The sequence below is a fragment of the Oribacterium sp. oral taxon 108 str. F0425 genome (assembly GCF_000214455.1).
GTDB classification, from domain to species: Bacteria; Bacillota; Clostridia; order Lachnospirales; family Lachnospiraceae; genus Oribacterium; species Oribacterium asaccharolyticum.
Genome location: NZ_AFIH01000001.1, coordinates 1313653 through 1371323 on the forward strand (window position 1 = coordinate 1313653; position 57671 = coordinate 1371323).

56 protein-coding genes, 1 tRNA gene and 2 pseudogenes (2 of these 59 only partly in view) are annotated in these 57671 nt (G+C 41.7%); 48 read left to right on the plus strand and 11 right to left on the minus strand.

Translation table 11 applies throughout. From position 1 onward, the window contains the following. The 3 genes in view from HMPREF9124_RS06215 to HMPREF9124_RS06225 are tightly spaced (at most 14 nt apart) and all read left to right on the plus strand, a layout consistent with a single transcriptional unit that may run on beyond the window. Positions 1-317 carry the 3' portion of a DUF421 domain-containing protein gene (locus tag HMPREF9124_RS06215; RefSeq protein WP_009428248.1) on the plus strand. 316 nt of this gene lie to the left of the window's left edge, so the window shows 317 of its 633 coding nt (coding positions 317-633); its start codon lies beyond the left edge, outside the window; its stop codon occupies positions 315-317. Positions 318-331: 14 nt separating this feature from the next. Continuing rightward, positions 332-2512: a zinc ribbon domain-containing protein gene (locus HMPREF9124_RS06220; protein ID WP_009428570.1), complete on the plus strand. Its 2181-nt coding sequence runs from the start codon at positions 332-334 to the stop codon at positions 2510-2512. Between the two features lies 1 nt (position 2513). After that, positions 2514-2696, plus strand: coding sequence for a hypothetical protein (locus HMPREF9124_RS06225; protein WP_036597682.1), 183 nt, complete (start codon positions 2514-2516; stop codon positions 2694-2696). 134 nt (positions 2697-2830) lie between these two features. Here HMPREF9124_RS06225 and HMPREF9124_RS06230 read toward each other — a convergent pair whose 3' ends face one another. After that, complete coding sequence (locus tag HMPREF9124_RS06230) at positions 2831-3406, minus strand: xanthine phosphoribosyltransferase (RefSeq protein WP_036597685.1); 576 nt, start codon at positions 3404-3406, stop codon at positions 2831-2833. Between the two features lie 251 nt (positions 3407-3657). Between HMPREF9124_RS06230 and HMPREF9124_RS06235 the strand changes: the two genes are divergently transcribed. Further along, the gene (locus HMPREF9124_RS06235; RefSeq protein WP_009428772.1) at positions 3658-4191 is read left to right on the plus strand and encodes a hypothetical protein; all 534 of its coding nucleotides are present in this window, start codon (positions 3658-3660) and stop codon (positions 4189-4191) included. 7 nt (positions 4192-4198) lie between these two features. Here the strand turns inward: HMPREF9124_RS06235 and HMPREF9124_RS06240 are convergent, their stop codons facing one another. Both HMPREF9124_RS06240 and HMPREF9124_RS06245 read right to left on the minus strand, forming a co-directional pair. Beyond that, positions 4199-5491: a bifunctional folylpolyglutamate synthase/dihydrofolate synthase gene (locus HMPREF9124_RS06240; protein ID WP_009428513.1), complete on the minus strand. Its 1293-nt coding sequence runs from the start codon at positions 5489-5491 to the stop codon at positions 4199-4201. Next, positions 5488-6006, minus strand: a complete 519-nt coding sequence (locus HMPREF9124_RS06245) for a folate family ECF transporter S component (protein WP_009427807.1) — start codon at positions 6004-6006, stop codon at positions 5488-5490. The genes HMPREF9124_RS06240 and HMPREF9124_RS06245 overlap by 4 nt, the downstream gene beginning before the upstream one ends. A gap of 236 nt (positions 6007-6242) precedes the next feature. On the opposite strand from HMPREF9124_RS06245, the gene HMPREF9124_RS06250 reads away from it, so the two are divergent. The 7 genes from HMPREF9124_RS06250 to HMPREF9124_RS06280 all read left to right on the plus strand — a co-directional run bounded on the left by HMPREF9124_RS06250 (position 6243) and on the right by HMPREF9124_RS06280 (position 12788). After that, positions 6243-6608, plus strand: a complete 366-nt coding sequence (locus HMPREF9124_RS06250; protein ID WP_009428174.1) for a CidA/LrgA family protein — start codon at positions 6243-6245, stop codon at positions 6606-6608. After that, on the plus strand, positions 6605-7300 hold the full coding sequence (locus HMPREF9124_RS06255) for an LrgB family protein (protein WP_009428538.1): 696 nt from the start codon (positions 6605-6607) through the stop codon (positions 7298-7300). Before HMPREF9124_RS06250 ends, HMPREF9124_RS06255 begins: the two co-directional genes overlap by 4 nt. 68 nt (positions 7301-7368) lie before the next feature. Then, complete coding sequence (locus HMPREF9124_RS06260; protein WP_009428852.1) at positions 7369-8502, plus strand: M14 family zinc carboxypeptidase; 1134 nt, start codon at positions 7369-7371, stop codon at positions 8500-8502. A 228-nt stretch (positions 8503-8730) separates the two neighbouring features. Further along, complete coding sequence (locus HMPREF9124_RS06265; protein WP_009429923.1) at positions 8731-10422, plus strand: glutamine--tRNA ligase/YqeY domain fusion protein; 1692 nt, start codon at positions 8731-8733, stop codon at positions 10420-10422. A gap of 33 nt (positions 10423-10455) precedes the next feature. Next, entirely contained in the window at positions 10456-10815 is a 360-nt protein-coding gene (locus HMPREF9124_RS06270; RefSeq protein WP_009427821.1) for a hypothetical protein, read from the plus strand. A gap of 150 nt (positions 10816-10965) precedes the next feature. After that, the gene (locus HMPREF9124_RS06275) at positions 10966-11445 is read left to right on the plus strand and encodes an S-ribosylhomocysteine lyase (RefSeq protein WP_009428268.1); all 480 of its coding nucleotides are present in this window, start codon (positions 10966-10968) and stop codon (positions 11443-11445) included. Between the two features lie 149 nt (positions 11446-11594). Further along, the gene (locus tag HMPREF9124_RS06280; protein ID WP_009428869.1) at positions 11595-12788 is read left to right on the plus strand and encodes an LL-diaminopimelate aminotransferase; all 1194 of its coding nucleotides are present in this window, start codon (positions 11595-11597) and stop codon (positions 12786-12788) included. A 147-nt stretch (positions 12789-12935) separates the two neighbouring features. On the opposite strand, the gene HMPREF9124_RS06285 is transcribed toward HMPREF9124_RS06280, so the two are convergent. Next, positions 12936-13322, minus strand: coding sequence for a hypothetical protein (locus HMPREF9124_RS06285; protein WP_036597688.1), 387 nt, complete (start codon positions 13320-13322; stop codon positions 12936-12938). Between the two features lie 187 nt (positions 13323-13509). Then, the gene (locus tag HMPREF9124_RS06290; RefSeq protein ID WP_009427861.1) at positions 13510-13902 is read right to left on the minus strand and encodes a hypothetical protein; all 393 of its coding nucleotides are present in this window, start codon (positions 13900-13902) and stop codon (positions 13510-13512) included. A gap of 305 nt (positions 13903-14207) precedes the next feature. Here HMPREF9124_RS06290 and HMPREF9124_RS06295 point away from each other — a divergent pair, with 305 nt between their 5' ends. From HMPREF9124_RS06295 to HMPREF9124_RS06335, 10 genes are all read left to right on the plus strand, one after another. After that, the gene (locus HMPREF9124_RS06295) at positions 14208-14495 is read left to right on the plus strand and encodes a co-chaperone GroES (RefSeq protein ID WP_009429015.1); all 288 of its coding nucleotides are present in this window, start codon (positions 14208-14210) and stop codon (positions 14493-14495) included. A gap of 50 nt (positions 14496-14545) precedes the next feature. Continuing rightward, positions 14546-16171, plus strand: a complete 1626-nt coding sequence (gene groL / locus HMPREF9124_RS06300) for a chaperonin GroEL (RefSeq protein WP_009429671.1) — start codon at positions 14546-14548, stop codon at positions 16169-16171. 39 nt (positions 16172-16210) lie between these two features. Continuing rightward, complete coding sequence (locus HMPREF9124_RS12310; RefSeq protein ID WP_009427782.1) at positions 16211-16381, plus strand: hypothetical protein; 171 nt, start codon at positions 16211-16213, stop codon at positions 16379-16381. A gap of 29 nt (positions 16382-16410) precedes the next feature. Next, on the plus strand, positions 16411-16695 hold the full coding sequence (locus HMPREF9124_RS12315; protein ID WP_009428158.1) for a hypothetical protein: 285 nt from the start codon (positions 16411-16413) through the stop codon (positions 16693-16695). A gap of 48 nt (positions 16696-16743) precedes the next feature. Next, positions 16744-18798, plus strand: a complete 2055-nt coding sequence (locus tag HMPREF9124_RS06310; RefSeq protein WP_009428384.1) for an NAD(+) synthase — start codon at positions 16744-16746, stop codon at positions 18796-18798. 253 nt (positions 18799-19051) lie between these two features. Then, positions 19052-19705: a TrmH family RNA methyltransferase gene (locus HMPREF9124_RS06315; RefSeq protein WP_009429240.1), complete on the plus strand. Its 654-nt coding sequence runs from the start codon at positions 19052-19054 to the stop codon at positions 19703-19705. 76 nt (positions 19706-19781) lie between these two features. Beyond that, complete coding sequence (locus HMPREF9124_RS06320; protein ID WP_242821565.1) at positions 19782-20087, plus strand: hypothetical protein; 306 nt, start codon at positions 19782-19784, stop codon at positions 20085-20087. 20 nt (positions 20088-20107) lie between these two features. Further along, positions 20108-21265 (plus strand): RNA polymerase sigma factor RpoD, encoded by a 1158-nt coding sequence (rpoD, locus tag HMPREF9124_RS06325; RefSeq protein ID WP_009428904.1) that lies wholly within the window; start codon positions 20108-20110, stop codon positions 21263-21265. 5 nt (positions 21266-21270) lie between these two features. After that, complete coding sequence (locus HMPREF9124_RS06330; RefSeq protein ID WP_009429516.1) at positions 21271-21930, plus strand: epoxyqueuosine reductase QueH; 660 nt, start codon at positions 21271-21273, stop codon at positions 21928-21930. Between the two features lie 62 nt (positions 21931-21992). Beyond that, positions 21993-22283, plus strand: a complete 291-nt coding sequence (locus HMPREF9124_RS06335) for an HPr family phosphocarrier protein (RefSeq protein ID WP_009429599.1) — start codon at positions 21993-21995, stop codon at positions 22281-22283. Positions 22284-22482: 199 nt separating this feature from the next. On the opposite strand, the gene HMPREF9124_RS06340 is transcribed toward HMPREF9124_RS06335, so the two are convergent. Both HMPREF9124_RS06340 and HMPREF9124_RS06345 read right to left on the minus strand, forming a co-directional pair. Next, entirely contained in the window at positions 22483-23340 is an 858-nt protein-coding gene (locus HMPREF9124_RS06340; protein ID WP_009428813.1) for an Mrp/NBP35 family ATP-binding protein, read from the minus strand. 103 nt (positions 23341-23443) lie between these two features. Next, a pseudogene (locus HMPREF9124_RS06345) lies at positions 23444-24345 on the minus strand (LysR family transcriptional regulator). 342 nt (positions 24346-24687) lie between these two features. On the opposite strand from HMPREF9124_RS06345, the gene leuC reads away from it, so the two are divergent. Together leuC and HMPREF9124_RS06355 are read left to right on the plus strand one after the other, a co-directional pair. Beyond that, positions 24688-25953: a 3-isopropylmalate dehydratase large subunit gene (gene leuC, locus HMPREF9124_RS06350; protein WP_009428952.1), complete on the plus strand. Its 1266-nt coding sequence runs from the start codon at positions 24688-24690 to the stop codon at positions 25951-25953. A gap of 235 nt (positions 25954-26188) precedes the next feature. Beyond that, entirely contained in the window at positions 26189-26695 is a 507-nt protein-coding gene (locus tag HMPREF9124_RS06355; protein WP_009429502.1) for a 3-isopropylmalate dehydratase small subunit, read from the plus strand. A 139-nt stretch (positions 26696-26834) separates the two neighbouring features. Here HMPREF9124_RS06355 and HMPREF9124_RS06360 read toward each other — a convergent pair whose 3' ends face one another. After that, positions 26835-29036 (minus strand): extracellular solute-binding protein, encoded by a 2202-nt coding sequence (locus HMPREF9124_RS06360; RefSeq protein WP_009427683.1) that lies wholly within the window; start codon positions 29034-29036, stop codon positions 26835-26837. 302 nt (positions 29037-29338) lie between these two features. Here HMPREF9124_RS06360 and HMPREF9124_RS06365 point away from each other — a divergent pair, with 302 nt between their 5' ends. From HMPREF9124_RS06365 to HMPREF9124_RS06395, 7 genes are all read left to right on the plus strand, one after another. Further along, entirely contained in the window at positions 29339-30712 is a 1374-nt protein-coding gene (locus tag HMPREF9124_RS06365) for an ABC transporter substrate-binding protein (RefSeq protein ID WP_009429728.1), read from the plus strand. Between the two features lie 153 nt (positions 30713-30865). Further along, the gene (locus HMPREF9124_RS06370; protein ID WP_009427656.1) at positions 30866-31759 is read left to right on the plus strand and encodes a carbohydrate ABC transporter permease; all 894 of its coding nucleotides are present in this window, start codon (positions 30866-30868) and stop codon (positions 31757-31759) included. A 26-nt stretch (positions 31760-31785) separates the two neighbouring features. Beyond that, a complete protein-coding gene (locus HMPREF9124_RS06375) occupies positions 31786-32601 on the plus strand; it encodes a carbohydrate ABC transporter permease (RefSeq protein ID WP_036598018.1) in 816 nt (271 codons plus the stop codon). A gap of 8 nt (positions 32602-32609) precedes the next feature. Beyond that, positions 32610-33293, plus strand: a complete 684-nt coding sequence (locus tag HMPREF9124_RS06380) for an MBL fold metallo-hydrolase (RefSeq protein WP_009428359.1) — start codon at positions 32610-32612, stop codon at positions 33291-33293. Positions 33294-33396: 103 nt separating this feature from the next. Then, a complete protein-coding gene (locus HMPREF9124_RS06385; RefSeq protein WP_009429049.1) occupies positions 33397-34701 on the plus strand; it encodes a cation:proton antiporter in 1305 nt (434 codons plus the stop codon). After that, positions 34674-34940, plus strand: a complete 267-nt coding sequence (locus HMPREF9124_RS06390; RefSeq protein WP_139090284.1) for a hypothetical protein — start codon at positions 34674-34676, stop codon at positions 34938-34940. The genes HMPREF9124_RS06385 and HMPREF9124_RS06390 overlap by 28 nt, the downstream gene beginning before the upstream one ends. 62 nt (positions 34941-35002) lie before the next feature. After that, the gene (locus HMPREF9124_RS06395; protein ID WP_009428217.1) at positions 35003-35728 is read left to right on the plus strand and encodes an MgtC/SapB family protein; all 726 of its coding nucleotides are present in this window, start codon (positions 35003-35005) and stop codon (positions 35726-35728) included. Positions 35729-35747: 19 nt separating this feature from the next. On the opposite strand, the gene HMPREF9124_RS12320 is transcribed toward HMPREF9124_RS06395, so the two are convergent. From HMPREF9124_RS12320 to HMPREF9124_RS12330, 3 genes are read right to left on the minus strand one after another with little or no spacing between them, the layout of a single operon-like run. After that, positions 35748-36305, minus strand: a complete 558-nt coding sequence (locus tag HMPREF9124_RS12320; protein ID WP_242821566.1) for a hypothetical protein — start codon at positions 36303-36305, stop codon at positions 35748-35750. A 50-nt stretch (positions 36306-36355) separates the two neighbouring features. Next, positions 36356-36544: a ribonuclease H-like domain-containing protein gene (locus HMPREF9124_RS12860; protein ID WP_242821567.1), complete on the minus strand. Its 189-nt coding sequence runs from the start codon at positions 36542-36544 to the stop codon at positions 36356-36358. Next, positions 36505-36960: a ribonuclease H-like domain-containing protein gene (locus HMPREF9124_RS12330; RefSeq protein ID WP_009429284.1), complete on the minus strand. Its 456-nt coding sequence runs from the start codon at positions 36958-36960 to the stop codon at positions 36505-36507. The genes HMPREF9124_RS12860 and HMPREF9124_RS12330 overlap by 40 nt, the downstream gene beginning before the upstream one ends. 134 nt (positions 36961-37094) lie before the next feature. On the opposite strand from HMPREF9124_RS12330, the gene HMPREF9124_RS06410 reads away from it, so the two are divergent. The 18 genes and pseudogenes from HMPREF9124_RS06410 to HMPREF9124_RS06495 form a co-directional block, all read left to right on the plus strand. Beyond that, positions 37095-38456: an efflux RND transporter periplasmic adaptor subunit gene (locus HMPREF9124_RS06410; protein ID WP_009429802.1), complete on the plus strand. Its 1362-nt coding sequence runs from the start codon at positions 37095-37097 to the stop codon at positions 38454-38456. Positions 38457-38465: 9 nt separating this feature from the next. After that, on the plus strand, positions 38466-39224 hold the full coding sequence (locus HMPREF9124_RS06415) for an ABC transporter ATP-binding protein (protein WP_009428739.1): 759 nt from the start codon (positions 38466-38468) through the stop codon (positions 39222-39224). Further along, a complete protein-coding gene (locus HMPREF9124_RS06420) occupies positions 39214-40440 on the plus strand; it encodes an ABC transporter permease (RefSeq protein WP_009428018.1) in 1227 nt (408 codons plus the stop codon). Before HMPREF9124_RS06415 ends, HMPREF9124_RS06420 begins: the two co-directional genes overlap by 11 nt. Before the next feature lie 192 nt (positions 40441-40632). Next, complete coding sequence (locus HMPREF9124_RS06425; protein ID WP_009428882.1) at positions 40633-41292, plus strand: nitroreductase family protein; 660 nt, start codon at positions 40633-40635, stop codon at positions 41290-41292. Between the two features lie 270 nt (positions 41293-41562). Then, positions 41563-42168, plus strand: a complete 606-nt coding sequence (gene ruvA, locus HMPREF9124_RS06430; RefSeq protein ID WP_009429574.1) for a Holliday junction branch migration protein RuvA — start codon at positions 41563-41565, stop codon at positions 42166-42168. Between the two features lie 9 nt (positions 42169-42177). Beyond that, positions 42178-43170 (plus strand): Holliday junction branch migration DNA helicase RuvB, encoded by a 993-nt coding sequence (gene ruvB, locus HMPREF9124_RS06435; protein ID WP_009428439.1) that lies wholly within the window; start codon positions 42178-42180, stop codon positions 43168-43170. Positions 43171-43190: 20 nt separating this feature from the next. Next, on the plus strand, positions 43191-43574 hold the full coding sequence (locus HMPREF9124_RS06440; protein ID WP_009427924.1) for a cell division protein ZapA: 384 nt from the start codon (positions 43191-43193) through the stop codon (positions 43572-43574). After that, a complete protein-coding gene (locus HMPREF9124_RS06445) occupies positions 43574-44896 on the plus strand; it encodes a peptidase U32 family protein (RefSeq protein ID WP_009428118.1) in 1323 nt (440 codons plus the stop codon). The genes HMPREF9124_RS06440 and HMPREF9124_RS06445 overlap by 1 nt, the downstream gene beginning before the upstream one ends. Continuing rightward, positions 44844-45674 (plus strand): hypothetical protein, encoded by an 831-nt coding sequence (locus HMPREF9124_RS06450; RefSeq protein ID WP_036597693.1) that lies wholly within the window; start codon positions 44844-44846, stop codon positions 45672-45674. Before HMPREF9124_RS06445 ends, HMPREF9124_RS06450 begins: the two co-directional genes overlap by 53 nt. A 91-nt stretch (positions 45675-45765) precedes the next feature. Continuing rightward, positions 45766-47139, plus strand: a complete 1374-nt coding sequence (locus HMPREF9124_RS06455; RefSeq protein ID WP_009429432.1) for an FtsW/RodA/SpoVE family cell cycle protein — start codon at positions 45766-45768, stop codon at positions 47137-47139. Then, positions 47132-48712, plus strand: a complete 1581-nt coding sequence (locus tag HMPREF9124_RS06460; protein WP_009428307.1) for a peptidoglycan D,D-transpeptidase FtsI family protein — start codon at positions 47132-47134, stop codon at positions 48710-48712. Before HMPREF9124_RS06455 ends, HMPREF9124_RS06460 begins: the two co-directional genes overlap by 8 nt. Positions 48713-48728: 16 nt before the next feature. Further along, on the plus strand, positions 48729-50525 hold the full coding sequence (locus HMPREF9124_RS06465; RefSeq protein ID WP_009429658.1) for an ABC transporter ATP-binding protein: 1797 nt from the start codon (positions 48729-48731) through the stop codon (positions 50523-50525). After that, positions 50526-52279: pseudogene (locus tag HMPREF9124_RS06470) on the plus strand (ABC transporter ATP-binding protein). It abuts the gene before it with no gap. Positions 52280-52570: 291 nt separating this feature from the next. Then, positions 52571-54322: an ABC transporter ATP-binding protein gene (locus HMPREF9124_RS06475; RefSeq protein ID WP_009429773.1), complete on the plus strand. Its 1752-nt coding sequence runs from the start codon at positions 52571-52573 to the stop codon at positions 54320-54322. Then, positions 54312-56216, plus strand: coding sequence for an ABC transporter ATP-binding protein (locus HMPREF9124_RS06480; RefSeq protein WP_009427675.1), 1905 nt, complete (start codon positions 54312-54314; stop codon positions 56214-56216). The genes HMPREF9124_RS06475 and HMPREF9124_RS06480 overlap by 11 nt, the downstream gene beginning before the upstream one ends. Before the next feature lie 110 nt (positions 56217-56326). Further along, positions 56327-56399 (plus strand) — tRNA-Thr (locus HMPREF9124_RS06485). 219 nt (positions 56400-56618) lie between these two features. Beyond that, complete coding sequence (locus HMPREF9124_RS06490; protein ID WP_009428325.1) at positions 56619-57038, plus strand: NusG domain II-containing protein; 420 nt, start codon at positions 56619-56621, stop codon at positions 57036-57038. Positions 57039-57055: 17 nt separating this feature from the next. Continuing rightward, positions 57056-57671 carry the 5' portion of a radical SAM protein gene (locus HMPREF9124_RS06495; protein ID WP_009429562.1) on the plus strand. The gene runs 311 nt beyond the window's last position, so the window shows 616 of its 927 coding nt (coding positions 1-616); the start codon lies at positions 57056-57058; its stop codon lies beyond the right edge, outside the window.

Genomic DNA, 57671 nt, shown 5'->3' on the forward strand with positions numbered 1-57671 from the left:
CGGAAGCCTGCAGAACAGCAGGACTTACCGCACATGAAGTTATGTTTAAATTAAGAAGTAATGGAATTTATAGCATTAAAACGGTGAAACAGGCAGTGCTCGAACAAAATGGGCAGTTGATTATTGTTCAGTCCGAGGAAGAGAATCCGCGTTTTCCGCTTATTACTGATGGAACCATTCAATTACAAGCGTTGGACAGCATCGATAAGACGGAAGATTGGCTCATGGAAAAGCTGAAGGAACAGGATGTGGAGAACATTTCGGATGTTTTTCTTGCTGAATATGAAAATGGCAATTTGAATTTGGTGAAATACTAGGCAGGAGGAGAAGGATGAAGTGTAAGTTTTGTGGGACGGAAGTGGATGAGAAGCAAAGGTTCTGTCCGAATTGCGGCTTATTATTGGATGTAAGCTTCACCCCTTTTTCTGTGTCAGACTTGCAGAAAAAAGAAAAAGGCACGGAGGAACCGGAGTTTCTTCGTCAAGCCATAGAATATCAGGAAGAATTGGAACAAGAGGAAAAAGTCGAAGTTACCAGTCATTCTGAGGAGGGATTGTCTACCTCAGAGGATGAAATGGAACGAGAAGAAAATGCAGTTTTAGAGGAAGATATTGTAGAAATTCAAGCTGTTGAGGCGTCAAACCTGATGAGGCAAGTTCATGAAGAGGAGCAATCGGAAGTAAGTGATACCGAAGAAGAGCAAACTCTTGAGAACAGCCTTGATTCGGATGCTGAGAAGAATTCGCAAATAGAGGATGAAGAATCCGATACAGAAGAAAACGAAGCGGAAACAGCAGAAGAAAAGGAAGAGGCGGTAGAAGAGACTGAAGCTGCAGAGGAAACTGAAGATATCAAAGATGCAGTAGAAGAAACGGAAAATACTGAAGATACTGAAAATACTGAAGATATAGAAGAGACTGAAAAAACTGAAGAAATAGAATTAACAGAAGCTACAGAAGAAGTTGCGGATGAAGCTACAGATGAAGCTACAGATGAAGCTGCGGATGAAGCGGAAGAGAAATCTGTAGAAGCGGAAGATGAAGCTTTTGAAGGAAAGATGGAGGAAGAAGTACCGGAAGAAGGGGAAGAATCGAACACAGAGGAAGAAGATTCCGATGCTCTAATTTATAAAATTCAAGATAAGCAGGAAGAAAAAGAATTTTTTGGAGAAATTCCGGATGATCCCGATGATTTTCGCGAGAACTCCGCCATTCCGCCGACATCCATGAAAGAATTGAAGGCAAGCATGCCCAGCAAGAAAATTGTAGCGGCAACGGTTGCTGTTGCAGTTTTGGGCTTCACGGGAATTAATTACTTAAATTCCACAAAAGTTCGATATGATTCGTTTCTCAAAAAAGGGGAAAATCTGCTACAGGCAAAACAATACAGCGAGGCCGCTGAAAGCTTGGAGAAGGATAAGGAAAGTTTTCAGGTGGATGAGAGATATTATTTACTGCTTTCTGATGCCTTGTCTAAGGAGGGGAAACATGAAGAAGCGGTTGCTTGCCTGATGGAAGGAGCGAAACGTTTTCCGGAAAATGAAGAGATTCAGAAAACCTTAAAAGCCATGGATCCGAAAGTGAGCAGTAATATTACGGAAGACTTATACCACGATAGTTTGGAAATCAACTTGGAAAGTAGCTCGAATAAAATTCTTTACAGTTTATCCGGCGGTAAGGACGAAATTCTGCAGGAAGAGTATACCGGCCCGATTTCCATCAGCAGAAACGGCAAATATTCTCTTATGGCATATGCCGTGGCTTCTGACGGGGCAAAGGGAGAATTGACTATTAAAGAATTCACCGTTGACCTGGATAAAGAGAAGTATCATCTTTCCTCATTTGTGGATTCGGAAAAGGGAAAAGAATATATAGATGAAAATGGGGATAAAGCAATAGGCTGGACCTTGATTGACGGATCATACTATTATTTCGATGAACAGGGTATAATGCAGACCGGATTCCTTGAGCTGGACGGAGAAAAATACTATTTGGACGAGAATGGTAAGATGCATACGGGATGTCTGGATTTAGACGGTAAGAGCTATTATTTTGATGAGCAAGGTCATATGATTCGCGATGCATGGATTGAAAATCGTTACTATGTAGACGAAAACGGTGAAATGCTGAAAAATCAACAGAATGGTGAAGGTGTGTATTTTGATGAGAACGGAAATCGTTCATTTAATGCGGAAAGCCTCTATAAGGAGCACCCAGATAGTATCTTGGCCATTGTGAGTAAAGACAGAAAAACGGACGGAAATCATTACCTCTTTTCTGCCAAAGTCTACTATCATAAGAAGAATGGACGCCCCAGCGGAGAGGTGGCCTATGAAACGGAAATTGTGCTTTCTAAGTCAGCACTTATGCGTTATCTGGATGAAAATTTACCGATTATTACGGCGAAAGATGCTGTTTCTTTCCTGCCGAATCTTTATTTGCAGGAAATTGTACAGAACAAGGACGGTGTGATTACAAGCTTTAGCTTTGTTTTGGGAGAAAGGCATTCATAAGATGATAAACAAAGAGCTGTTGCTTCCCTTTTTGCTGATTTCTTTTCTATTCATCGTTGTCTTAACCATTGTTTTATATAAAATCATGTGGATGAGACTGGATGCCATGATTAAGAAAAATAAAGAAGACGAAGAACGAACGGGTAAAAGTGTTCTTGAGCAAAAAACGGAAGAGAATGAATGAGAAAAACCGTGACTAAAGACGTTTTAAGAAATTCTTTAGTTACGGTTTTTTGTCATTCTTAAGTAGTTTCGAGGCAAAGCCCGAGACATCTTGTTATACCGGGATTATGGGACAAAATGGCTTGATGAAATCTCTTATGAACGGAACGTGATCGATCCGTCATCCGTCATTTCGTCAATAATGGCCAAGCTGTATACATCATATCCGGCTTCCCTGAGTTCTTTTCCACCGGACTGGAATCCCTTTTCGACAGCGATACCGATACCGGCAATCTTGGCATCCGCCTGATTGCAGATGTCAATCAGGCCGCGCATGGCCTTTCCGACCGCCAAAAAATCATCTATCAATAAAACGGTATCATCTTCAGATAAGAACTTTTTGGCAAGAGTGACGGTAAAGTCTTTTCCGTAGGTGAAGGAATGAACTGTAGAAGTATAAAGCTCTCCATCCAAGTTTTTGCTTTTTGCTTTTTTGGCAAAAACAACCGGAACTTTAAAGTGCTGTGCTGCCAGGCAAGCCAGTGCAATTCCGGAAGCTTCAATTGTCAGAATTCTGGTAATCCCCTTATCTTTGAATTTTTCATAGAACTCATTTCCCAGCTGTTCTAAGAGAGAAATATCCAACTGATGATTTAAGAAGCTGTCTACCTTCAGAATATTTCCGGGGCGTACCTGTCCGTCTTCTTTGATTCGCTCTTCCAATAACTTCATTTTCCTGGCCATCCTTTCAAAAAGCACTTGTTTACAGCAGATAAGTATAGTAAAACCTTAACGAAGTATCGAATATAGGACAGAAGCTATCCCATTTAACGATACAAAAGCAACTTTGTACTTTTTTAGTCTCATACTAAAAAATAATTTTAAAAAGTTTTCTTTATCCTAAAGCAAAATAAGGAAAAAAGAAAGAGTTAAACGAGTCGAAAAGAAAAATATCTTTGTTTTATTGAAAAAAGGAGTTAACAATGGAAAAAATACATTTGCCGGGAGGCTATGACGCGGTCTTGGAGGAATTTGCAAAGCGCAACAATGTGGAATGTAACACAGCATTTTTAAATCTTATGGACTTTATTCAACTGAAGGACTTTTCTTTTTCGAAAGTAAATATTTTGATTGAAGATCCGGATGCATACTTGGAGGACGGAAAAAATATCGAAGAAGAGGAGCTGCTTTTAGCTTTTATGGAAAGCTTCGGCGAAAATACGGTCGGAGCAACGGTTCGTGGCTACTATAAACGCGAGAACCATTATCTGACTTTAGAATTGGACTATGAGGATGCTTTATCCTGCTGGGAGATTCTAAGTATGTTTCAAAGAAAAATACCTTCTATGGAACTCAATGAAGATGTTTTATACCTGTTCTATGTAAAGGATATAGAAAGGGAGCATTACAGCCCGAAAAATTTTCCATACATTGCCGCGCTGGATGAGGAAGAAGAGGCTTATACCAAGGCGGGTTACTTTGATTCCATCTATGTAGAGGACGAGGAAGAAGAGTAGGGAGAAATTATAGATTCTCCCTACAATACCTTCGTATTCCGCTAACCTGATAAAGAGATCCGACACAGAGGAGAAGCGCTTTTCCCTCCTCATTTCTTAAATTTTCAAAATTCCACTGAAGACCATCTTCCAAGCTTTTCGCGAGGTGGATTTCTCCGTCAAATTCCTTTTCCCATAGTTCCTTAAGGGCGCAAGCGTCCATCCCTCTGACAGAATCGACTTGGAAGAAGGTAAAACTTAAACTGTTATTCTTTAGTATACGAAGCATCTCCGTATAGTTTTTATCTTGCATAACAGAGAAGAAAACTCTTTTTTTATACTTTGGAAAAAGCATTTCCACGGAGCGTACAACTGCAGTGATTGCCTGGGGATTGTGTGCTCCGTCCAGTACAATAAGCGGATTCTTTTTCAGTACTTCAAAGCGCCCCTTCCATTCCGTTGTATACAGCCCTAATTTAACGGCATCTTCAGGAATGCGAAAACCGATACTTTTCAAATAATCAACCGCTTCGCAGACGACCATGGCATTGTCCAATTGATAGTCGCCTAAGAGTGACAAGGCATATTCTTTTCTATCTTTGTATGTAAAATATTGATAACCGTTATCCAAATAAAAAGGGTAGGAATGCAGAAACCGACTATTGCTTAAGATAAGCTTGGAATTCTTTTCTTTAGCAATTTTTCGAATAACCTGCATCACTTCATCCGACTGCTGCATTAAGACGGTAGGGGTTCCGTCCAGGATGATTCCGCCCTTTTCCTGAGCTATTTCGGAAAGGCTGTTTCCGAGAATGGCCGTATGCTCCAAACCGATATGGCAAATAATACTGAGCAGCTTTTTTTCAATTACATTGGTGCCGTCCAGTCGACCGCCGAGGCCAACTTCTAAAATCAAAAAATCTACATTTTGCTCTTTAAAATAAAGAAAAGCAAGAGCGGTCAGCAGATCAAACTCGTTTGGCATAGAAGGCAAAAGAGGAAGTTCTTTCCGAATCAAGTTACTCAGACGTAGATAATCGGCATCGCTGATTTGTACACCGTCTATCGTAAAGCGTTCATTCATGCTCTCCAGGTGCGGAGAAGTGTGAAGACCGGTTTTGTACCCAGCGAGAGTCAGTATATTCTGCAGGCTCACAGCTACCGAGCCTTTTCCGTTACTGCCTGCAATATGAATAATACGAAGTGATTTTTCAGGATTGCCGAGACGCTGTAAAAGTACTCTTAGCGGTTGTAAATCGCTTCTTTCCGGAATCGGATCTGTACTACCGCACAGTGCCTTTCTGCTTTCTTCTCGTGTCATGATGTAAACTCCTGCATCGGAAATCTTTTCTCTAAGACAAAAATCATAAAGTGAATGGTTAAAAATTGCATGGTTCCATTGATTCCTACCTGAACCAATCGGCTGAGCATAATGGGGAGCAGTGCAGAACCGGTATTGATGGAAATCCACAAACTGTTCAATAAGAGACTACAGATAAGCTGTGTGAGTACAACCGCAAAAAATATTTGCAATCTGCCTTTTCCGTGCTTGAAAATCAGACCGAAAATCAAAGCGGAGAGAGCCAGGGAAAAAGTGTAACCCGGAAAATAAGGATAAGAAGAGAGAAAAAGACTTCCCAGAACGTCGGATAAAGATGCAACAAGAATGCCTTCTACTGTACCGAAGTAAAGAATGGCGAAGAGCATTGGCACGAATCCGAAGCCGATACGAATATTCCAGGCATTGATAGAAAACATTCTGGTCAGAATAATCTGTAAGGCAATGAGCATGGACAAGCTGATTAACTTTTTGGTTTTCCAATTCTTGACAGTCATAAATTTCTCCCTCCCGGGGCATAGTTTAATCTGAAAGCATAGTAGCGTAGGGAAAGTCTTTTGTAAAGGACTAGCCGTTTTATTTGGGATAAAATAATATTGTATAAAATGGAGTATTCTCTTTTTTGTATAAAACGAAGTACTCTCTTTTTTCTCTTGTAAAAATGGAAGATTGCGAATAAACTAAACCAGTTTAATCAGGAGGGAATCAGTATGAAATTGATTCGAGAAGTTTTATGGATTATTTTTTCACCTTTGTCGGTGAAATCTTAAACGCGTCTTTGCCCCTGCCGGTTCCTGCCGGTGTATACGGGCTTATTCTAATGCTTATCTTCCTCATGAGAGGAATCATTCGTCTGGACGAGGTTGAGCAGGCAGGAAATTTTTTATTGGAAACCATGAGCATTATGTTTTTGCCTGCGGCAGTAGGAACCATGACCGTCAGTAAGCTTTTACTACCTGTCCTCTTTCCGTATATGGTGATTATTCTTTTTTCCACTTTTTTGGTCATGGCTGTTACCGGTCTTTCGGCAGAATTTATATTACGGAAAACCGAGTCTAAAGAAGATTGGGAAAAAGAAGAATCGGAGGAAAAGAAATGAGTCAATTGATAAGCAGTGCGGATCACTTCGGATTTGTACTCAGTATTTTTATTTTCTTGCTGGCTGTACAGATTAAGCTTCGCTTTAAGCTGGAACTGTTGAATCCGCTTTTGGTCTCCACAATCATTATTATTGCAATCCTGCTTACTTTCAAGATTCCGTACGACTCTTATTTGGAGGGAGCTGATATTTTGAATTATTTTCTGACTCCTGCGACGGTATGTCTCGCTATCCCTCTGTATAAGCAGTTTTCTTTGTTGAAAAATAATTTCAAAGCCGTTTTTTGTGCGGTTCTCCTGGGAACAATCAGTTCTCTGGGAAGCATCCTTTTGATGGGATTCTTTTTTAAACTTCCCGCAGAACATATCGCAACACTTTTACCTAAATCTATCACAACGGCGATTGGCTTAGGGATTTCCGAATCTATTTCGGGATATGTCAATTTAACGGTTGCCTCCATTGTTCTCACGGGGATTATAGGAGGGATTCTTTCGGATTTTGTCTTTAAAATACTGCCGATACATCATCCGATAGCAAGGGGCTTGGCTTTGGGCACCAGTGCCCATGCCATCGGAACGGCTAAGGCTCTGGAAATGGGAGAAATTGAAGGTGCCATGTCTTCCTTGTCCATCGTACTTGCCGGTATCTTCACGGTTATTCTCGTTCCGATAGTCTATTCAATATTCTTATAATTTGTAAGAAAAAAGTAGCGGATTTTCTTTTTCGTTTTGTTAAACTACGAAAAAGAAAAGGGGTTATTATGCGAAAAAAATATTGTAAACCGGTTTATATTTTATGTGCAGCTTTGCTTTTTTCCACTCCCGTATATGCAGATGGTCCGGATTTGGACGATACGGAAATTGTTTCTTCCGGTCCGGGAATGATGATAGGAAATAAGGAACAGGAAGAAGCATTCAGTGGAAATGTTTCAGCTGAAACGGTTCCTTTATTACAGGGATACGGATTTTCGGATTATAGAGTATACGGATATAATGAAATGTACGATGATCTTATGGCTTTGCAGAAAATTTATCCGTCTATGCACTTGGATTCTTTGGGAAAAACGATAGACGGAAGAGAACTCTATCATGTTGTTGTCGGAAATCCGTCTGCGCCTAAAAAAATACTCGTGCATGGCAGCATACATTCCAGAGAGTATATCGTGACAAAAGTGGTTATGCGGGAGTTAGCTTCATTGCTGGAAATGGAAAAAAAGGAAAGCAGTTATCAAGGAAACTCCATAAAACATTTACTGCAAAATACTTGCATTCATTTTGTCCCTATGCTTAACCCGGATGGTGTTTCTCTGGTACAAAACGGGTTAAACGGGATAGGTTCGGAGGAACTCAGAAAATCCGTTCTGGAAATGGCCCAAAAAGAGCATGCGACTCATTTATCTTCCTATTTCCGTCTTTGGAAAAACAATTTAAGAGGTGTGAACCTGAACAAGAATTTTGATGTGAATTGGGAACAAACCGTGGATAAGAAAGGCTATCCTTCTAAAGATGAGTATAAGGGAAGTTCTGCAGAATCTGAGGCGGAATCCAAGGCTTTGGCTGATTTACAACGAAAGGAAAATTTTTCCGCAACAATCAGCTATCATACGCAGGGAGAAGTTATTTACTGGTATTTTGGAGAAGGCTCCTATGTAGAAGAAGCTAAAAAACTGGCTGAAATCATAAAGAAAAATTCCAACTATAGAATGGTGAATTCCTACCGTGAAAATTATGCAGGGGGATTTAAAGACTATATGGAAAGAAAGTTTAATGTGCCATCCGTGACCGTGGAATGCGGAAGCGGAACCAGTCCCGTATCGGAAGAACAGATTGACAAGATTTGGGCAGGACAAAGGGGCGTGTTGCCGGATCTCCTTTTGGAGTACAAGGATTCCTGATAGGTTTTATAAATTGAAAGAGTCGTGGATTTGGTATTTTTGTCCGGACAGAGCGAAATATTGTATGGACAGAGCGAAATATTGTATGGACAGAGCAAAATATCTCCTTGCTAGAAATGAATAGATAATTTATTCTTCTTTGTGGTATAATACCTTGATTAAAAGATAAGTTGCCTTATTGGCTGATTTTAAACTGAGGCAGTCAGTATTAGAAACCAGGAGGAAAAGATGGCTGAGGAGAATCGTTCTGTTACGGAAGAGAATAAGAATACAGAGCCGGAGTCCAAGAATTTTATTGAGAACTTCATTGATGAGGACTTGAAAGAAGGAAGGGTAAAGGAAATCAAAACCCGTTTCCCCCCTGAGCCTAACGGCTATTTGCATATTGGGCATGCAAAGTCCATTTTATTAAACTACGGTATCGCAAAGGAGTATAACGGTACTTTTAATTTGCGTTTTGATGATACAAATCCGGTTAAAGAAAAGACGGAGTTTGTGGAAAGTATTCGGAAAGATGTGGAATGGTTGGGGGCCGATTTTGAAAACAGAATGTTTTTTGCGTCCGACTATTTTCCAATCATGTATGAAAAGGCTGTTTTTTTGATTCAGAAGGGAAAGGCTTTCGTAGATGATTTAACAGCTGAGGAGATTCGTGAATATCGCGGAGACTATAATACCCCCGGTAAGGAGAGTCCTTATCGTAATCGCAGTATTGAAGAAAATCTTCGATTATTTACCGAGATGAAAGAAGGGAAGTATCAGGACGGAGAGAAGACGCTTCGTGCAAAGATTGATATGGCAAGTCCCAACATCAATATGCGTGATCCTATTCTTTATCGCGTTTCCCATATGAGCCATCATAATACGGGGGATGAGTGGTGTATTTATCCCATGTATGATTTTGCGCATCCCATAGAGGATGCGGTGGAGGGAATCAGCCATTCACTTTGTACACTGGAGTTTGAAGATCATAGGCCGCTTTATGACTGGGTGGTAAAGGAGTGTGAGTTTCCTTATCCGCCGAGACAGATTGAGTTTGCAAAGCTTTATCTTACCAATGTGGTGACAGGAAAGCGATATATTAAGAAGCTTGTGGAGGATCAGGTCGTAGACGGTTGGGATGATCCCAGACTGGTTACCATTGCGGCACTGAGAAGACGAGGCTATACGAAAGAAAGTTTGGCGCAGTTTGTGAAGCTTTCCGGGATTTCGAAGGCACAATCTTCCAGTGATTATTCCCTTTTAGAGTATTGTATCCGTGAGGATTTGAAGCTTAAGAAACCGCGTTATATGGCGATTCTTGATCCAATTAAGCTAATCATTGACAATTATGAGGGTGAGGGAGAAGTGCTCAGTATTCCCAACAATTTGGAAAATGAAGCGCTTGGAGAGAGAGAGGTTCATTTTTCGAAAGAGCTTTATATTGAGCGGGATGACTTTATGCCGGATCCCCCCAAGAAGTATAAGAGACTGACCATGGAGAATGAAGTTCGTCTGATGGGAGCTTATTTTGTGAAGGCTGTTTCTTATGAATGTGATGAAGAGGGAAATGTCACAGTTGTGCACTGTACTTATGATCCGGCTACCAAGTCCGGTTCCGGCTTTACGGAGAGAAAAGCGAAAGGAACGATTCACTGGGTAGATGCAAAGACAGCTTTTACTGCGGAAGTTAGACTCTATGAGCAATTGATTGATGAGGAAAAAGGAAAGTTGAATGAAGACGGCAGCCTCAATTTTAACCCGAATTCTCTTACAGTAAAAGACTGCTACCTGGAGAAGATTTTGGAATCGGCGGAGCCGCTCGAAAGCTTCCAGTTCGTTCGAAATGGTTATTTCTGTGTGGATTGTAAGGATTCTACGGAAGGACATCCTATTTTCAACAGAATTGTTTCTTTGAAATCCAGTTTTAAAATGAATTAAAGAGGATGATGTGAAGGGATAAGGAGGAAAGTTATGGCTAAGAAATTCGGTTCATTTGTGTTTTTGGCTGCATTAACCGGTGCAGTTGCCGGTGTAGTATCCTACCTCTACAAATATCGGAAGTTTTCCGAGGCAGTGGATCAGGATTTTACCGATGTTGTGGATTCCGCTATGGAAGTGAAGGATTCAGCGAAACGTTCTTATACCATTTTAAAGGATTCTCGAACAAAGGAGGATTTTAAGACGGTTGCAAAGGACCTTGGGTATGCGGCAAAAAATCTGGCTATTGATACGAAAAATCTGGCTGTAGATGCGGGAAAAGATGCTTATAAAGCAGTTAAGGAAGCTTGGGATAAGAAAAAACGGTATTTTCCGATGATGAAGATGCAGTAGATTCAGAAGACGTCGATGTCGAGTTTTTCTATGAGAATCAGGATGACAGTACTGAGGAGAATAACTCTGAATGCGTGAAAACAGCTGAAAGCAAGCAGAGTGAAGAACAGGGTGAAAACGGCGGCCTTATTGTAACGGAAGAAGTGTAGTATGGAGAAAATTGCCAGTTTTACAGTGGATCATATTCATCTTCTTCCTGGAGTTTACGTATCCAGAAAAGATAAGGTAGGGGAGGAAACGGTTACAAGCTTCGATTTGCGATTTACCAGACCGAATGTAGAGCCTGCGATGGAAACGGCGCCCATGCATGCGATAGAGCATCTTGCGGCGACTTTCTTAAGAAATGATGCGGAGTGGAAGGAGAGAATCCTGTACTTTGGACCAATGGGCTGTCGTACCGGCTTCTACCTTCTTTTAAAAGGAGATTTGGAAAGTCGAGACATTCAGGAACTTTTGCTATCCTGTTTTTCGTTTATTTCCGATTTTGAGGGAGAAATTCCCGGTGCTACAGAGCACGACTGCGGAAATTTTCGAGATATGAATCTTCCGGTCGCAAAATGGTGGAGTAAAAAATATTGTCAGGATGTATTGCAACATCTCTCCTATGACAATACACATTACCCTGCATAAAGGTAGGTGTGCTTTAATTCATAACAAGTGGCGCAGGCGAAGCATGAGACATCTTGTTCATAACGAGTATCGTATGTAAGGCGTGCGATATCTCGTTTGGATTCCGGTACGATTTGTTTTACCGGAGTTGTTAGTATAGAGGACTAAAAATGGGAATGAAAGTGAATCATCATTATCAAGAGGTAAAGGAAAGTTACCTTTTTGCAGAAATTGCCAAACGTATCCGGGAATGGCAGGAGAAGAATCAGGACAAGGCTTCACAACTGATCCGTATGGGGATAGGCGATGTAACTCGGCCTCTTCCGAGGGAGGTAGTGAAAGCCTTGAAAGCGGCTTCTGATGAAATGGGTATAGCGGAAAGCTTTCACGGTTATGGACCGGAACAGGGATATGATTTCTTGAGAGAAGAAATTCAATCCTATTACAAGCGTTTTTCGGTTTGTTTGGAAAAAGAAGAAATTTTTATTTCCGATGGAGCAAAATCCGATTTAGGAAATATTTTGGATCTTTTTGACAGGGGAATTACCGCTTTGGTTACGGATCCGGTCTATCCCGTCTATGTGGATACGAATATTATGCAGGGAAATACGATTCTTTATGCTCGTGCAGGAGAGGAAAACGGATTTTTGCCTATGCCGGATCCTTCCGTAAAGGCTGATTTGATTTACCTTTGCTCTCCGAATAATCCGACCGGAGCAGTGTATGACAGGGTCGGACTTGCAGCATGGGTGAATTATGCAAAGGCGCAGAATGCCGTGATTCTTTTTGATGCGGCTTATGAGTGCTTTGTGGAGGGAGATTTGCCGCATTCTATTTATGAGATTCCCGGAGCAAAGGAATGCGCGATTGAGTTTTGTTCTTTCTCTAAGAAAGCCGGGTTTACCGGAACGAGGTGCGGCTATACCGTGGTGCCGGATAAGCTTGTCTTTTCCGGGCAGTCTCTCCGAAAAATGTGGCTGAGAAGACAGACTACGAAGTTTAATGGAGTCTCCTATATTGTGCAAAAAGCTGCCGCTGCCGTGTTTACAGAGCAAGGCGAAAAGGAAATTCTGGAGAATATTCAGTATTATAAAGAAAATGCCAAGACGATTATGGCTACGCTGGACTCTTTAGGGATTTATTACACAGGAGGAAAGAACTCTCCCTATGTTTGGATGAAATGTCCGGATGGAATGGATTCTTGGTCTTTCTTTGACAAACTTTTGAATGAAGTTTATGTCGTCGGAACTCCCGGAGCCGGTTTCGGAGAGGCAGGAGAGGGATTTTTCCGCTTGACGGCCTTTTCCACACATGAAAAGACCAAAGAAGCCATGAAGAGATTAAAGACACTTTTAGGAAGATAAAATACCGGAATTTGAAAAGACCGATAAATCGACACTTGCCGGATTATCGGTCTTTTTTTCATAACGAGTATTGTGCGCAAAGCGTGCGATATCTCGTTGGAACTTGTATTTTTAGGAATGAAACATATCCAATCTTTTTTTCAGGAATCAATCTGCCCGGATTCCTTTGGAATCGACTCGATAATTGTCAGGCGTAAATTTATTCATATAAAGAGAACCAAGAGGTTGATTTTCAACAGACTTCTCAGAAAAATAATAAGTTTCATAGTTAATCTTTTGCCATCCGATAACCATACGACCGTTTGCGGCAATATAATACCACTGATGCTTGCTTACAATCCAACCGTACATGGGAGAACCCGTGTCATTACTGATAAATGACCAAGATCCGTCTCTGCTCAGAACCCAGTGTCCATAAGAATCCGGCGCAGTAGTGGTAGATCCGCCATAGCCAACTGTGTTATTTTCTTCTGCAAAGCACGGAAGTGCTGCTGTAACGGATAAGAGAAAAGCCCATCCGATTAAGACTATCATTTTTTCATAAGCAGCCTCCTTAACGAAAAAATAGGAAATGAAATATTGCACATTTTATGCAAAATAGTTTTATGAATAAGAAATCATCGATACCGCAAAGAATCTTCATTCTGAACAAAAGACCGGGGGAAAGTTCCCGCCGGTCTTTCACGATCTTGAAGTGACACGAAAAATCAGAATGAACCGATTAGTTTACCCATCTTCCGTTGGAATCCACTCTGTACCCGTCCGGAGTCAGCTTGTTCATATAGAGAGAGCCTGTCGGCTGATTCTCTACAGCATTGGGAGAGAAATAGTACCAGTCAAATCCAAGCTTTACCCAACCGCCTACCATATGACCGTTATCAGCCATATAGTACCACTGACGCTTATAAACAACCCAACCGATAATGGGTCTTCCGGTCTCATTGCTGATGAAGGACCAAGAACCGTCGCTGTTGGTAACCCAGTGACCATTTGATTCTGTTGCGTCTGTAGTTGAGCCGCCCCATGCTACAGCCTTACCCTCGGCAAAAGCCGGCATTACAGTTGCAGTGGAAAGCATAGCAATGATTCCTGCAATAAGAATATTCTTCTTCATAAAACTGAACCTCCAAAGTAATATTTTACAACGACTTTCCTCAAAATTAAGGCAATTCGTCTGCTGCATTCTTAATTATACTTAGAAATATTTATTTTACAATAAAGTTTTCTTTTCATTTTCAGCAAAAATTCATTTATTTGTAAGAAAAAGCCATTTATATTTTGGGAGAAACTGTTCACCAAAACTTCACAATCATTTTAGCACTCGATACTTGACACTGCTAATAAGGCGGATTATAATGCCTATTGTTGTTTAAAGAAATGCGTGATTGCATATTATGCAGATTTGCGAGGAGGTAAGAAATGAAATTAGTTCCCTTATTTGATAAAGTTGTTTTGGAAAAAGAAAAGATGGAAGAAACTACGAAGAGCGGAATCGTTCTTCCGGGACAGGATGATAAGGAAAAGCCGGGACAGGCGGTTGTTGTGGCTGTAGGCCCGGGCGGAGTGGTTGACGGTAAGGATATTACGATGCAGGTAAAGAAAGGGCAGCATGTTCTCTTTTCTCGCTATGCAGGTACAGAGGTGGAATTAGAGGGAAAGAAGTATACTGTAGTAAAGCAGAGCGATATTCTGGCAATTGTAGAATAGTAGAATAAGGATAACAACATAGACAGGTTTTTCCGTACAAGGAGGGTTATATGGCTAAGGAAATTAAATATGGAGTAGAAGCAAGAAAGGCATTGGCAGCCGGTGTGGACGCCGTTGCCAACACTGTGAAAGTAACTTTGGGACCAAAGGGAAGAAATGTAGTTCTCGATAAGTCCTTCGGATCACCACTTATCACGAACGACGGTGTTTCCATTGCCAAGGAAATTGATTTAAAGGATCCGTATGAGAATATGGGCGCTCAGCTGGTTCGTGAAGTGGCATCCAAGACCAATGATGTAGCCGGAGACGGAACCACGACCGCAACGGTTTTAGCGCAGGCTATTGTCACTGAAGGTTTAAAGAATCTGGAGGCAGGGGCAAATCCCATTATCCTTAGAAAAGGAATTAAGAAGGCGGTCGAGGCTGCCGTAGAGAGCATTCAGAAGCAGAGCTCCAAGGTAAAGGGAAAGGATCAGATTGCAAAGGTTGCCGGCATTTCCGCAGGAGACAGTGCAGTGGGAGAGATGGTTGCCGATGCTATGGAGAAGGTATCGAAGGACGGCGTGATTACCATTGAAGAGTCCAAGACCATGCAGACCGAGCTTGACCTTGTAGAAGGTATGGAATTTGACCGCGGCTATATCAGTGCATACATGAGTACCGATATGGAGAAGATGGAAGCCAATTTGGACGATCCGTACATTTTGATTACCGATAAGAAGATTTCCAACATACAGGATATTCTTCCGCTCCTTGAGCAGGTTGTAAAGACCGGCGCCAAGCTTCTGATTATTGCGGAAGATATCGAGGGTGAGGCGTTAACCACCTTGATTGTCAACAAGTTAAGAGGTACTTTCAATGTGGTTGCCGTAAAGGCTCCGGGTTATGGCGACAGAAGAAAGGAAATGCTGAAAGATATTGCCATCTTAACCGGCGGTGAAGTAATTTCCGAAGAAGTCGGCTTAGACTTAAAGGATGCTACGATTGAGCAGTGCGGTAGAGCAAAGTCCGTTAAGGTAAGTAAAGATAAAACCACTCTTGTAGAAGGTTTAGGAAAGAAGAAAGAGATTAGCGACAGAATTGCCCAGATTAGAGGACAGATTGAGGCGACGACATCCGATTTTGATAAAGAGAAGTTACAGGAAAGACTCGCTAAGCTTTCCGGCGGTGTGGCTGTTATCCGTGTAGGAGCAGCAACCGAAACCGAGATGAAGGAAGCAAAGCTTCGTATGGAAGATGCTTTAAATGCTACAAGAGCGGCTGTAGAAGAAGGAGTTATTGCCGGAGGCGGATCCGCTTATATCCATGCGCAGGCTGCTGTAGAGAAAGTAGTAGATAAGCTTGACGGAGATGAGAAGACCGGTGCAAAGATTGTCTTAAAGGCTCTGGAAGCACCGATGTATACCATTGCTTACAATGCCGGACTGGAAGGTGCCGTAATTGTGAACAAAGTCAAGGAAAGCAAGCAGAACTTCGGTTTTGATGCCTATAAGGAAGAGTATGTTAACATGATGGATGCCGGTATCATTGATCCTGCCAAGGTTGCCAGAACGGCTTTACAGAATGCCGCTTCGGTTGCCGCATCTCTCCTTACTACCGAGTCGGTAGTAGCGGACATCAAGGAGCCGCAGCCGCCTATGCCTCAAGTTCCGGGCGGAATGGGCGGAATGATGTAAATAAGCTTTCGTGTTCGCACAATAGAAGGAGATTTTCCCATGGAGAACTATATTGAGCATCTGGTCAAGGGAAAAAGAGGAACGAAAGAATACATGGAAAGGGGAGTGGCAATAGCTCTCCCCTTTCTTTTCATGTTTATTCTTTCTTTATTGTCTCTTCCCATTATATTCTTTGTTTTTTACTTCCTATATCGTATTATATACGGATAAGAAGCGATAAAGAATATGAGTACCTTTATATGGCGGGAGAGCTGAGTGTGGATATCGTATTTCATAAAAGCAGTCGAAAAAAACTACTCAGTGTGACGAAAGAAGAGCTTCTGGAAATTCGGAAGTGGAGCCCGGAAACCCTTGATCGATATAAGAGAGAGGGGATTTCCGTTCTGGATTTGGCGGGGTTTGGAGAGAATCAACACTACTTTTACCTAGTAGAGCAGGAAGGAAAGAAGACGGCGTATATTTTAGATTGTCCGGAAAAGTTGATTAAGGAAATGCGTTTGTATTCCCGTGATAAATGGCTTTAAAACTTTATTTTCCCCGAAAGAGAAAGAAAAGAGGAGTAGGAGTATAGCATGAATGATTTTGTGAGAGTGGCTTCGGTCAGCCCGAAGGTCAGCGTGGCGGACCCTTTTTATAATGTGGAAGAGATGCTTAAATGGGCGAAAGAGGCAGAAAAGCAGTCTGTCTCTCTTTTGGTCTATCCGGAGCTTGCCGTTTCAGGCTATACGGCTCACGATCTGCTCTTACAGGAAAGCTTACAAAAAGCCTGTGCGGAGGCAGTCGGAATTTTTGCCGAGAAGACTGCAGACAGTCCGGTTTTGTTTGTTTTCGGTTATCCCTTTGTTTTACGCGGAAAGCTGTATAATACCGCGTTTGCAATGCAGAAAGGAAAAATCCTCGGAATTGTTCCGAAAAAACATCTTCCGAACCACAGTGAATTCTATGAAGAACGCTATTTTCAGGAAGGAAGGGAAGAGGTGGAGTGGATTCCCGATTTTCTTGGGAAGGAAGAGGAATGGACTCCCTTCGGGATGCATCTTCATTTTACGGCGGAAAATGAGGCGCGTTTCAGGCTGGCCGTGGAAATCTGTGAAGATCTGTGGGTTCCGAATCCTCCCTCGGTTACGCATTGTCTGATGGGAGCTACGGTCATTGCCAATACTACGGCTTCCGATGCTTTGATTCGGAAAAATGACAGTCGAAGAGCTTTAGTACAGCATTCCAGCGGATGCTTACATAATGCTTATATCTACACCAGTGCCGGTCCATCCGAGTCCACACAGGATATGGTCTTTTCCGCACACAGTATGATTGCGGAAAATGGAAAGATTCTATCCGAGTCTCCTCGTTTTTATGAGGGAATGATTTATAGCGACATAGATCTTTCCGTCTTATGGCAGGAGCGGATAAAGCAAAATACTTTTGAGACGACAGAAGATTCCGCAATACAGGTTTCGTTTCCTCTTTATAAAGCAGACTATGAAGCACAGGGAGTTTCGGCCCCCTTCTCTTCGGAAAAGCGGAAAAAGAAGATTTCTTTAAAGCGCTTTATTCATCCTATGCCGTTTCTTCCTCCGCTTTCCGGAAAAGACTATGAGAGAGGGGAAGAGATTCTCAGCATTCAGGTGCAGGGCCTTAAGAAAAGACTAAATCATATCGGCGCAAAGAAGGTTATATTAGGCTTAAGCGGCGGTCTGGATTCTACCTTGGCCCTTTTTGTCTGTGTAGAGTGTTTTCGACTTATGGGATATGATTTAGATCACATTTTAACGATTACCATGCCTTCCTTCGGAACGAGCAAGCTCACTCGTAACAATGCTTTGGAATGCGCGAGGCTCCTCGGAACGGAATTGAGAGAAATATCCATTGAAGATGCGGTACTGCAGCATTTTAAAGATATTTCCTATGATGAAACAATGCGCGACGTCGTTTATGAAAATGCACAGGCCAGAGAGCGGACACAAATTCTAATGGATTTGGCCAATAAGGAGGGCGCTCTTCTTGTGGGTACGGGAGATTTGTCGGAATCGGCGCTGGGATTTTCCACATACAATGCGGATCATATGTCGATGTACAATGTGAACTGTGATGTGCCAAAGACCGTTATTCCACTTGTCCTGAGGTCCTTTGTTAAGGAAAGAGAAGACGCGGTAGAAGATAGCATGGATAGAGAAAAAGTCGGGGCTCTAAAAAAGATTGTGGAAGAAATTATTCAGGTTCCGGTCAGTCCCGAGCTTTTGCCTCCGGATGAAAAAGGCGAGATAAAGCAGAAGACGGAAGAAATTTTGGGGCCTTATGTTTTGCATGATTTCTTCCTCTATATGCATTTACGATACGGCTTTTCGGCAAAGAAACTCTTTTTCCTTGCCTGCCATGCTTTTTCGGATGAAAATATGCAGTATTATAAGAGAGAGGAGAAGAAAACCTTTTCTCCGAAGGAAATTCTTCAGTGCTTGAAAGTTTTCTATAGAAGATTCTTTTCGCAACAGTTTAAACGTTCCTGTATGCCGGACGGTCCCAAAATCGGAAGAATTGCATTATCTCCTCGAGGTGATTTAAGACAGGCGAGCGATGCTTCATCACGAGTTTGGCTTTTGGAACTGGAGGAAATTGAGCATAGCTTATAGTTGTAAAATTGAGCTTTGTCCGGGTTCGGAGGAAATTAAGCATAGCTTATAGACGTAAAGCCAAATTTTTGTTATACTTCTTGTTCATGGTGAGGATCTTTTCCGGTCCTCCTTTCGAGTTAAGAAGGATAGGTAAGGGCTGAATGCATAGAATTGATTCACCGGCAAATGCACTACTCAAAGAAATTCGAGAACTCAGTAAAAAAGGGAAAAAAGAAGAGAGAAAGGCTTTTTTATAGGAGAGGGAGAACGCTTGTTAAGGGATTTGCCTCTTTCTTCTCTTGTACAAATTTTTATTTCCGAAAGCTATGAAGGAAACTTGCCGCACGGCTTAGTAAAAGAAGATGAACGGGTTTTTCTTCTCAGTAAAAAAGCGATGGAAAGTATTTCGACAACCGAAAGTCAGCAGGGAATCCTTGCTAAAATTGCCATTCCGAAACGAGAAGAGCCGGAAGGAGATTTTTATCTTATTTTGGAGGATATCCAGGATCCGGGGAATTTGGGAACTATTTTTCGGACGGCAGAGGCTGCCGGGATATCGCATATCTTTATGAATAAAACGTGCACGGATATTTTTAGTCCTAAGGCGGTTCGTTCTACCATGGGTTCTCTCTTTCGTGTTTCTTTCAGTATACATGAGGACTTGGAGAGCATTTGCAAAATGTTGAAAAAACGAGCTGTACGCATATATGCCATGCATCTTTCGGGGGAAAATGTGTTTTATCAGGAAGACTTTCGTTGCCCTTCCGCTTTTATGTTCGGCAATGAAGGAAATGGCCTTTCGGAGAGTTTGACTAAGCTTTCCGATCAGCTCATACGTATTCCCATGCAGGGACAGATTGAATCTTTGAATGTAGCGACGACAGCAAGTATTCTTATGTATGAGGTTTACAGACAAAGACAGTAAAGAATAAAAACGGAATCCTTTTTTGATTGGAATGAGTGTTATTGATAACAGTTGTGATACCTCATGGAAAAAAGGAATGATAGAACTATGGGGGTGGTTACAGATGATTGGCAGATCAAGAGGAAAGGTTCCCAATCATAAAATAGATATATTGTATGGAGTCATAGCCTTGATTATTTTTATCATGTCGGTTATGGCGCTCGGTAATCCGGATGAAAACATGGTTCTTTTCCCCTTTATCTTTTTCTTTGCTTTTGTTCTTCGAATCTTTGTTTTTATAGAGCGAAGAATGGAAGAGGGAAAGAGAAAATATATACAACTTGTGATAGCGCTGGTCTTACTTATACTCAGTGTGGTTTCCGGCATTAGCCTTTGGACTTAGTCCTAAGAAAGGAAGAAAACTTGGAAAGAGAAGAATTTGAGAAAATAATTGAAGAATTGATGATTAAGGCAAAGGGTAATAATAACTCTATTGACATGGGAGAGGTCCAGACCGCTGTAAAGGATTTGTCCCTTACAGAGGAGCAAATGGAGAATTTTCTGCTTCTTCTCGAAAATAAAGGCGTAGAAGTGACGCCGGTTCTGGATGAGGATACTTTAAAGAAGCTGGAAAAAGGAGATGAAAAAGAAGACAGTGAAGACGAGCTTCTGGGCTTGGAAGATGATGATTTCACTAAGGATGAAGAAGGTGAAGAAATAGATCTCGATGCGGTAGATCTTTTGGAGGGAATCGGTACGGAAGATCCGGTACGGATGTATCTGAAGGAAATCGGGACGGTTCCGCTTCTTACTGCTGAGGAGGAGTATTCTCTTGCCATGAAGAAGCAGGCGGGAGATGAGTATGCTAAACAGAGACTGATTGAAGCGAACCTTCGTCTTGTTGTATCTATTGCAAAGCGCTATACCGGACGCGGAATGAGTTTTCTGGATTTGGTTCAGGAAGGAAATCTGGGTTTGATTAAAGGGGTTGAAAAATTCGATCCGGAGAAGGGCTTTAAGCTTTCCACCTATGCGACATGGTGGATTCGACAGTCTGTAACCCGTGCACTTGCCGATCAGGCCAGAACGATTCGTGTGCCGGTGCATATGGTGGAAACCATCAATAAAATGTCCAAAATGCAGAGAAAGCTGACACTGGAACTCGGCTATGAGCCGTCTGTGAAAGAACTGGCAGAGCATCTGGATATGACCGAAGAAAAAGTGCAGGAAATCATGCAGATTGCCAGAGAACCGGCTTCCCTGGAGACGCCTATCGGAGAGGAAGACGATTCCAACTTGGGCGATTTTGTAGCCGATGCCAATGTTCTTTCTCCGGAAGGAAATGTAGAATCGGTTATGCTGAGAGAGCATATTGACAGTCTTTTGGATGATTTAAAGGAAAGAGAAAGACAGGTCATCGTACTTCGTTTCGGTTTGGAAGACGGTCACCCGAGAACCTTGGAAGAAGTGGGAAAAGAGTTTAATGTCACCCGTGAGCGTATCAGACAGATTGAAGCTAAGGCTCTGAGAAAACTCAGAAATCCGGTTCGTTCCAAGAGAATCAGAGATTTCTTGCAGTAAAGCTTATGGAAAAGAAAAATTATGAGTTTCTCATGGAGTCGATTCTCGGAGAGATAAAAGAAGAGTCAAAACCGAGGCTTTTACTGCATGCCTGTTGTGCACCATGTTCGACCGCTGTACTGGAATGCTTAGAAAAATATTTTGCAATTACAGTTTTCTTTTACAATCCGAATCTGGAGACTGAGGCGGAATACAATCGTCGTGCAGAAGAATGTAAAAGACTTCTTAAGGAAATGAAGCTCCCTATTTCCTGCATAGTAACGAATTATGCCCATGAAGAATTTCTCCAAGTGGCAAGGGGCTTGGAAAAGGAACCGGAGAGGGGAAGGAGATGTACCGCCTGCTTTCAACTTAGATTAGAGGAAACTGCCCGCTTTGCCCAAAAATGGAATGCGGAGCATTCGGACAAGACTTTTGACTATTACTGTACAAGTTTGAGTATTTCTCCTTTAAAGAATGCAGCTCTTTTAAACAGCTTGGGAGAGGAGATTGGGGAGCGTTATGGGATTCGTTTTTTACCGTCCGACTTTAAAAAGAAGGGGAGGTATTTACGTTCCGTAGAATTATCCAAGCAATATGCTCTTTATCGGCAGGATTATTGCGGCTGTGAATTTTCCAAGGCGGAATGCCTCCGAAGGAATAAAGAAAAAGAGAGTATTCAGTAAAATTGGAGAATAAAAAATAGGAAAGAGCATAGAATCGCTTCAAAGCAGGAAAAGGGGGAAAAATGATCAGTGCAGAAGTGAAGATTATCAATGAATCCGGACTGCATCTTCGTCCGGCAGGTGTTTTGACACAGACCTGCATCCGTTTTAAGAGTGAGATTATCCTGTACTACGGAGAAAGGAAAATCATCGGAAAATCGGTTTTAAATGTTATGGCTGCAGGTGTAAAAAAAGGCAGTACCGTGAGGGTGGAATGTAACGGTATTGATGAAGAAGAAGCCTTAAAAGCCGTGGTGGAAGCGATTTCTACCGGACTTGGCGAGGGAACAAGTACTCCGGAGCCTTTGTTTTAGTCTTATATTGTCAAAAAAGGCTTGTTGGGATGTTTTGGCATTTATCAACACGTTTTGTCCTATAACTCTATAACTCGGTTTTGTCCTATAATTCTATAACTCTAACTTTCGAAAAAGAGCTGTAAAAAATCAAAAGCCAATGGGTTGATTTTTACAGCTCTTTTATTCTTAAAGAGTATCTTCTTTAATTTAGCAGTATTTATGATTGGATAAGCTTTTTTAAGCAAGCTACAGCCGTCTTTAAACTCTCTTTTGTGTCAATGGCTTCCACGGCTCCGGCATCCATGTAGGAGGCATTTTGCGAATCGATGGGAAGCTTTGCAAGGAGTTCCAAGCCTTCTTTTTGACAAAGCTCCTCGATGTGGCTCTCGCCAAAAACATTGATTTTCTCATTACAATGCGGGCAAAGAAGATAGGACATATTTTCGATAATGCCAAGGATGGGGATATTCATTTTTTCCGCCATGCGAACCGCTTTTTCCACAATCATGGAAACCAAATCCTGCGGAGAGGTCACAATAATAACTCCGTCAATCGGAAGAGACTGAAAGACGGTAAGCGGTACGTCGCCTGTTCCGGGAGGCATATCTACGAAAAGATAGTCGATTTCCTTCCACTCTACCTCTTGCCAGAACTGCTTTACCGCATTGGCAATCATGGAACCTCTCCAAATCACGGGATCGGTTTCATTTTCTAAAAGTAGATTGGTGGAAATGATCTCCACACCGCCATTGCTGGTTTCTGGCACCATGGACTTTCCGTCCTCACTTAAAGCTACTCCGTCATGGAGGAGTCCGAATGCTTTCGGAATAGACGGTCCGGTAATGTCTGCATCCAAAATTCCTACATGGAATCCCTCTTTATTCATTGCGGAAGCAAGTAAGGAGCAGACGGTGGATTTTCCTACGCCGCCCTTACCGGAGACGATACCAATGACTTTTTTTACGGAAGAGCCTTCCCCTAAAGGAAGCTTTTCAATGCCGCTCTTTCTACTGGGACAATTTGCGGAGCAAGAGCCGCAGTGAGAGGAGCAGGAGCTGTTATTTTGTTCTGCCATAAATCGATTTCCTTTCTTTCTATACTTCTATATTGTGTAAGACTGAATCCTATTGCTAAGAAAAGCCGTTACCATTTTACTTTCTATATTCTGAATCTGCAATTTAACCTTTCCCTTTTCTCTTTTCCAAAAAGGAAATAAAACTTTCCAGAGATTTCGAGCAATTGTTGGCATGGTACATAAAGCCGATTTTCCTTTTAGGAATCGGAGAAGTGAGGTGAATCTCCACCAAGCTTCCATTTTCCAGATCTTTCTCTACAAAGGAGCGAATGACACAGGAAATTCCCATATCAATTTTAGCAAAATCAATCAGCAAATCCATAGTATTTAGGGCAATGATTTGCTTAAAATCCAATTGATTATCCCGAATATACATATCAATGTAATGTCGGGAAACATTTTTTTCATCCATGAGCATGACGGTCGCATCTTGAAAGAGGGAAAAATTATTTCCGTGCAGTGCCTTCAGATTTTCAAGATACTTCGGGGAGGCTACGAAGATGTCTTCCACATCCTGCTCCAAAAGAACTCTTTGATTGGGACTGAGATGTTTGGGAATAGCAACTAAGGCCAAGTCGATATCTTGCGCTTCCAGAATCTGAAGATTTTTCGCACTATCCTGATTTTTTAAATTAATCTGGATATTGGGGAATTCTTCCATAAACATCTTTAAATAAGGAAGCAGGACATAGCGGCAAAGTGTCGTACTGGCTCCGATATCGAGGTGCCCGATATGATAATCCTTCATTTTTTGCAGCGCACTTTCAGCCTCTTCGATATGATGAATGGCTTCCTCAACATGGCGGAATAAAACCTCCCCTTCCTCCGTAAGACTAACTCCTCTGGAATTCCTTTTGAAGAGTTTCACATTTAAATTATCTTCCAGACGCACGATGGTTTTGGAGATAGCAGGTTGAGAGATATAGAGGGACTCTGCGGCCTTCGAGATATTCCCCTGCTTTGCAACTTCAAAAAAATACGATAGGTGGATAAATTTTGTTCCATAAAACTCCTTTTTTCAGAAATATTCATAATGCGTATCCTATGTCATAAAGCATCTAACACGCGTTATAATGAAATAACTTAGAGGAATAATAAACATCTAAAAAATGTATTTTAATTATAGCAAGACTTTTGCTAGTATGTAAAGAAAGCAATCTAAATGCTTTCTAAAATTCATAACGAGTATTGTGCGCAAAGCGTGCGATATCTCGTTTGAAATGAATATATTATGGACGTTACGCAGTATATTTTGTTCAGAGAAGAAAAAGGAAGAAGAGAAAACGTTTTTTCGGAGTGGTTGTGAGCTGTATTTTCTGAAAAATGCTGAAGATAAAGGAGAGTACGATGGGAATGACGATGAGCCAAAAGATTTTGGCAAAGCACGCAGGACTGGAGAAGGTGGAAAGCGGTCAACTGATTCTTGCAAAGGTGGATTTGGTTCATGGAAATGACATCACGACTCCGGTTGCGATTCGAGAGCGGGAGAAGATTCAGGGGAAGGGTGTCTTTGATAAAGATAAGGTGGTTTTTGTTATGGATCACTTTGTACCGAACAAGGATATTACTTCTGCAAAGTGCACCCAGATCTGCCGAAATTATGCAAAAGAAAACGGTTTAAAGCATTATTATGATGTGGGAAATATGGGAATTGAGCATGCTCTTATTCCGGAGCAGGGACTGATTACAGCAGGAGAGCTTTCTGTCGGTGCGGATTCTCATACCTGTACTTACGGGGCACTGGGAGCCTTTTCTACCGGTGTGGGCTCTACGGATATGGCTGCCGCTATGGCTACAGGAGAGCTTTGGTTTAAGGTGCCGAATGCAATTCAGGTCATCTTAAAAGGAAAGCTGCAAAAGTATGTCAGCGGAAAGGATGTGATCTTACACCTGATTGGAAAAATCGGAGTGGACGGCGCACTTTACGAGTCTATCGAATTTAGCGGAGAGGGCGTTTCTTTCCTTTCCATGGATGACCGCTTTGCCATCTGCAATATGGCGATTGAAGCGGGCGGAAAGAACGGTATTTTCCCGGTTGACGAAAAAACAATAGAGTACATTAAAGCGCATGGAAATAAGCCCTATACCGTTTACGAAGCGGATTCGGATGCCAAGTATGAGAGAGTGATAGAGATAGACCTCTCTACACTGCAGTCTACAGTGGCTTTTCCGCATTTGCCGGAAAATACGCATGAAATCGGGACTTTTGATAAGATTTCGATTGATCAGGTTGTTATCGGCTCTTGCACAAACGGTCGTTTATCGGATATTGCCGTCTCCGCAGAGCTTTTAAGAGGTCGTCATGTTGCGGAAAATCTTCGTTGTATTGTGATTCCGGCAACGCAGAAGATTTATCTGGAAGCGATGGAAAAGGGCTATATCAAGGACTTAATCGAGGCCGGTGCAGTAGTCAGTACCCCGACCTGTGGGCCTTGTCTTGGCGGCTATATGGGGATTTTGGCACCGCACGAAAGATGCGTTTCCACCACCAATCGTAACTTCGTAGGAAGAATGGGAGACGCAAGCTCTGAAATTTATCTGGCTTCTCCGGAGGTCGCTGCGGCATCGGCAGTTTTAGGTTATATCGCAGGACCAAAAGAGCTGGGGCTGTAAGGAAAGACCGTCTTTTAACAGGAATCAATAAAGAATTTAGCGAAAAGGATATGGACTATTTCAAAAAATAGAAATCTATAGCGAAGAAAATAGAATTTTGAGAAATGGAAATCATTAGTGGAGAAAAACTGTTTTTATTCTTAACAAGTGGCTAAGGCGAAGCCTGAGACATCTTGTTTTAAGAATGAAAATGGATAGCGAAGAAAATTAGCAATGGAAATAGGAGAGGAACGGTATGGAAAATGCAAGGGGCAATTGTATAAAATATGGGGACAATGTCGATACGGATGTGATTATTCCGGCGCGTTACCTGGCAATTCAGGACCGAAGTCTTCTGGCGACACATGCGATGGAGGATATCGATAAGGACTTCCATAAAAAGATGAAAAAGGGCGACATCCTGATAGCCGGAAAGAACTTCGGTTGCGGTTCCTCCAGGGAGCATGCTCCGCAGGTATTAAAGGACTCCGGCGTTTCCTGTATTATTGCGGAGAGCTTTGCCAGAATTTTCTTCCGAAATGCCATAAACATCGGTCTTGCCATTGTAGAATCCCCGGATGCGGCAAAGGAAATCAAAGAGGGAGACGAAGTGGAAGTGGATTTTTCTGCCGGGAGAATTCGGGATATCAGTAGCGGTAAAAGCTACGATATGGCAGTCTTTCCTCCCTTTTTACAGGATATGATTGATAAGGGAGGCCTCATTGCTTTTGTGAATGAGAGCTTGGAGAAAAATGGGAGATAATGTATTGGTAATAAGGAATAGTTATACTTTTTGATTTTTAATCGTGATATAGAGTATATAGCCTGGCGGTAAAATGCCAGGCTGTATTTATTACAAAATATAATTTTTGCTATTTTTAAATTATGATAGTAAAAATAATTTAATCAAAACTCTCTTGATATAGTTTTTGTGCTTTGCTAAGCGCTTCCTTTATGGTTTGTGCACCACTTAAGCTGTTTTTAACTGCCATCCCTAAAATGCTTAGGAATTTGCGTTCATCGAAAGGGTGAAGTTTAGATGGAGGGACGCGCCTTCCATTAACGCTATTGAAACTATTCTTTACAAGATTAAGCCAAGGATAGTAGTTTGTTATTTCATAGTTATCATATGTTTCCATGCAAGGAGAAACACTACCAAGCAAAGTGCCTGCGGATGCAACCGGCTCGCTACAGATCCAACGGATAAAAGAAAGCGCTTCCCGAGGATGCTCTGTATATTTTGAAATTCCCAGTGCTCCTCCTCCTATGGGAGGATTGTTTCCGGGAGGGAGAGTGAATCCGATATTACCGATTACTTTGGAACTGCTTTTTAGTATTTCAGATGCAAAGTTACTGTATAGGATTGCCATTGCAACATCTCCTTCGGAAAAGGTGGAGGCAGTATCTGTCCACCAATTACAATTCTTTGTAGTTGAAAAATCCTTTAAATCAATTAATTCCTGCATAGCCTCTATAGAAGTCTTTGAATCTAATTGAACTATATTTTCTGTGTTATATAGATTTTTCTGATGGCTAAAAAGCCTGCTTAGATACTCTGAGCTTGCTACACCGGTGGAACCGAGAGTTAAAGTTGCACCATATTGTACGGGAGAGTCAGGATTAAATGCTCTTGTAAAGAATCGGGCAACTTTGTTGAATTCTTTAAAAGTACAGGGGACCGATAAACTTTCCTTATATTGTTCCCAGTATGTTCTCTTCAAAACAGGACTTTCAAATAGATCCTTTCTATAAAATAGAAGTTGCATACTTGGGGTCATGGGAAGGCAATAAAGTTTTCCGTTTACATAAGAATAGTGGTTGCTGAGGTTTGGAATAAAAGAGTGCATGTCTTCTACTATAGTAGAGTCAATTTGCTCTAAAGGTTGCAGAATTTTTTCAGCAAACCAAGAGAGCCATGTTACATCCAGACGAAGAATATCAAATATGGAATCTTTATTCATTGCGTTAAATGCTTCATAGATTTCATTGTAGGAGTAGATAGAGATATGGACCGGTACACCGGTTTTTTTTGTGTATAAATGGGCAAGATGCTGTAAGGCATACGAAGAAGGATCATCCAGAGTTAATACGTGTAACGGGTGTTTAGCCATATTTATCGTAAGATGAGAAAACCAATCACGAAAGCCGGTTTCTTTCAAAATCTCGAATGAAGACGAACTTGAAGGAGTAGATATAATCTTAATTAATTTTTTTGCGGCAGCATTGCCTAGCTTACTATAATTCAGTTCATATTTTATAAAGTCATTTTCGGGTAAAGTAAATAAAGGAGATACTGCATAAATAGGTAGTTGTTTCTCGGAATTATGAAAAGAGGAATAAATATCTTTCACACTTTCTGCAAAGCCATAATTGGATATAAAGATAGCTTCTAAGCGTTTACCATTAAAGATGTGAATGATATTCTGTTTTTGTCGATAAATATCTGTTTGTACATGATTAACATAACATGTACTTTTGGAAATAATTTCCATAAAGCCATTATAAAAATCAAGCTCATTTGCGAGGGCAAGAGAGCCTGTTAAGAGACAAATAGAATGATAGTTTTTTTCAACTGCTTTTTTCGCCAGCTCTTGTCCGGCTTTTTTATAATCAAAGCCGATAAAAACATCACTGAAATCAGGTTTTCTCTCAACAAATAAGATATTATTTGTCGAGTTTGATGAATCAAGTGCTATATCGTAAGGGGTAATCTCATTTTTGTTTTTAAAACAGGTAAAAGTTGCAATACCACAAGCCATATATGAGCGTAATTGTTGTATTGCATTTATTTCCGTATCACGATTATTGTCATTGTTTAGTTCTAGGAGAACGCTGTAGTTTTGGCTTTCTGCATAATGCTTAAAACTCAGATAAAAATCAATATATTGTTTTGAACGTAAATTAGGCAAGATTACACCGAGCAAATTACTTTGTCCTTTTCTAAGAAATTTTGCACGTTCATTTGGAATATATCCTAAGGTTAAGGCTGCATCCATAACTAATTTTATTTTTTCACTGCTTACATTACCTTTTCCGTTTAGCACATTAGAAACGGTTCCTTGTGCAACTCCAGCATATTTAGCTATGTCTTTAATGGTTACCATATCTTTTTCCTTTATGTATGATCAAGAGGAGAAATACCTTCCTCTTACAAATAAAAGTGAATTTCCTTTTCGATACATTTTATCATAAAATAAAATAATCATACATAAGAATACAAAACTAAGAAATATATTTGTATATAATTCTACAAACTAAATATTTCGTTTATATCAACTTATATATATCAAAGCCAAAATTATCAAATAAAATAATCAATTGAAACAAAAAATAAATTGAATCGTTTCAAAAATAGTGTTAGAATACTTACATCGTAGATTGGCCGTATTTTAGGAGGAGGTTTTTTATGAAAAAGGTGAAAAAAGTCGTAGCTTTGGGCTTGACATCTCTCATTGGGATGAGCACTATTCTTTCCGGTTGTGGAGGTGGAAACAATAGTGGAACAGACACCAAGGCAGAGCAAAAGGCTGAAAGCACAGATAAAGGAGCGAATGAAGCAGGAGATTCTGGTGCGTTACATCTCACTTTTTATTATCCGGTAAATGTAGGTGGTTCAGCGGCAGCATTGATTGAAAAGATTTGTTCAGATTTTAATGCAGAAAATAAAGATATCGTAGTGGAACCTGTTTATACCGGAAACTATGATGATACGGTAACTAAAATTCAGACTGCAGTGCAAGGCGGAACACCACCTGACCTTTTTGTAAGTTTAGCTACACAGCGTTTTACGATGGCATCAACCGGAATGGCTATGCCTCTGGATGACCTTATTGCATCCGATGACGAAGGCAAGTCCTATATTGATGATTTTCTCCCCAGCTTTATGGAAGATTCTTATGTAGATGGAAAAATTTATTCTATTCCGTTTCAAAGGAGCACGGAGATTCTTTACTACAACAAGGATAAGTTCAAAGAAGCTGGTTTAGATCCTGAGTCTCCACCTACAAACTGGGACGAACTCCTGGAGGACGCGAAGAAATTAACAAATGATAATTGCTATGGAGTGGGAATTGCTTTGAATTCCGGATCAGCTCAGTGGACATTTACAGGATTTTCTCTTGAAAATAGCGAAAAGGGAAAGATGCTGATGAGCGAAGATGGTAAGAAGGTTTTCTTTAACACTCCTGAGAATGTAGAAGCTCTTCAGTTTTGGTTAGACTTACAGAATAAGCACAAGGTTATGGCAGAGGGCGTAGTGCAGTGGACAGATTTGCCGACTCAGTTCTTGGCAGGGGAAGTGGCAATGATGTATCACACTACCGGAAATATCGCCAATATTAATAAGAATGCTACCTTTGAATATGGAACGTGCTTTATGCCCGGCAAAAAGCAATTTGGTGCAGCGACTGGCGGGGGGAATTTTTATATTTCCAGTGGAATTTCTGAAGAACGTGTGAAGGCGGCATGGAAATTTATTAAGTTTGCAACAGCTACGGAGAAAGCTGCACAATGGGCTCTTGATACAGGTTATGTTCCAACCAGAAAGTCCTGCTATGAAACAGACATGATTAAAAAGTATTATGAGGAAGTACCACAGGCGAAAGTTGCTTATGAGCAGTTACAGTATGCGAAACCGGAACTGACAACCTATAATGCAGCAGAAATTTGGAGAGTATTAAATGACAATATTCAATCCGCAGTGACCGGTGATGTTTCCGCAAAAGAAGCGCTCGATAATGCACAAACAGAGGCGGAAGGAATTTTGGAAGAATATCAGTAAAGTGTAATTTTTTAGAAGTCCGAATAATAGGGCTGAAACAAATAGTCATATGAGATATACCTTGGAAAAGGCTGGGATAACTAGAGATTTACCCTAAGAATTTTATCTCAGTCTTTTCTGTATCCGTTTTTGGAGAATTATTGGGGAAAGAAAATGAGTAATATGAGTAAAAGAAGAGAGAAAAAGGAGCAGATTGAAGCTCTTTTACTTATCGCACCGGCACTTCTTTTTATGGTGATATTTACAGTATTTCCTATTTTTAGAAGTATATATTTAAGCTTATGCAAGTATAAGATGGGAATGCAAGTACCGGAATTTATCGGCTTACAAAACTATCAGAAATTGTTTACATCTAAACTTTTCTGGAAGGTTATGAGGAATACAATAATTTTTGCATTAATAACTGTTGTTCCCAGTATGCTCGGTGGTTTAGGTCTTGCCGTGTTGGTTAAGCAAAAGGGAAAACATATCGGTTTTATTCGAACTGCTTATTTTTATCCCTGCGTTATGCCGATGATTGCAATTGCCAGTGTTTGGATGTTCATCTATATGGCTAAAAATGGCTTGTGGGATCAGATTGTCATGAGTTTTGGTGGAAAGCCGATGAATGTATTATCCAATAAAAATACAGTTTTGCCGGCTATGGCAGTAATGTATATATGGAAAGAGGCAGGATATCTGATGGTATTCTTTCTTTCAGGAATGCAGGCAATTTCTACAGAACTGATTGAAGCTGCAAAGATTGATGGAGCAAATAGCTGGCTGATTTTCAAGAAAATAACTATCCCTTTACTTGCACCTACTTTCTTATTTGTTTCGACGATTGCTTTTACGAACAGCTTCAAGTTGGTGGATCATGTCGTCATCATGACGGAAGGTGCCCCCAATAATGCGAGTACTTTGCTTTTGTATTATATCTATCAGCAAGGCTTTACAAATTTTAATTACGGTCTTTCCTCCGCATTAACTGTAATTATGTTGGTGCTTCTTCTTGTTGTTTCTCTTCCTCGATTTATTAGTCAGGATAAAAAAATTCACTATAATTAGGAGGAAAGAAGATGCATACAAAACTGATGAGAAATATCAAGGAATTTTTGGTGACGATTCTATCAATTCTTATTGCACTTGTTTGGATTGCACCTTTGTTTTGGTTAGTGGGTACAGCATTTACGAAGCCCAGCTTTAAGATGACTTTTCTTCCAAATACTGCTTTTACATTGGACAATCTAAAATATGTGTGGAATGCGATTCCATTCGGCAAGTATTACATTAATACATTGATTCTGGTAATTGTGACCTTTTGCGTCCAGTTTGTAACTTCTACACTGGCAGGTTATGCTCTTGCGGTAAAAGAGTTTAAGGGGAAAACCATTATCTTTGCCATTATTTTCATGCAAATTATCATTCCGAATGACGTCTTGATTACGCCTAATTTCATGACCTTATCGGATATGGGGCTGACCAATACGAAGCTTGGGATTATGCTTCCGTTCTATGGAAGTGCACTTGCTATCTTCCTTTTGAGACAGCATTTTAAGACAATTCCGAAGGCGTTAGCTGAGGCGGCAAAGATTGATGGAGCAAATACTTGGCAGACGATTTGGAAGGTTTATATGCCGACTGCAAAACCGGCTTACATGTCCTTTGCGGTAATTTCTGTTAGTTACCACTGGAACAACTATTTGTGGCCTTTGATTGTGACAAATTCTCCCGCGAATAGAACCTTAACCGTTGGACTTGCAATATTTGCGAAGTCAAAGGAAGCAAATATGCAATGGGCAAATGTTTGTGCTGCTACTTTTATCATTATTTTGCCTTTGCTGATAGCCTTCTTTATATTGCAGAGACAATTTATGGAGAGCTTTGTGAGCTCCGGAATAAAGGAGTAGATAGAACTATGAAATTACAGTTTCTTGGCATTGGTGCCTTCTGCTATCCGGCTTTTCGGAATACGAGTGCATATTTTGTGTACAAAGACAATTTGATTTTTCTGGATTTTGGGGAGACTGTTTTTGAAACGGTCATGAAAACACTGGATCTAAGGGCGTATCGTCAAATTTATATTGTTTTGACCCATCTTCATGCTGATCATGTGGGAAGTCTTGGAACAGTCTTATCCTATTGTAATTGCATCTTGCATAGAAAGCCTGTACTGATTCATCCACAACATAATATTTGTGCATTGCTTGATTTATTAGGGATAGTTCCGTCTTTCTACAGCTATCATGCTGATTTTTATGGACTGGTAGAAGGTATTTCCATAGAAGCTATTGAAGTTCAACACGCTCAAGATATGCGATGCTATGGATACAAGATAAGCTGTGAGGATATGTGCTTATATTACAGTGGAGATGCATCGGATATTCCGAATATTGTGTTACAGGATTTTTTAAGTAGAAAAATTGACGATATTTATCAGGATACTTCAACAATTAAAGAGGCATCTGCATCGCATTTATATTATATGCATTTAGAAGAGCTAATTCCTATGGAATTAAGGGAAAATGTGCATTGCATGCACTTGGACTGTGATTGTAGAGAGATGCTTAAAGAAAAAGGCTTTTCTATTGCAGGAGAGTGAAAAGAAGATAATAGAATCCATAAGGTTTTCTCAATGGATTGAAATTAAGGATAGATTTTAAAAGAGTATTTAATATTAACAAGGAAGGAGGACAGATAGGTTTATGAATTCAGGTTTTTTGCTTCGTATTTTTAATGGTCGGTCCTCTGCATCGGATGTGATTATTCCCATTGCGTTAATGCTCTTTTCCGGGTTTGCCCTTACTAGAGTGACGAAGAGATTAAAGCTTCCGAATGTAACTGGCTATATTCTTGCAGGGATTTTGATTGGCCCTTTTGGCTTGAATTTAATCAGTGACAAACTGATTAATGGAACGGGGTTTATAGCGGATATCGCCCTTGCCTTTATTGCTTTTAGTACAGGAGAATTTTTTACATTCTCTACCTTGAAGAAGAATGGTTTAAAGGTCTGCATTATTACTTTTCTGGAAGCTGCATTGGCATCTATTTTCGTTTTTGTATTGAGCTTTTCTGTCTTGAAGATGGATTTTGGCTTTGCACTTGTCCTTTCTGCATTGGCATCGACAACAGCTCCTGCATCAACGGTTATGACGATTCGACAGCTTGGGGCAAAAGGAGATTTTGTTAATACCTTGCTCCAGGTTGTTGCTTTGGATGATGTTTTTGGTTTGGTTGCTTATAGCATGGCTATTTCTCTTGCTGTTGCAGGAAAATCGGGGTCTTTTCAGATTTCTGCAGTAGTTATTCCTATTCTTGTGAATATTTTTGTATTGATATTAGGCGGACTGTTTGGAGCGTTGATGAAGCTTCTTATGCCAAAGAATCGCTCTACGGATAATCGATTGATTATTACGATTGCTCTTTTGTTCTGTTTTTGCGGAATTTGTGCCTTATTAGATGTCTCACCGCTATTGGGCTGTATGTCCATGGGAACTGTGTATATTAATATTACAGGAGATGATAAAATATTTAAACAGCTCAATTATTTTAGCCCTCCAATTCTTTTACTATTTTTTGTACGTTCCGGAGTGAATTTTAAAATCGATGCTTTGTTCCATCAGAGAGGTACAATTACTGGTGCATCGCTTCTGGTTGTTGGTGTTTCGTACTTTCTGGTTCGAATTTTGGGAAAATATGCCGGTTCTTTCTTAGGCTCTGCTTTAGTTGGAAAGAAGAAAGAAGTTAGAAATTATCTGGGTCTAGCCTTGATTCCACAAGCGGGGGTAGCTATAGGACTTTCTGCTCTCGGAGCAAGAATCCTTGGTGGAGAAGATGGAAGTGCTTTAGAGACAGTTATTCTTGCATCTAGTGTACTGTATGAGCTTATTGGTCCGGCATGTGCAAAGCTCGCACTTTATCTTTCCAAATCCTACGCAATCAGTCTGGAAGAGCGAGCAAAAGAAGCAGAAAATAAAAAGAAATGCAGAGTGGCGAGCTTGGTAACGTGAGGGGAATTGAGCAAAGCTTAGTTGGAGAAAAAGAAGTAATATTTGAGAGAAAAGATGTAGAAAAGCATCATAAATTTGTTGATGGAAAGAATAGAGAGAGTAACAAATCCCGCAATGAAGTAGAGCTTTTAATTGCACGTATTCAGGCAATTCAGCAAGATCTCCGAAGAGATGCCGAAAACATTTCCGAAGAGGAGAAAGCCTTTACAGAAGCTGCAGAAGAGCAGTGCGGAGCATAAATATGATATAGTTGTTGCGATGGTTGAGTTAGAAATATGAAAATGAAAGAAAGGAAAAGTAAATGGCTGAATCTTTAATGAATTTAAGCAGACAAAACTTGATTATTACCAAAGATATCAGTGTATTTGCTGTAATGCTACGTCTTTTTACAGTGGTTTTACTTTCCTCGATAATTGGTTTTGAGCGTGCAAGTAAGAGGCATTCTGCAGGACTTCGTACTTTTATTTTGGTATCCTTTTCATCTTGTATGACAATGATTTTGGATTTGCTACTGATGAAGAATACAAATCTTCATTTTCCGGTATTGTCTGCTTTTGCATTATTCAGCATTGCTACCGTCAGTTGTCGGACGATTCTTTACAGCTCAAGGAATCAGATTAAGGGGTTAACAACTGCAATTGCTTTATGGACCTGTGCTCTTATTGGACTCAGTGCAGGAGCAGGGCTGTATTTTATCTGCATTATTGAGTTTATGATGTTACTTGGCATATTGTCCTATTTGCCAGGTTTGGAGCAGTATCTGAAGAATCGTTCAAATCACTTTGAAATTCATTTAGAACTAAAGAGCAGGCAGTATTTACGTGATTTTGTTACAACCATCCGTCGTTTGGGACTTCGAATTGATGACATTGAAAGAAACAGCGCCTATCACGGTGCGGGATTAAGTGTATATTCTGTAACCTTTACAATAGATAGTAAAGAGTTAAAAAAATACAAGACTCACAGTGAAATCATTGAAGCTCTATCAACGATTGACTATATTTGCCATATTGAAGAGATGCGATAAAAAGATTGAACAAACAAATCTATGTTAGAACACTCAAAAAATTAAGCAGGTATTCCACCGGATTTATGCTCTCAAAAGTATTTTCCTTAAAGGGAATAAAGCACTGTTTATCCTGATACGTTTTTTTGAAGACTTTCTCTCCTTCCTGAAATACCGGAAGAAAAGAGGTCTTCATTTTTTGATAGGCGGTTGAAGCCTTGGCCTTCTCCCGCATTTCCTTCGGGTACATATTGGCTAAGGACTTATGTACGGCGCGGTCTTCGGAGGGGATAAATTCGTAGTCTTTATAGTTTTTAAAAAAATAGCAAAGTTCTCCCTGATAGAGAGGAACAGTAAGAAAAAGAAACTTGTCTTTTATTTCTAAAAGATAGTTTTTCGGAGCAAGAGTAAGAGGGACGGGAACAGGAGAAGGAAGATAATACTGCAGGCAAAGTTTTTTAGCAGTACGACTTTTTTCCGCTTCTTCCAATTCTAATTTCTTGATTTGTAAACTGCTTTCCAATTCTAAGTGCGCGGTTTCTAAAGGGTTTTTCGTTTGATGATGGTATTTTATATTTTTTATTTCCTCGCTTTCCAAGATCTCTGCCCTCTGAAAATGGACATTCCCCAGAAAGATATTTTCATAAGCTAAACAGGAGAAGAGAGCCGGAAGGTTTTGGATATCCTCTCGATTATGAAGGAGCAACAAATTCTTTTTTCACTGTCTTTATTCTGTAAATATTCCCGGTATACGGAAATCAGTTCGCCTCCATTACACCGATCTTCACGATAAATGCCTAAAAACCGTTCACAGGATTTAAGAGAACAACTTTCCAATCCGTAAAATTTTTTCTTTTACGAATCAGTTTAAATAAATCAAGCTGTTTTAAATTCAGGTGAAGAGGAAGCTTTCCATAGGACTTGGCCATGGTCTCGATAAAACGGTTATCAAAGCCTTCTCCATTAAAGCTGATGAGAACTCTCTTTGTTTTACAAAGCTGAAAAAACTGTTCCAAAATTTCCTCTTCGTCACGGACGCTTTCGGCAAAATACTGGATGAATTCACTATTTTCTTTATGAAAAAGCAGTACACCAAGGAGATAAAGCTGAGAAGCCTTCGGATTAAGTCCTGTCGTTTCAATGTCATAGAGCAGGGCGTCTTCTAAGGAAACATTCCCAAAAGCAGGGGAGAGGAGGACTTCCAACGCAGCCCTATCTTCCGTATAAGCTAAATCTTTTCGAATGATTTCCATCTGTCCTCCACAAAATGCAAGATATTAAAAATATTTTTTATATTTTCACATTTATTTTCTGTTTTTTTGTTTTATAATAGGCAAGCATAGTTTATCACAAGAATATTTGAATTTTAAGTTTAAGGAGAAGAAAAATGAAGGAAGAAGAAAAGCAGGGAGGAGATATCTCAGAAAAGGTAGAGAAGCTTCTGAACGAAAAGCCGAAGAAGAAAAAAGGAAAGAAGAAGTGGATATTCCTCGGGCTTCTCCTTCTTTTTGTTCTTTTTATTTTGAAAAATTTATTGTTCCCGGGTAAGGCTACAGGGATGCTTGTCAATACGGAGAGTCTTTCCAAAGCGGATATTCAGGAAAAGCTCAGCGTTTCCGGTCCCGTTTCTGGTACCCAGTCTCAGCATGTTACTTCGGCACTCCATGCCAAGGTAAAGGAAATTCTAGTAAAGGAAGGAGACAAGGTCACGGAAGGACAGCTCATTGCAAAGCTCGATACCAAAGATGTGGAGGAAGCTTTGGAGGCGGCTAAGACTCAGGTTGATCTGGCAAAGGCCAATAAGGAAGATGCACAGAAGAATACTAAGGCAGAATATGCTAAAGTGCAGACTGCCTATAACAATGCGCTTCTCGATTTCCAGAGGAAGAGCAGCCTTTTGGAGAGCGGTGATATTTCCCAAAGCGAATATGAGCAGGCGGAAAGTGCCTTAAAGGATGCGAAGGCAAGTCTCGGAAGCTTCAAGGTAAGCGGAGGCAATGTGCAGGTTTCTGAGAGTTATGATTTGCAAATTAAGAGCGCGGAAGAAGGTTTAAAGAAGGCACAGAGTGCCGTAGATTCCGCTGAGATTAAAGCACCCATTTCCGGAACAATTACCAGAGTAAACGTGGAAGCTGGGCAGTTTGCGGATAACTTACAGGATGGAAAGCCCATGTTTACGGTAGAGAATCTGGATCAACTGGAACTTTCCATCAGCGTTTCCGAGTATTCCATCGGAAAGTTAAGTCTGGGACAGAAAGCGATTATCAGTGCAGATATCTTAGGAGACGAAAAGTTGGAAGGAGAGGTTTCTTCTATTTCTCCGACAGGAGAAGCCAAGGGAGGAAATACAGCTGAAAGAGTCATTCCGATAAAGATTAAAATTGACGGAGATAAAAAGGGACTTTTGTCCGGTATAACCGCTAAAGCCGATATCGTGCTTTCCGAGGCCAAGAATGTCTTTGTGGTTCCACTTTCCGCTGTGACAACGGGAGAAGACGGAAACAGTCAGATTTACTTTGTGGAAGACGGGAAGATTCATATTATCCCTGTAAAAACCGGCGTGGAAAGTGATGTTTCCGTAGAAGTCAGTCCTTTAAAGGAGGATGCAGCCTTTAAAGAGGGAGCCCATTTCGTAAGTGCTCCGGATCCAAGTCTTACCGAAGGATTAGTGGTTAGCGAGATGCCGAAGGACAGTACGGGAGAAAGTGTCAGTGCAAGTGAAAGCGGTGTTGTAGTAAAAACAAACTAGGATGAAAAAATGAATGATGTACTCATTGAATTAAGAGATTTAGTGAAAATATATGATACCGGAGCCGTAAAGGTCTTGGGACTCAATAAAATAAACCTGCAAATCAAAAGAGGCGAGTTTGTGGCCATCATGGGACAGTCCGGATCCGGAAAATCAACGCTCATGAATATACTGGGCTGTCTCGACAAGCCGACTCTAGGAAACTATTTTCTGGACGGAGAAGATGTTGCCGCCATGGATCCGAACACCTTAAATAAGGTTAGAAATGAGAAAATCGGATTTGTCTTCCAAAGCTTTAACTTGATCAGTCGCATGAGCGCCCTTAGAAATGTGGAAATCCCCATGATTTATGCGCATAAGAAGTCTCCGGCGGCGCGGCGTGAAAGAGCGGCAATGCTTCTGGAGAAGGTAGGGCTTAGCGGAAGAATCCACCATCAACCGAATGAAATGTCGGGAGGACAGAGGCAGCGTGTAGCCATTGCAAGAGCTCTCACCAATGAGCCGCCTCTGATTCTTGCCGACGAGCCGACAGGAAATCTGGATACGGCAAGCTCCGTGGAAATCATGGAAATGTTCTCCGCCCTCCATAAGGCAGGAGCAACCGTTGTCGTGGTTACGCATGAGGAAAATATTGCAGCCTATACGGACAGAATGCTTCGCTTTTCGGACGGAAAGCTCATTTCCGATAAGAAAAATGAGAATCCGACACCGGTTCGGGATTTGAGTATTTTCGAGGGTATGTATAAAGGAGAAAGTCATGTTTCTTGAGAATGTAAAGATGGCACTGGGGTCTCTTCGTGCCAATAAACTGCGCTCATTCCTGACGATGCTGGGTATTATTATCGGAATCGGTTCGGTGATTTCCATCGTTTCTATCGGAGACAGCATTCGAAAGATGTTCTCAGACCTTTATAAAAATTACGGTGTGACACAGGCTTCCATCATGATTAGTCCCTATATGGATTGGAATGATCTGCGAGACAGTGATGAATTCACTATGGATGATTTTAACAGTTTTAAAAGGATTTTCGGCAGTCGTCTCGACTATGCGGATAATAGCCCCTATGAAAGCATTGATGTCAAAGTCGGAAGAAACCGACTGAAGGTAGGCCTGTCCGGTGTAGAGTACAATTTTATCGATTTTCAGCCTTTAAAAATTTTAAACGGAAGGACATTTTCGGAGAAGGACGTGAGTGAGAGGAAGCCTGTCGTCATGATTTCCGAGAACACTGCACTGAAGCTTTTCGGTACCGAAAATGCCACAGGAAAGCATTTTCGAGCGGACTTTCATGGAGAGGTACAGGATTTTTCCGTTATCGCGGTTTATAGAAGAGATTTGAGTCCTATTGAAAAACTGCTTATGGGCTCGCAGGACAAAAACGGAGAGGCCTTTGTGCCATGGACGATACTTACCGGACCTGCAGATTCTTTCTCTACGATTCGCTATTATGGGAAAAAGAATTTTACAGTAGAGGAAATGAATAGCTTGAATACGGATATCAAGAATTATTTTTCCCGTGTGAAAAATCGAAAACCCGAGGACTGGTATATTTCTTCCGTTCAGGATGAAATGAAACAGGTGGATGGTGTCATGGGCGGTCTCTCTGCGGCAATTGGCGGCATTGCGGCGATTTCCCTTCTGGTTGGCGGTATCGGGATTATGAATATCATGCTGGTAACGGTTACGGAGAGAACGAGAGAAATCGGTATCCGAAAGGCGCTTGGTGCAAGCCGGGAGGATATTCTCGTGCAGTTCCTTACGGAATCGGCACTGCTTTCCGCACTGGGAGGGCTTATCGGCGTGATTCTTGCGAGTGCGCTTGTACATCTTGGGGCTATGGCCTTTAATTTAACCGTAGTGGTAAAGCCCGGAATTGTAATTATAGCAGTTGTCTTTTCCGCCATTGTCGGTGTATTTTTCGGAATCTACCCTGCCAATAAGGCCGCAAAGGAAGATCCGATTGTGGCACTTCGATATGAATAATTATACTCCAATATGAATAATGGCGTTTCGATTGGAATAATTGTACTTCGATATACATTATGGCAATTCGATAAGAATATTGTATTTTGCTTTGAATAAGAAGTAGCGGATAAGATAAAAAGAGGCTATACTGATATAGTTAATATCTATTTTTAAGATTATAAAGAGTCATATATTTTAAGGAGGAGCGCAATGACAATCAGAGAGGCTATGGAGAAAAGACACATGGTAAGAAAGTATAAGGATACTGTTTTACCGGAGGAAATTGTAAAGAAGCTGAATGAAAGAATCGAGGCTTTAAATAAAGAGCATCATTTAAATCTGGTACTGCGTACGGAAGACGGTACCGCCTTTGCAGAGTTAATCGATAAGCTGATCACGAAGAATGCCAAGAACTTCATTATCCTTGCTGCAGATCCAGCTGAAGGGGTAGAAGAGAAAATCGGCTATGCCAGTGCAGACATCATGCTCTATGCGCAGGAACTCGGTTTAAATACCTGGTGGGTAGGCGCAAGCTTTAATAAGGATGCAGTAAAGAAGGAGTGTCCGGATCATACGGTATACGGTGTGATTTCCATCGGCTACGGTGAGGAACAGGGAAGTGTGCATCACAGTAAGGATGACTTCGAGGTCTGCTCCTACGAAGGAGAGGCACCGCAGTGGTTTAAGGACGGTGTAGAGTATGCTCTTATGGCGCCGACTGCCTTCAACCGTCAGTCCTTCTACATTAAAGGAAAGGGCAATACCGTTCACTTTGAGTATAAGGCAGGAGAGTTCCAGGGGATTGATACCGGACTTGTAAAGTATCACTTTGAAGCGGCTGCCGGAAAAGAAAACTTCGAGTGGGCTTAAGGATTAGAATTTTAGCTTAAAGAAAGTTTCTGTTAAAAAAATAAAAAACATATAGTTTTGATGCAGTATAGGTCTGAAAGCGTGCCCCACTTTCAGACCTATACTGCTTAGAAGATGTATTTTATATTTACATTCTATGTTTTAGTGATTTCTGTGTAGAAAGGCTGGAGTATACCTAAGCAAGACATAAGTAAAAGGAGTACTCAATGGCTTTTCTTTCCGTTGAGAAAACCCCGCTTTTATGCTAGACTATTTCGGATTGGAGAAAATATGATTCGTTTTGTACATGGGATTTTGAGAGAGAAAAAAGAGGATAGTCTGATTATAGAGGCCGGGGGCTTGGGGTATGGCGTAAGAGTGCCGATTTCCGTGCTTTCGGAAGCCCCTCCTATTGGAGAAGAGCTTCTCTTACATACCTATTTTTCTGTACGGGAAGACGGACAGGACTTGTTCGGTTTTTTTACGGAGAAGGATAGAGACTTTTTCATGCAACTGATTTCGGTTTCGGGAATCGGAGCGAAGACCGCTCTCGGGATTCTCTCCTGTTTTAGAAGAGAAGAGCTGATTGCGCTGATTCTTTCAGCGGACAGTAAGCGTATTCAAAAGGCACCGGGTCTCGGAAAGAAGTCTGCAGAACGTTTGATACTCGAATTAAAGGATAAATTACAGGTAGAAGATGCGCTACCCGGGGCTGTGGAGCCTGAAGAGCCGCTTTCAGGAGGCTTTAGTGAAGCCATGCAGGAAGCAATGGAAGCCTTGCTTTCTCTTGGCTATAAGCAGGGGGAGGCAAGGATAGCCATCGTTAAGACGCCGAATGTAGAGGAGATGAATGCGGAAGAAATACTACGCTCCGCCTTACGGAAACTCGCTTTTTAAGGAATGGGCATGGAAAGAAGACTAATTCAGACAGAAGAAAGCCGGGAAGATTTGGTTTATGAACCGAAGATTCGTCCCAAAATGCTTTCCGACTATATAGGGCAGGAAAAGCTGAAGGAAATGCTCTCGATTTATATCGAAGCGGCAAAAAAGAGAAAACAGAGCTTGGATCATTGCCTTTTTTACGGTCCTCCCGGACTTGGAAAGACGACGATTTCCAATATCATTGCGAACGAACTCGGTGTAAATTGCAAGATTACCTCGGGGCCGGCGATTGAAAAACCGGGAGAGATGGCTGCCATTTTAAACAGTCTTTCCGAGGGAGATGTACTCTTTGTCGATGAGATTCACAGATTGAATCGTCAGGTGGAGGAAGTGCTTTATCCTGCCATGGAGGATTTTGCAATCGATGTCCTTCTTGGAAAGGAAAGCAGTACCCGTTCCCTTCGTTTAGAGCTTCCTCATTTTACTTTAATCGGTGCAACAACAAGAGCCGGCCTTTTATCTGCCCCCTTAAGAGATCGTTTCGGAATCATCAGTAAGCTGGAATTTTACAAGAAGGAAGAGCTTACGAAAATTGTGCTTCGCAGTGCCAAGGTACTTTCCGTTCCGATTGAAGAGGACGGGGCAAAGAGTATTGCGATGCGCTCGAGAGGAACACCGAGACTTGCCAATCGTCTGCTTCGCAGAATCCGGGATTTTGCGGATGTAAAGTACGACGGCGTGATTACCAAAGAAGTGGCAGAGGAAAGTCTGGATTTACTGAATGTCGATAAGTTGGGCCTCGATCAAAATGACAGAGCCTATCTTACGGCAATTGTGGATAAATATTCCGGAGGTCCGGTAGGCCTCGAAACTTTGGCAGTCAGTCTCGGAGAAGACAGCGGAACGGTAGAGGATATGATTGAGCCGTATCTTTTACTGCAAGGCCTCATTGATCGCACGAAAAGAGGCAGAGTCGCAACAGAAAGTGCATACAGACATTTAGGTCTGGTCCAATAATCGGGAAAAGGTGAGAAGCAATGGGAGATAAAAATACAGTAGATGTAATCATTGACGGAAAAATAGTCAGGGTAAGCGGAACGGAGTCGGAGGCCTATCTTGTCAGTGTTTCCAATTACTTAAACGCAAAGATTACCTCCTTTAAAAAGGAATTTAAGAACTACAGATTATTGGATGAGGATCTTCGCTCCATTCTCTTGCAACTCAACATTTGTGATGACCTTTTTCAGGAGCAGGCTAAGACAGAAAAGGCGGAGCAGGAAAAGGAAGAGCTGGAGAAGGAGATTTATTCCTTAAAGCATGATCTGGTTAAGTCGCAGATGAAGCTGGACGGTGTCTTACAGGAGCTCGAAAAGGCACAGAAGAGATTGTTTGAGACAGAAGGAAATAAAGGAGAAAAATAATGGGGGAAAAATACAGGGCGGAGCTTTTAGCACCTGCCGGTTCCCTTTCAGTTTGTAAGGCTGCGGTTTTTGCCGGAGCCGATGCTGTTTATATGGGTGGACAGAAATATTCGGCAAGAGCCTTTGCGAAGTCCTCCGTATCGGAAGAAGATGAACTCCTCTTAGCAATCGAGTTTTGCCATCTCTATGGGGTGAAGCTTTTTATGACGGTGAATACGCTGTTTAAGGAGAGCGAACTGGAAAACCTTCCGGAATATATGGATCCTTATGTAGAAGCGGGAGTGGATGCCGTCATTGTGCAGGATCTCGGGGTAGCCAAAGTTTTGAAGGAGACTTATCCGGATTTACCCCTGCATGCCAGTACCCAGATGACAGCCAACACGAGAGAGGCGGTTTCGCTCCTCTCTTCTTTTGGTATGGAGAGAATTGTGTTGTCAAGAGAACTATCTCTTAAAGATATTTCCGATATTTATGAGTCTACCGGAGCGGAGCTGGAAGTTTTTGTGCATGGCGCGATGTGCTACAGCTATTCCGGTGCCTGCTTTATGTCCTCTCTTCTCGGAGGGAGATCCGGAAACAGAGGAAGATGTGCGGGAACCTGCCGCCTGCCATATACTACAGCCGGGAAAAAGGGAAATTTCCTGAGTATGAAGGATATGAATACACTGGATTCTTTAGAGGAGATTTTAAAAGCCGGTGCCTATTCTTTGAAAATTGAGGGAAGAATGAAGTCGGAACTGTATACGGCAACCGTAGTTTCCGTTTACCGGAAATACCTTGATTTAGCCTTAAAGGGGGAAAGTTATACGGTTTCCGATCAGGACAGAAAACTTTTAAAGGCGGTGTATGACCGAGGGGGAGAGACTTCCTATTTATATCAGCACAATGCAAAGGACATGATTGCTCTCGTAGACCGTCCTTTTCGAAAGGAAGAGGAAGAACTTACCGCTTTTCTTCGAAAATCCATGGAAGAGCGGGAAAGAAAGCTTCCCCTATCTATGGAGCTTAAGGTGGAGAGCGGTGCAGTTTTAGAGCTGTCCTTGGAACAGGAAGATATTCGAATCAGCGTATTTGGAGAGCAGCCCGTGGAGAAAGCGAAGCAGAGAGCCACATCGAAGGACGAAATGGAAAAGCAGCTCTTAAAGCTCGGAAACAGCTGCTTTTATCCGAAAGCTTTGCGTATTACAGGAGAAGAAGAGGTATTTATTCCCCTTTCCGCCTTAAATGCCTTAAGGAGAGAGGGATGTGAAAGAGTAAGGGAGGCTATTCTTGCCAAATTTAGACGAAATCCGAGAAATCGGGAGTTTAACGGTATCCGTTGAAAGAGAAGAGCAGCTGGAAGCATGCCTCAAGGTGAAGAATATTCAGCGTATTTATTTGGATGAAGCTTCTTTTTCGGAGGAGGAAATCCGGCGTTTTGCCAAGAAAATAAAAGAAAGAGGGATAGAAGCTGCGCTTCGATTTCGAAGAATTGAAAGACGGGAAGACCCGGGAAAGTCCTGCCTTTCCTGGCTTACGGAAAATGATGAAACTTCTCTTTTTTCCGCCTTTTTGTTTCGGAGCTTAGATCAGGTTTCGGTCTTACAGAGAGTGGAAAGAAAAAACTTTCACTCCGTTTTTGATTATACGCTTTACAGCTACAATGCCTCTGCTTTAGAGGTTTGGAAGGATTTTAGTGCAGAGACCGTGACTTTCCCGATAGAGCTGAATTTCCGGGAGGATAAAGACTTTTCCTCTTGGGCAAACAAAGCCGGTCTTTCGACTGAGCTTCTCTTTTATGGACATCTTCCTATGATGGTGAGTGCCAACTGTGTTGAAAAAACAAGAAACGGATGCACGAAAAAGAACCATATTTTAGGATTAAAAGATAGACAAAATAAAGAATTATCTGTACGTTTGTATTGTAAATTCTGCTATAATCAAATCTTCAATGCCGATGTTTTTTCTTTATTCGGTTTGGAAAAAGAAGTGGCAGCCCTTAAGCCCGACAGCCTTCGCCTGGAGTTCACGGTGGAGAGTAAAAATGAAGTGGAAGAGGTTCTTCAGGGAAAGATGAATAAGAGTTTTACCAGAGGGCATTTTCATAAAGGAATTGAGTAGAGGTAGAGAAATTCAGGAAAGAAACAGTTCGGAAATAAAGCTTCCGCATTGCAGCTTTCATAAGTATGCGTTTTAGTAAGGGGGGATAGGTATGGGAAATCTCTTCAGCAGTTTTGCCAAGATTGTCAGCATTCTTTTAATGCTTTTATACAGCTACGGGCTGTTTCGAAATTTATCGATAGATTACAGAGAGGGAAAAAAGAAGCTCTCCGGTCTTTTATATAAGATATTGCTTCTTCTTCACTTTATTTCCTATGCAGTGCTATATTTTCAGACGGGAAATCTGTTTTATATCTATTTTTATCTGCCGCAGCTTCTTTATTTTTTGCTTTATCCTCTTATTTGGAAGAAGCTCTATCCTTTCTATAACGAGGTATTATTGAATAATCAGTGCCTTTTTCTCGCTCTTGGCTGGATTCTTCTTGCAAGACTGCAGGAGGCTAAGGCGATTAAACAGTTTGCGGTTGCCATGGCTGCAAGCCTCCTTGTTTTAGTGATTCCCTATATCGTGGATAAGGTTTGGGATTTTCAGAAGTTTCGCTATATTTTCGCAGGAATCGGGATTCTGTCTTTACTTCTTGTGCTTGTACTGGGAACAGTGAACTTCGGTGCCAAGATGAGTGTTAGTCTCTTCGGTTTTCGTTTTCAGGCCTCGGAATTTGTAAAACTTTCCTTTGTTTTTTCGATAGCGGGAATTCTCTCTGAAGAACACGGCCGGGAAGGAGTTATCCATTCTGCGTGTGTTGCGGCAGTACACGGCATCATTTTGGTGCTTTGTAAAGACCTGGGTTCCGCATTGCTTCTTTTTATTTCCTATGTTTTTATGCTCTATGTTGCGAGAAATCAGCTTCTCTACCTCTTGGCAGGTGGACTGGTTTCCGCTTTAGCCGGAGTGCTGTCATACGGCTTATTTTCTCATGTACGAACCAGAGTTTATGCCTTTATTGACCCTTGGAGAGATATGGCGGGGAAGGGCTATCAGATTACCCAATCTCTCTTTGCAATAGGTACCGGCGGATTTTTGGGACTCGGCCTTTTTCAGGGACTTCCCAATAAGATTCCTATTGTGGAAAATGACTTTATTTTTTCCGCTCTTTCCGAAGAAATGGGAGGGGTAGTGGCCATTTGCCTAATCCTTATCTGCCTTTCCTGCTTTATGCAAATGATGATGATGGGAAGAGATATGGAAAGCTCCTTCTATAAACTTGTGGCTCTGGGCTTAAGCGTAATTTATGTCATTCAAGTGATTCTCACGATTGGAGGCGCAATTAAGTTTGTACCTTCCACCGGCGTAACCCTCCCATTTATGAGCTACGGCGGATCCAGTTTGATTTCCAGTTTTATCGTATTTGCCCTTTTCCAGTCCCTCTTTATTATCCAGGGTAAGGAAGATGAGGTAGAAATGGAGGAAGACGTGGAAAGCGCAGAACAACAGGAAATGGAGTCGGAGGAAGAAGATGCGTAGAGAAGATAGCGAAGAGAAAAGAAGCCGAAAAGGGAAAGAGAAGAATCCGGAGAACGTGATCAATAAGCAAAGAGAGAAACAGACGGAAGGAAGACAACAGGCGAAGAGAAGACGGGAGGAAGCTCTTTCCGAAACGAAACTTGCTATGATAAGAAGAAAGCAAAATCGAGAAATGCTCGGGATTATCTATCTTTTTGCTCTCATATTCTTTGCTATGATTGTCTATTTTTGTCATTTCATCCTGTTTCAGGCAGAAGATAAGATGGCAAGCCCTTATAATGCAAGAATTGATTATCTGGCGCAAAAGACGGTAAGAGGGGAAATTCAAACGGCTGACGGCATGGTCATTGCAAAAACCATGACGAAAGAAGACGGAACGGAAAGTAGAGAATATCCGGGAGGCGCTGCTTTCGCCCATCCTGTGGGCTACAGCGTGAAGGGAAAGACAGGCATAGAATCCCTTGGGAATTATTACCTCACGAATTCCGGCATCAATCCCTTACAGAAGTTTATGAATGAAATCGAAAACAGAAAAAATCCGGGAGATACTTTGGTTACGTCTTTAGATGCGGATTTACAAAAGCTTGCCTATTCTTTACTGGACGGAAGAAAGGGAAGCATAGTTTGTATGGAACCCTCCAGCGGAAGAATCCTTGCCATGGCATCCGCGCCTTCCTTTGACCCGAATCAATTACAGGAAAATTGGGACAGTTTAATTTCCGAAGAGAATACGGACGGGAATCTTGTAAATCGCGCAACACAGGGACTCTATCCGCCGGGATCGACTTTCAAGCTCCTTATGGCACTGGAATATATTCGGGAGCATCCGACTGACTGGCAGGATTTCAGCTTTAAATGTAAGGGAGAATACGTGGATCCTTCCAATCCCGCGAATGTGGTTCACTGCTATAACGGAGAGGTGCACGGGACGGTGAATCTCGAGTCGGCTATTGCGCAGTCCTGTAACTCGGCCTTTGCTTTTATCGGCTCGGAGATTGATGTAAATCGCCTTCAAAGCTTAGCGGAAGATTTTTATTACAACAAGGACTTGTCTATTGGGCTTCCTTCCAAGGCAGGGCAGTTTAGCTTGACAGCGGATTCTCCGACCTGGCTTAAGATGCAAAGCGGAATCGGGCAAGGGGAGACTCTCTGTAGTCCCTTGCAAAACCTTTGCATGGTTTCAGCCATAGCAAATCACGGAACACTTATTTATCCGACCATTCTTTCTGAAGTAAAGTCAAAAGAAGGAACGGCGGTGCATCATTTTCCAAAGGGAGAAGAAATTACACTGATGTCTTCTTCCGAGAGCGATGCTTTAAAACAATTTATGCGTTCTGTCGTTACGGAGGGAACGGCTTCCGCTTTAAAAACCAAGGCATATCAGGTTTGCGGAAAGACGGGATCGGCACAAGTGAAGGAAGGCGGAAAGCTGAAGACCAATGCCTGGTTTGTGGGCTTTGCTCCGATGGACGATCCGAAGCTTGCTGTCTCTGTTTTGGTGGAGGATGGAGATACCGGCGGAAAAACGGCGGCGCCTCTTGCAAGAGAACTATTTGATTTGTATTTAAAGTAAAAACGAAGGAAGAAGTATGAAAAGGCTATTATCGTATATTTCTGAGTTAAAAGGGAAGAGTATCATTGCACCGCTTTTCAAATGTTTGGAAAGCCTCTTTGAGCTTTTTGTCCCTATGGTTATTTCCTATATGATTGATAGTGGAATTCAAAAGGGAAATACGGTAATAATCTGGAGAAGTCTCTTTCTCTTATTATTCCTTGCCCTGATAGGTCTATCTTGCGCAATAGTAGCACAGTATTTTGCGGCGGAAGTGGCGATGCATGTGGGACAGTCCTATCGCAATGCCTTATTTCATAAGGTCCTGAATCTTTCCTACAGTAATATTGACGAGGTTGGAAGCTCCTCCTTACTGACAAGGCTCGGTCCCGATATTTTTCAGATTGAATCCACGGTAAACATGGTTTTACGCCTGTTTCTCCGTTCCCCCTTTATTGTGTTCGGGGCAGTGATTATGGCCTTTCGTATTTCTCCCTCCATTTCTCTGCTATTTATCTTAGTGCTGGTTCTTCTTTCCGTCCTTATTTTCGGAATCATGTTGATTACGATGCCTCTTTACAAGAAGATTCAAGTAGCGTTGGAGAGAATTACGAAGCAGGTTCGGGAGAATATTCTCGGTGTCCGGGTAATTCGCGCATTTTACAGAGAAAAAAAGGAAGAGGAGGGCTTTCAGAAAAGTAATGAAGCCTATACGGCCATGCAGGTAAAAGTGGGAAAGATTTCTTCCTTACTGAATCCTCTAAGCATGCTTATTATTCAGCTCGGTCTTATGGGAATTTTGTATTTCAGTTCCAGGCTTGTGAACGACGGCAGGCTTTTTCAGGGAAATGTAGTGGCTCTTACGAACTATATGAGCCAGATTCTTGCGGAGCTTCTTAAGCTTGCCAACTTGATTATCCTCATTTTAAAAGGACTCGCCAGTTTAGACAGAGTGGAAGAGGTTTTTGCAATAGAAAATGAACAGGTAGAAGAGGCCTCTTCAGATTTATCAAGACAATACGGAAGCATGGATAATGCAGAAATAGAGAGTGATTCAAAGTGGAACACGGAAGATAATACCTCTAAGGATGAGGAAGAAGCCATCGTTTTTCAAAATGTTTCCTTTTCCTATGGAAATAATGGAGAATATGCCGTTTCCGACTTGAATTTCTCCATAAAAAAAGGAGAAAGTCTCGGAATAATCGGGGGAACAGGTTCCGGAAAGACGACTTTGATTTCCCTTCTTTCCGGCTTTTATCCATGCTACAGCGGAGAAATTCGACTCTTTGGAAAAAACCAGCGGAATTATGTGAAGGAGGAACTTTTCGGTTCTATAGCGCTTGTTCCGCAAAAAGCGGTGCTGTTTTCCGGAACCGTTAGAGAGAATCTTCTTTGGAGAGAAAAAAATGCGCAGGATAAAGAGCTTTGGGAAGCGCTCGATATGGCCTGTGCGAAGGAATTTATAGAGGAAAAGGGAAAGGGACTGGAACTTCCTGTTACAGAGGAGGGAAAGAATTTTTCCGGAGGGCAGAGGCAGAGGCTCTGCATTGCTAGAGCTTTGGTAGGAGAGGCTAAATTCCTGATTTTGGACGATTCTTCTTCCGCACTGGATTTTGCTACGGAAAGAAAACTTAGACATGCACTGTCCGCCTATAAAAGGGTAGAAAATAAAATCATTATTTCACAAAGAGTGGCCAGTATCCGAGACCTGGATAAAATTATCGTCATGGATCAGGGAAAAATAGTCGGTATGGGAAAGCACAAGGCTCTTTTGGAGAGTTCTCCGGTATACAAGGAGATCTGTCTTTCCCAGCTTAAAAAAGAGGAGTTGTAAATGGAGGAGAAAAAATATACCCAAGGTAAGGTCTTTCGAAGAATTTTGCAATATGCCAAGGTCTATAAGCTTTGGATATTCTTATCCTTTTTTCTCTCATTTTTAACTGTGGTTTTATCCCTGACCCTTCCTATTCTGATGGGAAAGGGAATTGACAATTTGCTTTCCGAGGGTAAGGTGAATTTTTCGGGTTTACACCGGATTCTCCTTCTTATGCTTGTAATCTTAGTTTTTACGGTTTTTTCCAATGGTGCATGAATCAGGTGAATACCTATTTAAGCTATAAGCTCGTGGAAGATCTCCGAAGAAACTGTATTCATCATATGCAGAAGCTTCCGATTTCCTACTATGACAGGGAGAAACCCGGGGACCTCCTCAGCAGACTAACTACGGATATAGAGCAATTTTCCCAAGGGATTCTTATGGGCTTAAATCAATTTTTGCAGGCAGTTCTAACGGTTATAGAAACAGCTGTCTTCCTCTTCATTTTGGAATGGAAGATAGCCGTTATCCTACTTCTGATAACGCCGCTTTCCTATTTTATTGCGAAGTTTATTGCAAAGCGTGCCTATATTTATTTCCAAAGGCAGTCCAAGGAAAGAGGAGAGACCTCAAGCTTTACAACGGAAGTGGTAGGGAATATCAAGTTGATTCAGGCTTTCCAAAAGGAAGAGGATATGGAGAAGCTCTACCGGGAGAAGAATGAGAAAATGTCCAGATCCAGTATGCAGGCGAATTTCTACAGCTCTCTCGTGAACCCTCTGACCCGTTTTTTAAATGCTCTGGGCTATGCGCTTGTTGCCGGAATCGGCGGATATCTGGCCATTCTCGGGATGCTTTCCGTAGGAAGCTTAAGTTCCCTTTTGGCCTATGCCACCCAATATGCAAAACCCTTTAATGACATTACTTCCGTGATTACGGAGCTGCAAAATTCTCTGGCTTCCGCCTCTCGGGTATTTTCCTTTTTGGATGAAAAACCCATGGACAGAACGAAAGAAACACAGGAACTGGGAGCGGAAATCAGCGGAAAAGTGGCTCTTTCCCATGTGGATTTCTCTTATCAAAAAGGACAGAAGCTGATAACGGACTTTAATTTGGAGGTAGAGCCCGGGCAGACAATTGCGATTGTCGGTCCTACCGGCTGCGGAAAGACAACTTTAATTAATCTTTTAATGCGTTTTTATCCTCCCAATCAGGGAGAGATTTATCTGGACGGCTTTCCTTATGAAAAAATTAAAGAAGCTTCTCTTCGAAGAGCCTACGGCATGGTACTGCAGGAGACTTGGCTAAAATCCGATACCGTTTTCGAAAACATTCGTTACGGTAAAGAGGATGCTTCCTTGGAAGAAGTGAAAGAGGCCTGCAAGAGGGCGCACTGTCATTATTTTATCATGCAGCTTCCTAAAGGCTATGATACTATTCTTGCCGAGGACGGCGGAAATCTTTCTCAGGGACAAAAGCAGCTGCTTTGCATTGCAAGAGTGATGCTGATGGATCCGACTATTTTGATACTGGATGAGGCAACAAGCTCCATCGATACCCGAACGGAACAGAAAGTACAGAGCGCTTTTCAGGAAATGCTGAAAGGCAGAACCGCTTTTATTGTAGCGCACAGACTTTCCACCATACAAAATGCGGATTGTATTCTCGTTATGAAAGACGGAAATATCATCGAGAAGGGCAGTCACAATGCGCTTCTTCAGGAAAACGGTTTCTACAAGGAACTCTATGAAAGCCAGTTCCAGGCAAGCTAGAAACACGAAACAGTACGCAAAAAAGTGACGCTTCGTGCTTAAAAAAGTTTGGAAAAATTCACGAACCGATGTTCTCAAAAAATCCATATTACTTTTTGCCGTATTTTGTTTTATAATGTCACGTATTTAATGAGTATTCGTGCTTTTGCAGGATACTCATTATTATGTGGCAGACTTTATCCTTTACAACGTGTAGAAAAGGGATGTTAATGTTATAAAAGTTATAATTATTATTCTGTTTAGAAATAGGATTTCCGATCACCGTGTATTTTTCAGTTTTAGGAGGAGAATATGACAATCATAAAAACCTTGTCTAAGTCCGTAAGGGAATTTAAGAAAGACTCTATGCTTTCTCCCGCCTTTGTCAGTGCGGAAGTGGTTTTAGAGTGCATGATTCCGTTCTTTACGGCAAGACTGATTAATCAGATGAAGGTGGATGCTTCCCTTCCTATGATTTTGCGTTATGGCATAGTCCTTGTGATTATGGCTATGCTTTCTTTAGTTTGCGGAATCAAGGCCGGAAATTATGCGTCTTCCGCATCGACCGGTTTTGCCAGAAATTTAAGGAGAGATATGTTTCAAAAGATTCAGGGCTTTTCCTTCAGTAATATCGACCGCTTTGAAACTTCCTCTTTGGTTACCAGACTGACTACGGATGTCAGTAACGTGCAGATGGCCTATATGATGCTTGTGCGTCTGGCTTTTCGTGCGCCTTTAATGATGATTTTCGCCTTTACGGCCGCCTTTCTTCTTGGCGGAAGAATGGCTATCATTTTCTGCATCATGATTCCGTTTTTGGGAGCCTCTCTTGCGATTCTGATTGCGAAGGCTATGCCGATGTTCGATAAGGTCTTTAAAAACTATGACGCCTTAAATGATTCCATCGAGGAAAATGTGCAGGGGATGCGAGTTGTAAAGGCCTTTGTAAGAGAAGAGTACGAGAAAAAGAAGTTTAACGATAGGGCGGAAAAGCTTGCGAATGAGTTTATTCGGGCGGAGAAGCTTGTTTCGATTACGAATCCTTTAATGCAGTTCTGCCTTTATATTGGGGTTATTTTTATCTTAAGCTTCGGTTCTTACCTCGTTGTAATTACACAGGGCTTAAGTCTGGATGTCGGACAACTATCCGCCTTACTGACCTATAGCTTCCTGATTTTATCGAGCCTGATGCTGGTGGCCATGGTTTTCGTTATGGTTTCCATTTCCATTGAGTCCACTCGAAGAATCGTAGAGGTTCTTACGGAAGAAAGCGACTTACAAAATCCGGAAAATCCGGTCATGGAAGTCCCGAACGGGTCCATTGATTTTCATCATGTTTCCTTTAAATATTCGAAAGATGCCAAGAAAAATGTGCTTTCCGATGTGGAAGTACACATTCCGTCAGGCGCGACGGTGGGAATCATTGGCGGAACCGGTTCTGCGAAGTCTTCTCTAACCCAGCTTATTTCCCGTCTTTATGATGCAACGGAAGGAGAGGTTCTGGTTGGCGGAGTGGATGTACGGAACTATGATTTGACTGTACTTCGTGATCAGGTAGCCGTGGTTTTACAGAAGAACATCCTCTTTTCCGGAACGATAGCGGAGAATCTGCGCTGGGGAAATAAAAATGCTACGCAGGAAGAAATCGAGCATGCCTGCAAGCTTGCTCAGGCTGCCGAATTTATTGACAATATGAAGGAGCGCTATGAAAGTCGTGTGGAGCAGGGAGGAAGTAATTTCTCCGGCGGACAGAAGCAAAGACTTTGTATTGCAAGAGCACTACTTAAAAAACCGAAGGTCTTGATCTTAGACGATTCGACTTCCGCGGTGGATACAAAGACGGATGCTTTGATTCGAAAGGGCTTTAAGGAATTCATTCCCGATACTACGAAAATTATTATTGCACAGCGAATTGCTTCCGTGCAGGATTCCGACCTCATTTTGGTCATGGATAAGGGGCGCGTTATTGCGCAGGGAAATCACGAGAAGCTAATGGAAAGCTCGAAAGAGTATAGGGAGACCTATGAGTCACAAAACAGAAAGGAGGAAAAAGATGGAGAATAAAAAGAAAGGAATCGACAAAGATTTCTTCCCGACTTTGAAACGAATTCTAAAAACACTTTTCAGCTTTTATCCGGTCTTTTTGCCTCTTACGCTTGTTTTGATTTTGGTCAATGCCGTAGTTTCCGCGATACCATCCTTATTCCAGCAGAAAATCATCAGCCTCGTGGAAAGGGCTTATAAAAGCGGCGAATGGAAGTCCGTTTCCGAGCCGATTTTTCATCAAATTACTATCCTCGCAATTTTATACGGTATTTCCTTACTGGCCGCTTTTATTTATAACTGGAATCTTGCGACAATCACACAAGGCTCCTTAAAAAAATACAGACAAAAGATGTTTGACGGCATGCAGGATCTTCCGATTTCGTTTTTTGATAGAAATAAGACCGGAGATATCATGAGTCATTACACAAACGATATTGACTCCATGCGGCAGTTTATTTCGATTTGTATTCCGCAAGCACTGTCTTCCTTTATTACTATGGTGACGGTTGTTTTTCTGATGTTATATTACTCTCTTTGGCTAAGCCTCCTCGTTATTTTAGGCTCTATCCTGATGATTCGAGTTGTAAAGGATATCGGCGGAAAGTCCGGTCACTTCTTTGTTCGCCAGCAGGAAGAACTTGCGAAGTCCGAGGGCTTCATCCAAGAAATGATGAACGGGCAAAAGGTCGTGAAGGTCTTCAATCACGAGACGGAAGCGATAGCCGATTTTGACCGCTATAACGAGGAGCTTTTCTCCGTTTCCAATTCGGCAAACCGCTATTCCAGCGTCATTATGCCGATTCTAGGAAATATCGGCAATATTCTTTATGTATTGGTGGCGATTCTGGGAGGCATCCTTTTAACCTATAAGGTACCGAATCTTTCTATATCCGGTTTGGCGTTAAGCATTTCCATCGTCATTCCCTTCCTTAATATGACGAGACAGTTTGCCGGCATGGTGGGGCAGATTTCGTCGGAAGTGAATGCCGTGGTGATGGGTATTGCCGGAGCAAAGAGAGTCTTTGCCTTAATGGATGAGATGAAGGAAGAGGATAGCGGTCATATTCGTCTTGTAAGCGTTAAGGACATGGACGGAGAACTTGTGGAAACAATGGATCGCACGGAAATGTGGGCATGGAAGGAAGTAAAGGAGGACGGCACTGTCGTTCTGAAGCGTCTTTTGGGAGATGTGGAGCTTCGGGACGTCGATTTCTCCTATGACGGAAAGCGCATGATTTTAAAGGGAATCAATGTCTTTGCCCATCCCGGTGAGAAGGTGGCTTTTGTAGGAGCTACCGGTGCCGGAAAAACCACAATCACTAATCTTTTGAATCGCTTTTACAGCATTCAAAAGGGAGAGATTATTTATGACGGCTTCGATGTCTATGACATTTGCTTAGGAGATCTTCGCCGTTCTCTCGGGATTATCCTGCAGGATACCGTACTGTTTACCGGTACCGTAATGGAAAATATTCGTTATGGAAAGCTCGATGCCTCTGACGAAGAGTGTATTGCAGCGGCGCGCCTTGCAGGGGCAGACGATTTCATCACAAGACTTCCGAACGGATACGATACCGAGCTTAGTGGAAACGGAGGAAACCTTTCTCAGGGACAAAGACAGCTCCTATCCATTGCCAGAGCTGCGGTAGCCGATCCTCCCGTTCTGATTATGGACGAGGCAACCTCATCCATTGATACTAGAACGGAGGCCATCGTACAGAAGGGCATGGATGCTTTAATGGCCGGTAGAACCGTATTTGTTATTGCACATAGACTATCCACTGTACAGAACTCCGATGTCATCATGGTGCTGGAACAAGGGGAAATCATCGAGAGAGGAAGCCATGAGAAATTGATTTCAGAGAAAGGAAAATACTACCAGCTTTATACCGGAGCCTTTGAGCTGGAATAATTTCTTGCAGGGAAATGGATTTTTTGATGCCAATTTGTAAAAGCAAAGTGAATTGCAGCAAAATTTCTTGCTTGCACAATGCTGAAAACCTGTGCTATACTGCAGTGGTTGCCACAATAGCACAGTTGGTAGTGCATCTGATTCGTAATCAGAAGGTCACCGGTTCAAGTCCGGTTTGTGGCCGAATAGGGAAACGGGGAAGCTTGGCTTCCCTGTTTTTTTCTGTTTTTCTCTGCTATAATGGGAAAATAGTGATTAAATAAGCTTGTCTGCGTAAACGGGGCTAAAGCTAGGGTACAGAAAAAATAGGAGTAGAAAGAACCGGGGAAGTAAAGAAATAGAGAAGGTAGAAGGTAAAGAAGTAAGAAAGTGAAGAAAAGTAAGGGAATAGGGAAGTAATCCATGAAGAATAAAAAAGAGTTAAAAGTCATTATCGGAATCGTCTTAATCGTGCTTTTTATAGCAGGCTTATCTTATTTTGTTCCGAAACTTCTGTCCAAGCCCTCTCAAAAACTTCGTGTTTTAAAAAATGGAGAAATCCTTCTGGAACATGAGCTCGGAAAGGATGCCAAGTTTATGATTCTGGACCAGGAAGCCAAAGAAGTTCCTTTTGAGGAAAGTTTAAGCAGTTTGTCAGATGACGAGCGAAATCCGGCGATGCACGAGGTGAATTTTATTGAAGTAAAAGACGGGAAGGTGCTTTGCACAGAATCCAATTGCAATAATCAAATCTGTGTGCATACGCCGGCAATAAGTGCAGAGAATGCGGACTTACCGATAGTTTGTCTTCCCCACGGATTGATTTTACAGATTGTAAGTTGAATGGTAAGGAGGCTTTGATGGACTACGAGGGAAGGATTTGTCGCTCTCCTATGGAGAAGAGTTCCTATATGTTGCCCGTGACTGTCGGTTGCCCTTATAACGGCTGTCATTTTTGCAATCTCTTTCGTGACCTGCACTACAGAGAGCTTTCATTTTCACAGATAGAAGAAGAGCTTCAGCGTGTTCAGAACGCAGGAGGAAAGCCTAAGAAGATCTTTTTAGGAGACGGCTGTGCTTTCGGTTTAAAAACCGAACAGCTTTTAAAAATACTGGATTTAATCCATCAGTATTTTCCAGAATGCGACATAATTAATTCTGACGCAACCGTCACAAGCATTCGGATAAAAACGAACGAGGAGCTTAGGGCTCTTTCGGAGAACGGCTACAAGCATCTCTATATCGGAATAGAGAGTGGACTTTCGGATGTCCTATCCTTTATGCATAAGGAGCATGATGTAGCGGAAGCGGAGCGGGAAATTGCGAGAATTAAAAATGCCGGTATGATTTATGATGCGCATATCATGAGCGGTGTCGCAGGAAAGGGGAGAGGGATAGAAAATGCGGAAGCCCTGGCCGCTTTTCTAAATCGGACAAAACCGGAATTTGTCGTGAACTTTTCCATGTTTATTTCCT

Excerpts from the sequence above, each read along its gene's own strand:
- HMPREF9124_RS06220 (WP_009428570.1), top strand. The coding sequence starts at position 332 with ATGAAGTGTAAGTTTTGTGGGACGGAAGTGGATGAGAAGCAAAGGTTC.
- HMPREF9124_RS06225 (WP_036597682.1), top strand. The coding sequence starts at position 2,514 with ATGATAAACAAAGAGCTGTTGCTTCCCTTTTTGCTGATTTCTTTTCTA.
- HMPREF9124_RS06230 (WP_036597685.1), bottom strand. The coding sequence starts at position 3,406 with ATGAAGTTATTGGAAGAGCGAATCAAAGAAGACGGACAGGTACGCCCC.
- HMPREF9124_RS06235 (WP_009428772.1), top strand. The coding sequence starts at position 3,658 with ATGGAAAAAATACATTTGCCGGGAGGCTATGACGCGGTCTTGGAGGAA.
- HMPREF9124_RS06240 (WP_009428513.1), bottom strand. The coding sequence starts at position 5,491 with ATGACACGAGAAGAAAGCAGAAAGGCACTGTGCGGTAGTACAGATCCG.
- HMPREF9124_RS06245 (WP_009427807.1), bottom strand. The coding sequence starts at position 6,006 with ATGACTGTCAAGAATTGGAAAACCAAAAAGTTAATCAGCTTGTCCATG.
- HMPREF9124_RS06250 (WP_009428174.1), top strand. The coding sequence starts at position 6,243 with ATGGATTATTTTTTCACCTTTGTCGGTGAAATCTTAAACGCGTCTTTG.
- HMPREF9124_RS06255 (WP_009428538.1), top strand. The coding sequence starts at position 6,605 with ATGAGTCAATTGATAAGCAGTGCGGATCACTTCGGATTTGTACTCAGT.
- HMPREF9124_RS06260 (WP_009428852.1), top strand. The coding sequence starts at position 7,369 with ATGCGAAAAAAATATTGTAAACCGGTTTATATTTTATGTGCAGCTTTG.
- HMPREF9124_RS06265 (WP_009429923.1), top strand. The coding sequence starts at position 8,731 with ATGGCTGAGGAGAATCGTTCTGTTACGGAAGAGAATAAGAATACAGAG.
- HMPREF9124_RS06270 (WP_009427821.1), top strand. The coding sequence starts at position 10,456 with ATGGCTAAGAAATTCGGTTCATTTGTGTTTTTGGCTGCATTAACCGGT.
- HMPREF9124_RS06275 (WP_009428268.1), top strand. The coding sequence starts at position 10,966 with ATGGAGAAAATTGCCAGTTTTACAGTGGATCATATTCATCTTCTTCCT.
- HMPREF9124_RS06280 (WP_009428869.1), top strand. The coding sequence starts at position 11,595 with ATGGGAATGAAAGTGAATCATCATTATCAAGAGGTAAAGGAAAGTTAC.
- HMPREF9124_RS06285 (WP_036597688.1), bottom strand. The coding sequence starts at position 13,322 with ATGATAGTCTTAATCGGATGGGCTTTTCTCTTATCCGTTACAGCAGCA.
- HMPREF9124_RS06290 (WP_009427861.1), bottom strand. The coding sequence starts at position 13,902 with ATGAAGAAGAATATTCTTATTGCAGGAATCATTGCTATGCTTTCCACT.
- HMPREF9124_RS06295 (WP_009429015.1), top strand. The coding sequence starts at position 14,208 with ATGAAATTAGTTCCCTTATTTGATAAAGTTGTTTTGGAAAAAGAAAAG.
- groL (WP_009429671.1), top strand. The coding sequence starts at position 14,546 with ATGGCTAAGGAAATTAAATATGGAGTAGAAGCAAGAAAGGCATTGGCA.
- HMPREF9124_RS12310 (WP_009427782.1), top strand. The coding sequence starts at position 16,211 with ATGGAGAACTATATTGAGCATCTGGTCAAGGGAAAAAGAGGAACGAAA.
- HMPREF9124_RS12315 (WP_009428158.1), top strand. The coding sequence starts at position 16,411 with ATGGCGGGAGAGCTGAGTGTGGATATCGTATTTCATAAAAGCAGTCGA.
- HMPREF9124_RS06310 (WP_009428384.1), top strand. The coding sequence starts at position 16,744 with ATGAATGATTTTGTGAGAGTGGCTTCGGTCAGCCCGAAGGTCAGCGTG.
- HMPREF9124_RS06320 (WP_242821565.1), top strand. The coding sequence starts at position 19,782 with ATGATAGAACTATGGGGGTGGTTACAGATGATTGGCAGATCAAGAGGA.
- HMPREF9124_RS06330 (WP_009429516.1), top strand. The coding sequence starts at position 21,271 with ATGGAAAAGAAAAATTATGAGTTTCTCATGGAGTCGATTCTCGGAGAG.
- HMPREF9124_RS06335 (WP_009429599.1), top strand. The coding sequence starts at position 21,993 with ATGATCAGTGCAGAAGTGAAGATTATCAATGAATCCGGACTGCATCTT.
- HMPREF9124_RS06340 (WP_009428813.1), bottom strand. The coding sequence starts at position 23,340 with ATGGCAGAACAAAATAACAGCTCCTGCTCCTCTCACTGCGGCTCTTGC.
- leuC (WP_009428952.1), top strand. The coding sequence starts at position 24,688 with ATGGGAATGACGATGAGCCAAAAGATTTTGGCAAAGCACGCAGGACTG.
- HMPREF9124_RS06355 (WP_009429502.1), top strand. The coding sequence starts at position 26,189 with ATGGAAAATGCAAGGGGCAATTGTATAAAATATGGGGACAATGTCGAT.
- HMPREF9124_RS06360 (WP_009427683.1), bottom strand. The coding sequence starts at position 29,036 with ATGGTAACCATTAAAGACATAGCTAAATATGCTGGAGTTGCACAAGGA.
- HMPREF9124_RS06365 (WP_009429728.1), top strand. The coding sequence starts at position 29,339 with ATGAAAAAGGTGAAAAAAGTCGTAGCTTTGGGCTTGACATCTCTCATT.
- HMPREF9124_RS06370 (WP_009427656.1), top strand. The coding sequence starts at position 30,866 with ATGAGTAATATGAGTAAAAGAAGAGAGAAAAAGGAGCAGATTGAAGCT.
- HMPREF9124_RS06375 (WP_036598018.1), top strand. The coding sequence starts at position 31,786 with ATGAGAAATATCAAGGAATTTTTGGTGACGATTCTATCAATTCTTATT.
- HMPREF9124_RS06380 (WP_009428359.1), top strand. The coding sequence starts at position 32,610 with ATGAAATTACAGTTTCTTGGCATTGGTGCCTTCTGCTATCCGGCTTTT.
- HMPREF9124_RS06385 (WP_009429049.1), top strand. The coding sequence starts at position 33,397 with ATGAATTCAGGTTTTTTGCTTCGTATTTTTAATGGTCGGTCCTCTGCA.
- HMPREF9124_RS06390 (WP_139090284.1), top strand. The coding sequence starts at position 34,674 with ATGCAGAGTGGCGAGCTTGGTAACGTGAGGGGAATTGAGCAAAGCTTA.
- HMPREF9124_RS06395 (WP_009428217.1), top strand. The coding sequence starts at position 35,003 with ATGGCTGAATCTTTAATGAATTTAAGCAGACAAAACTTGATTATTACC.
- HMPREF9124_RS12330 (WP_009429284.1), bottom strand. The coding sequence starts at position 36,960 with ATGGAAATCATTCGAAAAGATTTAGCTTATACGGAAGATAGGGCTGCG.
- HMPREF9124_RS06410 (WP_009429802.1), top strand. The coding sequence starts at position 37,095 with ATGAAGGAAGAAGAAAAGCAGGGAGGAGATATCTCAGAAAAGGTAGAG.
- HMPREF9124_RS06415 (WP_009428739.1), top strand. The coding sequence starts at position 38,466 with ATGAATGATGTACTCATTGAATTAAGAGATTTAGTGAAAATATATGAT.
- HMPREF9124_RS06420 (WP_009428018.1), top strand. The coding sequence starts at position 39,214 with ATGTTTCTTGAGAATGTAAAGATGGCACTGGGGTCTCTTCGTGCCAAT.
- HMPREF9124_RS06425 (WP_009428882.1), top strand. The coding sequence starts at position 40,633 with ATGACAATCAGAGAGGCTATGGAGAAAAGACACATGGTAAGAAAGTAT.
- ruvA (WP_009429574.1), top strand. The coding sequence starts at position 41,563 with ATGATTCGTTTTGTACATGGGATTTTGAGAGAGAAAAAAGAGGATAGT.
- ruvB (WP_009428439.1), top strand. The coding sequence starts at position 42,178 with ATGGAAAGAAGACTAATTCAGACAGAAGAAAGCCGGGAAGATTTGGTT.
- HMPREF9124_RS06440 (WP_009427924.1), top strand. The coding sequence starts at position 43,191 with ATGGGAGATAAAAATACAGTAGATGTAATCATTGACGGAAAAATAGTC.
- HMPREF9124_RS06445 (WP_009428118.1), top strand. The coding sequence starts at position 43,574 with ATGGGGGAAAAATACAGGGCGGAGCTTTTAGCACCTGCCGGTTCCCTT.
- HMPREF9124_RS06455 (WP_009429432.1), top strand. The coding sequence starts at position 45,766 with ATGGGAAATCTCTTCAGCAGTTTTGCCAAGATTGTCAGCATTCTTTTA.
- HMPREF9124_RS06460 (WP_009428307.1), top strand. The coding sequence starts at position 47,132 with ATGCGTAGAGAAGATAGCGAAGAGAAAAGAAGCCGAAAAGGGAAAGAG.
- HMPREF9124_RS06465 (WP_009429658.1), top strand. The coding sequence starts at position 48,729 with ATGAAAAGGCTATTATCGTATATTTCTGAGTTAAAAGGGAAGAGTATC.
- HMPREF9124_RS06475 (WP_009429773.1), top strand. The coding sequence starts at position 52,571 with ATGACAATCATAAAAACCTTGTCTAAGTCCGTAAGGGAATTTAAGAAA.
- HMPREF9124_RS06480 (WP_009427675.1), top strand. The coding sequence starts at position 54,312 with ATGGAGAATAAAAAGAAAGGAATCGACAAAGATTTCTTCCCGACTTTG.
- HMPREF9124_RS06490 (WP_009428325.1), top strand. The coding sequence starts at position 56,619 with ATGAAGAATAAAAAAGAGTTAAAAGTCATTATCGGAATCGTCTTAATC.